The sequence below is a fragment of the Paeniglutamicibacter sp. NPDC012692 genome (genome assembly GCF_042901625.1).
GTDB lineage: Bacteria > Actinomycetota > Actinomycetes > Actinomycetales > Micrococcaceae > Paeniglutamicibacter.
In genome coordinates, this window is sequence record NZ_JBIBDE010000007.1 from 108,520 (window position 1) to 166,190 (window position 57,671).

The window sequence follows — 57,671 nt, forward strand, 5'->3', positions numbered from 1 at the left end:
CGTGAACACCGCTGTGAACACCGCGGACAACGCTGCCGACAACGCTGCCGTGAACACCGCGGACAACGCTGCGGAGAACACGGACGTGAACACCGCCGTGAACACCGCGGACAACGCTGCGGAGAACACGGACGTGAACACGGACGTGAACACCGCCGTGAACACCGCGGACAACGCTGCGGAGAACACGGACGTGAACACCGCCGTGAACACCGCGGACAACGCTGCCGACAACGCTGCCGTGAACACCGCGGACAACGCTGCGGAGAACACAGCTGACAACGCTGCGGAGAACACAGCTGACAACACTGAACACCCGACTCTCACCGTCATCCCTGGTGAAGTTGAGAAGGGTGACTCCGTCAAGGTCATCGGTGACAAGTTCACTGCTGGTGGCACTGTCAAGATCGAGGTAGGAAACGTTGATGGATCAGGCGAGAAGGTAGTTCTGACTGACGACGAAGAAATCGGTGACAACGGCAAGTTCGTCTTCGACTTCGATTCGAAGGACCTCGCACCGGGGGTCTACGAAGTTATCGCTACGGACAATGAAGGTAAGACTTCTTCTTCGTTCCTGGTAGTCCGAGATAAGAAGGCCACCACTAACGTCAGCATTGATGTCACGCCGAAGCGTGTCGTCAAGGGTGAAACTACCTTGTTGACCGGATGGGACTTTACTGCGGACGGAACGGCAGAAGTTTCGCTATTGGCACTTACTGCCAGTGCTGCACGCGCAGTACCAGGTGCCGAGATTCTTGAATCCGAGCTAGCGGTCGATGCTGAAGGAAAGATTTCCCGCCGCGTCGAAACTGCTAATCTCGAATTGGGCGATTACCTCTTGACTGCAGTCGATAACTCCTCCAAAGACAAGGACTACGTCACGTTCACGGTTGTTGCTGACGATGATTCAACCGCAGAAAACAATGCCGAGAACACGTCTGATAACTCGGGTGACAACAACGACGAGAACACGTCTGATAACTCGGGTGACAACAACGACGAGAACACGTCTGATAACTCGGATGACAACGCCGATGAAAATACCGATGTGAACTCTGGAACTAACAACGCAGATAACTCATCTGTAAATTCGGGTGCTAACAGGGGCGACAACGCCGGGACATCTGGCCCGGTTAAGCCGCTTGCCAATACGGGTTCCGAAGGAACCCTTATTGTCGGAGGAATCGCCGTGCTGTTGCTGCTGGCTGGCGGCGTAACCTTGATGGTTTCCCGTAAGCGCCGCGCACTCTAGCCGGTAAGTTTGTGAGGGACCGGGACTTTTTCAAAATGAAAGTTCCGGTCCCTTTCAATCATTCTCACGACCACAAAAAATGGTCTCCACGTCTCACACGAAGAAGATCAATGGAAAAGATTCGACGCATTGGGATTCCCGCAAGAATTATGTTGGTGCTTGGCGGTCTTATCGTCATCGCTCATATCGCAGCGACGCTCGCATTTACCGGTCCGCAAACGCCTTTGAAGGCGTCATTGCAGCCGGCATTGAACAAGTACTTTCTTGGTCCCCTAGACCAGGGGTGGAGCCTGTTTGCTCCAGGCCCATATTCCCAAGACGAATATTTTCTGATGCGAGCATGTCTTAGCCCAATTGAGGTATGCGCCGGCGGCGTGGCGGCAGGTGCCAAGTTCTCGGAATGGCGCAATGTCACAGAGGAAGAACAAGCAGCATCGGCCGGAAATATTCTTGCTAACCGAAGCACGAAACAATCCAAGACTATTCACGGACGATACTGGACCGCGGCTCATGATTTGAGCGACAAGCAGCGTCAGGAAATCGCAGCAAACCACATCCAGGGACAAACTGTATTCGGCGTTGAGCTAGACTCCGCAGAAGCTAAAAAGAAGTTCACTGCCTCTCAGATCGATGACCTTCGAGCTTATGAACGAATGGAAAAGGTCGCAGTGGGATTTGCCACCCTTTACGCCAAGAATCGGTGGGGCGATAGCGTTTCAATTGTTGAAGTTCAGATGCGTCGTGACCCCGTAACGCCTTTCGCCGAACGGCACGATCCAGCAGGGAAGCAGTCACCGATATTTACCAAGATTGGCTGGCGTGATGCTCTGGCCTTCGATGAGGAGGTGCTATCAGCATGGAAGTAAAGACTTCTTCAGCTCCCAGTATTCTGAATTGGGTTTCTAACCATAGGGATGTACCGGCCAATCTCATCGTAAAGATAGTCGATTGGTTCGTCCTTAATCGAAATGCTGATTACGGGTTGGCCGTGATGCGTATGGCCTCGGGCACGCTCATACTCGGGTGGCTCCTGCAAAACATACCCGTGGCCAACCGTGTTTGGGGTCCGGGGTCGGCATACTGGGATCCGTACCGTGCGGTTCTGGGATATCAGTGGCCGCTAGACATTCTGAGAGAGGCCGGGACCGGATTTTTCTGGGGCTGGTACGCCGTAGCGATCTTGTTGACCATCGCGTTCATTGTTGGGTGGCGAACGCGTGTAATCACTCCACTCTTCTTTGTTTTCTATACGGCGATCAATGCGCAGAATACTCCAATCGCTGACGGTGGAAATTACTTCATACGAATCATGCTGATTTACATGATCTTTGCCGATATTTCACGTCGTTGGTCGTTGGACGCTCGTCGCAGGTCTTTAAGAGGCAACAATTCAGAGAGCCAGATTGGAACAGTTCTGCACAACCTCGCGTTGTGCTTAATCGTTGCCCAGTTGTGCCTCGTCTATTTTGAGGCGGGAATGTACAAAGTTCAGGGTAGTTTGTGGCAAAGCGGAGAAGCCATGTACTACCCCATCAGCTCGAAGGCATACGGAACATTCCCGTGGCTTTCTGAACTGCTGACGGCGAATACCTGGATGGTTGTGCTGTTGACGTATTTTACTGTTATCGTGCAGATCGCGTTCCCATTCCTGCTTTTCAACCGCATCACGCGACGTATCGCACTGATTTCCATCCTTGGTATGCATGTGGGAATCGCAGTTGTCATGGGGCTGCCGTTCTTCTCCGGAATTATGGCTTCGGCAGACGCTGTGCTGGTTTCGTCGGCAACCTGGATCACTATTGCAACGTGGCTGGGGATCCAGTTCCGTAGAATTGGCCGGAGAATACCAATTGCCAAGAATTGGATTCGGTCCGAGCCCGTATCGATGGAAGGACCACTTCTGAATTCGGAGATGCCGGAGGACCACGAATCCTCAACAAAGGAATCGTCCATGGTCTAAATTGCGCATTCAGCACCGGGAAACAAGTGGAGCTCCCTCATTCATGGAATGAGGGAGCTCCACTTGTTTCCACCACCAGATCTTCTTGCTGCATCGAAGGGCAACAAGGAATTAATCCACGAGGAGATAACTGTGGGCCGTGGTTAGGCTTTGGTTCGGATCAGCAGAGCCATAAGAAGGCTGTACTAGCCGATTTTCCATCCGTCGCATCGAGACATCTTTTGTCGCTCGGAAGCAACCTGTAGCTGTCATCCTCAAAACACCCCTGGCTGGCGAACCTCGGCAGGTGTGGCAAGTACCGTGGGCCGGGGTGGGTTCGCCCACGTTCACCTACAACGCTATTTGCTCTTGTGCTGGCGGCCAAAGAGCAGATAAGCAGCGGGGCCGATAAAATTCAAGAAGGTGGCTGCCGCCCATGCGCCCTTTGAACCATTGACCTGCTCGGCCGGACGTTTGATTAAATCGCGAAGCGCGACAAACTGAAGTGCAAGTTGAGCCAAGCCCAGAATGACAATGCGCCAACGGGAGACGACTTTGAGTTCGTTCCACTGTTTTTTCCTAGGCATTTTTCTCCTTCACTCCGAACAGAAATCTCGTGTATTCATGGATAGTTGTAATCGTAGTCGCAGGGCTACTGGAAGTGGTCGCGTAGGCGTTCCATTTCTCGACGGTCCTTCTTTGTTGGACGGCCTGCTCCACGGTCACGAATGGGAACTTGAGGAATCGCTTCCTTGGGTCGCACCGGAGTGTGGTCTATATAGCAACGCGCCGCAATGTCTGCACCGACTCGTTTTGCAAGTACCGCAGTCACCTCGACGATTTTGTCGAATCCTGACTGCCTGACTCGGATCGTGTCGCCGGGAACGACTATTTGTGCCGCTTTGACAGGTCGATCGTTGAGACGAACATGGCCCGCGCGGCATGCAGCCGTGGCGGCAGATCGTGTTTTGTACAGCCTAATTGCCCACAGCCATGCATCGATGCGTACGGCGTTAGAAGATCCTTGAATCACATTGAAAGTCTAGCGATGAATCGCGTTGAAAGTACGTCCACCGTTTTCAGGTAGAAATGGTGAGCCCTGGGTGCGACCTAGTTGCTACTTGGTGACCCGAGCGATAACTTACTTATTCCTTGCCGCTCAGGATTGCTCTCTCATATATAAACGCACATCTATATATGTGTAGATTTTTTGTCAAAGTGAACTGAAGGAAAATGACATCATTCTAACGGATCCTGCTTGTCGCCATGCCAAAGGTAGGGGACCTCGGCTTGGAAAGCCAGCGATACGACGCAGAGCGGACTCCGTCGGCCAAGTCCCGACCGGCGAAATGCCTTGAGTTGCGATAGAGATTCCACGTGTGTCCCGTCACCCGAAATCAATCGATAACCGACGAAGCGTGACGACTTAGCTTGCATTTGGTGCCAACATTCAGGTCGTTGATCGGTAACGGTATGCATCCGCATAGTCTGCCAAAGCATGAATGCTCAATTTTGTGAGCTCTGTAAATGTCATTGGGGAAACGCAGAAGACTCGGCTGTCCGGGACCTATGAGGAGTAATTGCACGAATGAAAAGAACAAAGCTGGGGAGCTTCGGGCGCATATTCGTCGCAACAGCCCTCATTGTGACTGGTGCGGGGGTCTTGCCAGCTTCGGCGCAGGGAACCTCTGACCCGGTGGAGTCATCGGTGGCGTCTACGCCTTCATTAACTCCCTCGAAGGACGTCAAAGAAACGTCGAACAATGAAGACTCGTCTGTTTCTGATTCAGTCTCTTCGCCAAAGGTAGATACCGGCGATACTCCTTCTGCCGACGATTCTGGACTTTCAGGCCAGAAAACGCCGGATCAGACCACCCCCATGCAGAGCGATGCAAACGCGCACCCCGAAGCGCCGTCGTCTGAACCACCTGCGACGAAGGCCGAGAAGCGAGCGGTTGAGCCGCGGGCCGATAAGCTGCCGGACTCCAAGCTCGTAGTCAAGAAAGACAACAGCCTCGAAGGCAACCCTGTTCGTCCCGGGGAATCGTTCACCTATTCATTGCGTGCAAGCTGTGAATCGTTGACGACCGACTGCGTAGCGACCACGCTCACCGACATCCTGCCTGCTGCATTCGACATCACGTCACTTCCGAAATCGACCAATGACTACGATGTTTTGTTCGACGACAAGACCCGTGAGCTCAAGATCGTCTTTAAGCAGAAGTTGCAGAACCCCGCAGGCCAGACCGGACTGAAAGCCGGTTCGACCTATGCCGTTGAAATCGGCATGCGTCTTTCGCCCGACACGGACGCCAAAGACGGAATCACGGTACCCAACGAACTGACGGGTACTTCGGAGAACACCCCAGAGTCCAAGGATGACTCCGACGTGGTCATTACTATCCCCGCGATCGTTAAGCCCGAAGGCACTAAATCCTGGCCGGGCAGCGCGGTGGCAGGTCTTGACGAGAAAAGCACGATCTCGTTGGGAATCTCCAACTCGTCCTCGAGCACGGCCGAAGTCAGCGCCCTGGAACTGACCGAAGACGATGTGGATGTGTTCAACTACTTCAACTTCACGGGTGCAACTGTGACCGCCTTCCCCGAGGGCACAGACAGTGTTGAGTTCCGCGTGAAGCTGGTCGACGGCTCATGGGTCGTCGCCAACACGCTCACCGGCACCCAGCCCGGGGAACTGGTTCTTCCGGAGGGTGTTGATCCGGAAGGCGTGGTTGGTGTCATGGCAATCTTTGCCGATGTCAATGGTGCCGTACTCCCGCCGTCCAAGGTCGCTGGAAACGTGGACATCAATGTCCAGGCTCGCGACTTCGAACGAGGGAACAACGAAGAGATCCTTCCGGCAAAAACCATCAACGTCCGAAACTGTGCACAGGTTGTCGCCAACGACAAGGAACAGGGACTCGTCAAGGGGAAGGACGCCTGCGACGACTTCCCGATCTTCCCCAGCGACCTGAAGCTGGAAGCCGCAAAGCGCTTCTACGCCGATTCCAACGGAAACTTCTCCAAGAACAACGGCGAGCACGCTGTCATCGGGCAAGACTCCGGAGTGTCGATGGGCCTGACAGTCAAGAACGCTTCCGACTTCCCGATCAAGGAGCTGGTCATCTACGAACCGGGCACGGCCCCAGGGAACGTGAGCGAGTTCGAGAAGTTCGACGCCAAGAAGTTCAAGGTCTCCTTCCCTAATGGTGCGAACAGCGGATGGGTCATCGTCACATACGAGGGCGGCACCACCGAACGCATCGAAGTGGAAAACGGCAAGCTCGTTGAGCTTCCGGCAGCACCGCGGGCGACCGGCCTCGAGCTCCACTTCACCGGCGTCGACGGTGACGGCCAACCCACCATTGCTCCCGGTTCCACGGCAGGTTTCAGCATCCACGGAAACCTCAATGACAAGGCCAACGAGGAAGACCTCAACGGGGGCACCAGCCCGCAGATCGACAACTGCGCCCACTTCACCGGCACCGCCGGTCGAACCAACGGAACAGGATCCGCCGTCGCGGACGCCTGCGCCAAGCTCGAACTGGAACAGGTCAAGGGCGGCGGTGAAGGCATCAAGGACGTAGGCCAGACCTCCGTGCCCGAAGGACAGCCGATTCCGTTCAACTTGACGTTCACCAACAACGGCAACGTGCCGCTGAGCGGCGTCACGATCACGGACCCGCGCTTCGACGCCGATGGAACTCCACAGGCCCCGAACCCGTTCGATTCGCTGCGCATCACGTCTGCCACCGTTTCAGGGGCAAAGAACGGTGCGGTCATTGAGTTGTACGTTCCCGGCAAGGACCCTGCATGGATACCCTTCGCGGGATCCAGCGTCCTGGACCAGGAAGCCGCGCGCGGTATCCGCGTAACCCAGCCTGGCCTGGTACCTCCCACTCAGCGACTGACGCTGCACGTGGTGACCCAGCGACGCCCGGGCATCGCAAACGGGGCCATCATCCAGAACTGCTTCGACGCCGTGGGCACCGATCCCAATGCGGCACAGGTCCCGGTGAACGGAGTCTGTTCGCCGGCCATCACGCTGGCCGACAAGAGCGCAGCCGCCAGCATCGTCAAGTCGATCAGCCCGCGGGAGATCCCGGAATTCATTCCCGGCATGCAGGCCCCCACGGCTTCGGTCAGGCTCGCCGTGAGCAATGACGGCAACCTCTCGAGCCGGTTCCTGAAGATCGAGGACGCCGACGCGACCTTCTTCAACGCCTTCGAGTTCAAGTCGTTCAAGGACCTGAAGTTCCCGGCCGGTGCGGATCGGGTGGCCATCGATGCACTCGTCAACGGCCAGTGGGTCACTGGCGTCGCGGCCGGCAGCGCTTCCTTGCCGGCGGGCGTGACAAACGACCAGGTGCGCGGAATCCGCGCGACGTTCTCGTCGTCCAACACCACGGACAACGGCGGCTTTGTGCTCACCCCGTGCTCCACGGCCGGGGGAACCGGCGGCTCCGGCTGCCAGGGCGAGCTCACCTTCGACGTGACGCTACTTGAATCGCTGCGCGATCCGAACCAGCAGGGAAACTCCTCGACGGTCGGCACGCACGAGAACATCGTGAACGGCGAGTACGAGACGATCATCCAGGAAGAGACCCCCGGCACGCCGGGAACGATTCCTGACGCCAAGGCCGACATCGAGGTGGTTCCGGGCGGCTCGTCGGTGAATGTCGAGAAGACCCCGAACACCACGATCGCGCCGGGCCAGAAGGCCCCGTTCCACCTCAAGGTGACCAACACGGGGGACTCGAACCTGAAGAACCTCGACGTCATCGACCACCTCGATGAGCACATGCAGCTCAACGAGGAGTTCGCCGGAGACGGCGTAGCCGGCCACCCCTACAAGCTCACCTTCGGCAACCTGCCGGCGGGCGCAGCGGAACCGACCGTGCAGTCATTCGTTCCCGTACGCGACGGCAACGGAAAGGTCACCGACGTGACCTGGGACTTCGGTGACCAGTGGGTCCTTCCACCCAACGCCTGGGTTTCCCTCGAGATCGAGGTCCTGCTGGCGCCGGGCGTGCAGGCGGGGGACAAAGTTCCCAACAAGATGGGTGCAAACGTCGGGAACGACGACTTCACCTGTACCGATCCCACCGGGTTGAACCCCGGGATTGACGAGGAGATCGACGGCAAGACCTACTGCACCGACACCGCGGAACTCACCACGGCGGCCGGCGCGGCCTTCGACTCGCGCAAGTGGGTTGCGGGCAATGTCGCGCTGGGTTGGTACCACACCTGGAGCGGCGAGACCGTTCCGGTGGGGGACTCCACCTGCCCGAGCACCAAGGACAACGACGGCGTCTCGTACACCGCGTACCCGTGCATCGCACTGGTGAACCCGGGGGACACCTACAACTACATGTTGCGTGTGGTGAACGCCGGCACCGAGCCAGCCAAGCAGATGCGCATCATCGACCAGTTCCCCGCCCCGGGGGACACCGGTGTCCACGTGAACGAGGACCGCGGAACCGAGTGGAACAACCGTCCGCTGCTCAACTCCGTACCCAAGCTCACCTACAAGTCCGAGGGTGGCAAGGCAACCGCCGAGCTCACCAACCTCTACACCAACCAGCCTGTCTACGATGCCGTCTGCACCAAGGACCTGGACCTGAACCCCGCGGCGCCACAGTGCGCAGGGGGCGACTGGAACGACGGATTCTCCGACAAGGTCACCGCGGCGCAATTCCGTGTTGCCTTTGACAAGGCGATGCAGCCGGGCGACACGGCACAGATCAACTTCGAGATGAAGACCCCGCTCGTGGTGGATCAGGTCAACATCCCGACCATTGCGTGGAATTCCTTCGCCCATGCGGAAACCACCACCCGGGCCAACGGCTCGGCGAACGTCATGCCGCCGACCGAACCCATCAAGGTCGGCGTGGGCCTTTCGTACGGCCGGCTGGAACTGGCGAAAAAGATTGGCGCGAACCCGGGCAACGTGCCGGTGGATCGACAACTCTTCCCCGTCCAGGTCACCTGCACCACCCAGCCGGTTGGCGCAGCTGCGCCACTGACGGTGTGGGACAAGGTGCACCTGGTGTCCTCCACCAACCCGGAGTACATCACCGGCATTCCTGCCGGTGCCAGCTGCGAGATCTACGAGATCGATGCGGCCGGCGGCACCAGCTCCGCGCCGAAGGACAAGCCGATTGTCGTGGACATCGAATCCGCACTGGGCCAGGACCCCGCCGACGTGCCGGTCTACCAGCTTGCGGAAATCACCAACGATTTCCCGCTTGCCAAATTGGCGATCGAAAAGAAGGTGGATGGAAATGCTGCGGCCCTTGCCCCCCAGAAGTTCGAGGTCTCGCTGACCTGTACGTTCAACGGCAAGCCGTTGACGGACTTCACCAACAAAACGGTGGAGGTCAAGGCCGGTGAAAAGACCGTTCTTGACGACGTGCCGACGGGCTCCGAATGCGTGATGAGCGAAAGCGATTCGCACGGTGCCACGGCGGTCACCTGGGATCCGGCCTCCGCGACCGGAAGCACCTCGGCTCCGATCAAGATCGAGCAGGGAACCACGGCGCAGGCGACGCTGACCAACACGTTTGACGGCGGGACCCTGGCGATCCACAAGTCGACCACCGGATCCGGCGCCGACGAGGAATTCGCCAAGGGGCCGTTCAAGTTCTCGCTGGTCTGCACCTACGAAGGCAATCCGCTGGACTTGGGCAAGCAGTCCACGATCACGCTGAAGGGTGACGGTTCAGCCGCAGCCCTGGTCTCCGAACAAGTGGGGCCGCTGCCGTCCGGAACCGAATGCATCGTCACTGAAACCGACAACGGCGGGGCAGACGAAACACCTGAACCGCTGACCGCGACCATTGTCCAGGGCGAGGACAAGACGGTGGCATTCACCGGGCAGGACGCCAACAAGTTCTCCTCGGGCACCATCGCCTTGACCAAGGACCTTGCCGGTGCAGCCGCCGGCGAGACCTGGGCCAAGGATGCCCAGTTCCGGATTCTGGTGACCTGCCAGCTTCCGGTCGAGGGGGAGGACGGACCGCTTCGGGCCGACGTCTACTCCAAGGTCGTCACGATCAAGGGCGGGGAAACCCTCACCTTGAACAATGCGAACGGCAAGCCAGCCGAATTGCCCGTCGGCGCCCATTGCTTCGGCGAGGAACTGGTCACCGGTGGCGCAACCTCCCACGCGATCGATTTCGACGATTTCGGGAACGCGGCGATCGTCACCGCACAGGAGGATCCGAACGCCGTCCAGGAACTGAAGATCACCGCCACGAACACGTTCGAGTACGGTGCATTGAACCTGGACAAGATCGTCGATGGCGACGCCGCGGGCTTTGTGGGGGACCGAGTGTTCACCGTTGAGCTGACCTGCTCGCTGCCGAACGGGACCGACGTTCCGACGCCGCTGGAAACCAGGAGCCTGACCATCACGGGCGGCCAGACCGTTCTTGTCGAAAAGCTTCCGGTTGGCGCCGAATGCTTCGCGACCGAAACGGACCAGGGAGGAGCCAGCGACGTTGAAATCAGCAACGCCAATGCATCCAACCCGGCCGTGGTCACCGCCGATGTCGGGGCACCCGTCAATGTCACCGTGACCAACACCTTCGACGCGGCCAAGCTGACAGTGGAGAAGACCGTGGTCCACGGCAAGCCGGGCCCCTACGAATTCTCGCTGACCTGTTCAACCGAGTTCGGCGGTGTGTCGCTTGCCGGCGATGACGCGTCCTTCAAGCTCAAGCACGGAGAGAAGAAAGCCGTGTGGGTTCCCGTTGGTGCTGAATGCCAGGTCCGGGAGGAATCTGACCATGGCGCAACGGTGACCTTCGTTGAAGAAGACGGTTCGGATGACGGCATTGCAACCGTCGTCGGCGATACCGTCATCGAGGTGGTCAACACCTTCGAGAAGCCTGTCGTCCCGGACACCGGGGATGAAAACGAAGGCAACAACGGCAACGGCAACAACAATGGCAACAACAATGGCAACGGCAACGGCAACGGCAGTGAAAACGCCGGAGACTTGCCGAACACCGGTTTCCAAGCCGTGGGACTGGCATTCGGCGGCTTGCTTGCTGTCGGGGCAGGAATCCTCTTGTTGCGTCGCCGCAAGGCATAACAGAGTAAAGGGTTAGAAGGGACTTCTCTTCGCCTCGAAGGTCCGGGGTTTCCATCGTCAAGATGGGAACCCCGGACCTTCTGTTTGGACCCGGGATCTACTTCTTCCGGGAATAATGCGTTCGTTTCCATAAATTTTTGGTGTCGTGCCAACGAATACCACACATCATGTGGGATTATGGCGGTTAATGACTACTCGCAATGGCGTTCAGAAGCGTGCACTTGAGGTTGCCGAAGACAATGAGCGCATCCGTCGCAACGCAGAGCGGTTTGCAGGGGGCCTGTCCATCCGGAGGCCCGACGAGCTCGCGTCTCTCTCGCAGGCCTGGACAATTCGCGCGCTAGACCCGAATGCCTACACCGGGCGGGTGGATGGCTGGCACCATGGCCGCCTGATGGTCACTCACAGTAGGGGCGATGCGGTGACGTTTCATCGTTCCCGCGCCCATTTGGGTGATGGTAATGATCGCCATATTCAAATATGCCTTATCAAGACGGGGAAGATTGTTACCCGCCAACGAGGGCAAGAATCCGCAGGCAGAACCGATTCCCTGCTGACGCTCCTGCTGGACCATGAGTTCCTTTCCACAAGCAGCAATGACATGGACGTGTTGTTGTTCCACGTGCCTCGCAGCTACTTTGAGGCACGTGGCATCAACACTGCGACCATGGCGGCTTCGGTATTGGACCGGGTTCCGGTGGCGGAAGCAATACGGTCACTGGTGGCAAGCGCCATATCGCTTCAGCGAGCCGGCGACGATTCGCTGCGGGATTACCTGGAACGGTCCATCCTCGAACTTCTGACAGGGCTTGGCACGCTGTTCGAGGAGGGGTTCGAATTGATGGACAAGCATTCCGTGGGACTTCGAGCCAATGTGTTGGGGATCCTTGAAGCCGAGTACGCCGACCCCGGAACCAGCGCCGAGACCCTGGCCAAGGCCGTAGGGGTCAGCAGGCGGCAGCTATACCGGCTCTTCGAGGGCCGCAATGTGTCGGTTGCCGGAATGCTCAGGGAACGTCGGCTTGATCATGCCGAATTGTTGTTGCGGCAGCCGGGCAATGCGCCGATATCCTCCATTGCCGAGGCCTCCGGGTTCAGCGGACCAGATCAGCTGTCGCGCGCGATGCGCGACCGGCATGGGCGTACGCCACGCGAATACCGGGCCGCGTTTCGAAGCACTTGAGCCGCGCGGCAAAGCTTCTAGGTGACAAGTCGCCGGGAATCGAATTCAGTTGGACAGTTCCTGCGGTCGAATGATGGCGCGGTGTTCTGCCAAGTGTAGGTGCGCTTTACCCTCCGCAACGTGTTCCCGGTAGAAGATGTCCTGGCCATCGTTTCGTTGGGTATCGAGCGCGCCGGACACAATGGCTAGAGGCAGCCGTTGGCCGGATCGAACAAGCCGACCTTGGCGCGTTCGGCCTTTTTCTGCGCAGCACGCATCGGTTCGTAGAACCTCACGTTGGGGTTGACCTTCATGGCGGTGGCGTAGCCGGAGGACACCAGCGTCTCGTTGATGAATTCGCCCTTGTAGGTGATCCCGGCGAGGGTGCGGCCGTAGCGGTCCAGCCGCTCCACGTCGAATTCGAGCTGGACCTTGCTGCCCTCGGGGAGCTTCTTTGCGAGGAACCGGGTGGCTTCCTCGCCGAAGCACTCACCCGGCTTGTCCGGGTGCGGGATTTCCGGGGCGTCGACATTGAGCAGTCGCACCTTGGTGCGCTTGCCGTCCAGCAGCACGTAGACGGTGTCGCCGTCGACCACGTGCTGGATTGTTGCCTGTTGGCTCTCCGGTTCGGCCCCGGGACGATCCTGCGCGGGGAGGAAAAGCCAAACGCAGACCAGCGCCGTGAGGCCCGCGGCGGCGGCCAGCGCGGCCACGCCGGAGCGTTTGGCTTTTCCCATGGATGCGGGTTCGGGCTAGCTGTTCAGCGCGTTGTCGCAGGCGGTGACCAGGCGGGCCTGGGCATCGGCGGGGACATTGTCCCCGGCCGCGGCGACGTCATCGAGGGCGCTCACGATTTCCTTGGGCAGGCCGCCGTTGCGCACCGCATCGACCATGGAGTTGAGGACCTTCAGGTCCCCGGCGTTGATGGTGCCGTCCTTGATGGGGGAGCAAACGGTCTTGATGAGTTCCTTCTTGGCGCCATCCGCCACCTGCGAGGCGGCGGAGGAAGCGGCCGAAGAAGCCGTATCGGCAATCCCCGCGCAACCGGTCAAGGAAACAAGCAGCACGGCGGCTGCGGCGAACACGGGCGTCTTGGCGTGCAAAATTCTCATGCGTTCCATCTTAGGTGTTGGCCTTGGACGGAAGCTGTGAGAGCGCCCGGAGGCATCCAGATGCCGCCGGGCGCGCGTGCCACGTGTGTTGTTCGATTCCTACCTGGCGGCGTGGTCTACGACGGCGCCGCACTGGACCACGGTGCGCGGACGTGACTCGTCGAAGAGCACCGAGGGATCCTCGAACGGGTTCCCGTCCAGGATGAGCGCGTCGGCGACCATGCCCGGGGCCAGACGGCCCAGCGTCGGTTCCTGCAGCAGCGCGGCGTTCACGCTGGTGGCCGAGCGCAGCGTCTCAAAGACGCCCACGGCCTGGATCTGCAGGGCCAGCCCGTTGAGCTGTTCGTCGGCCAGATCCCCCATCAGGTCCGAGCCGAAGCCCACCGGGATGCCGGCGGCCAGCGCAAGCTTGATGGCCTCGCCGCCCGCGGTGAGGACCTCCAGGTTCTTGGCCTTGGAAACCTCCGGCAGGCCGACCTCGTCCCCGCGCCGGTCCATGGCCGCGTAGGCGGCCAGCGTCGGCACCAGGAACGCGCCGTGCTCCGCCATGAGGGCTGCGGTGGGCTCGTCGAGCAGGTTGCCGTGCTCGATCGAACGCACGCCGTTGCGCACCGAATGGGCGATGGCCTCCGGGGAGTAGGCATGGGCTGCCACGTAGGAACCGCGGCGGGTTGCCTCGGCGACCACCACGGAGATCTCCTCGTCCGAGTATTGCGGGATGGCCAGCGGGTCGGTCAGCGAGACCACGCCGCCGCTGGCCATGATCTTGATGGCGTGGGCGCCGGTGCGCAGGCGTTCGCGCACCGCGACGCGCAGCGGCTCGATCCCGTCGACGACCTCGCACATGTGCCCGTGGCCGAAGCAGACATCGACGTCCGCCTCGCGCGGGTCGCCGTGTCCGCCGGTCTGGCTCAGCGCCGGGCCGGTGTAGAAGTAGCGCGGGGAGGGCAGCAGCCCGCCCTTGATGGCGGAGGAGAGGCCGATGTCGCCGCCGGCCACGTCGCGCACGGTGGTGAAGCCGCGGGACAGGGCCTCGCCCAGGCGCTTGGCCCCGGCGAGCGCCGCGAAGGACAGCGGGCCGCGTTCGTTGCGGAAGCCGTCCAGCGAGATGGCGTAGGCGTGGAAGTGGGCGTCGATGAGGCCCGGGATGACGACCTTGCCGCCGGCGTCGAGCAGATCGCCTTCCTCCTGCTCGCCGATGGCGGAGACCAGTCCGTCCCTGAACGTCACGTTGCCCTTGATGAGCTCCGGGTTCTCGCCGTCGAAGATGAGCGCGTTGGTGATGGTCAGGACGCGGTCTGCGGATGCTGTGCTCATGCGTTCTTTCCCGCCTGTGCCGCCATCCAAGCCTCGATGCCCGCGGCGTCGATGGGCAGCGGGTCGGAGAGATTCTCGTAGCCGTCGGCGGTGATCAGCAGGTCGTCCTCGAGGCGCACGCCCATGCCGCGCAGTTCCGGCGGGACCATGGTGTCGTGCTTGTGGAAGTAGAGGCCCGGTTCCACGGTGAGGACCATGTTTTCCTGCAGCGTGGCGCCCTGGTACTCCTCGTAGGAGGCGGAGGAGCAATCGTGCACGTCAAGGCCCAGATGGTGGCCGACACCGCAGACCAGCCAGCGGCGGTGGTGCTGGCCCGCGGGGGAGAGCGCCTCGTCGACGGAGACCGGGAGCATGCCCCAGTCGCTCAGCCCGTTGGCGATGACCTCCATGATGGAGGAGTGGAAGGCGGTGAAGTCCTTGCCGGGGGCCAGCTCGGCCAGGCCGGCGCGGTGCGCCTTCTCGACCAGGTCGTGGACCTCGCGCTGGGCGGTGGTGAAGCGGCCGTTGGCGGGGAAGGTGCGGGTGACGTCCGCGGTGTAGAAGCTGCTTTCCTCGACGCCCATGTCCAGCAGGAGCAGCTCGGACTCGAGGACCGGTCCGTCGCAGCGCACCCAGTGCAGGGTTGGGGCGTGGTGGCCGGAGCCGATGATGGTGGCGTAGCCGGGGCCGTGGCCGTGGGTGCGGGCCACCCTGTCGAAGGTGCCCTGCAGCCAGCGTTCGCCGCCGCCCGCGATGGCCCGGGGGATCTCGTTGATGACCTGCGAGAAGCCCTCGACGGTGTGGATGACCGAGTTGCGCAGCTCGTTGATTTCCCAGGCGTCCTTGAACAGGCGCAGTTCGCCCAGGGTGCGGCGCAGGGTGGCCGACGGGTTCAGCCCGTGCGTGGAAACCATGGAGGAATCCAGGTTGCCCGCGGCCTCGGCGCCGGAAAGCTTGGACAGCGCGGCATCGAGGGCGCTCAGCGGGGAGGTGGGCAGGCCCAGGGCCTGTTCCCAGTGGGTGGGGCCGTGTGCGGCGCCGACCCAGAGCTCGCCGTGCGCGGCGCTGGTGAAGAACGCCGGGTCGCCCGGGAGCGCCGGGGCCGGGACGAACAGGCGGTAGTCGTGGCCGCCGGGGCGCGGGGTGCCAACCAGCACGGCGCCCTCGGCGTTGCAGTTGGTCAGCCAGAGGAAGTCCGAGTGCGGTCGGAACTCGTAGAAGCAGTCGTTGCTGCGGACCGGCGCCCAGCCGGCGGCGACCACGATGGTCGACCCGGGAAGCGCCGCGGAGAGCTTGTTGCGGTGGGCAGCGGCTGCCGCCGCGGCATCCACGCCGGCCGCGGGGGTGCGCTCCGGATCCGCCCAGCCCTGCGCCATCCACTCGGTGAATGCGGGGACCTCGGCCAGCCGGGGCAGCTTCGGGTCGGCTTTCTTTGGCGCCGGCATGGATGCGGTCTTTTGTTCGGAGGTGTTCACTGCTCGCGGCTTCCTTCGCTGGGTACTGGGACGACCTGGCCCGGTAGCCGCCAGGCTCCCGACACAGTCGAAATCAAGCATCGCATGTTTGGGCATCCGGGCGCCGCCTTGCGCGCTGTCGTATTTACGACAGCGGCGTTTGCACCGAAGGCCGCCGCGGCGCGGAGGCGTGCGCGGTTCGCACCCGCATCCGCGCCGGTGCATGCGGCAAACTAGTACGGGTGAGCCAGAAGCGAATTTTTGACACCATTGCCGCCGAACTTTCGGCAGGCACCACCCCCGTTGCCACCTGGCAGGTGAAGGCCGCCGTCGAACTGCTCGATGCCGGTTCCACGGTGCCGTTCATTGCCAGGTACCGCAAGGAAGCCACCGGCACCCTGGACGATGCCCAGTTGCGCATGCTCGAGGAGCGGCTGCGCTACCTGCGCGAGCTCGAGGACCGCCGCGCCGCGATCCTGAAGTCCATCGACGACGCGGGCAAGCTGACCCCCGAGCTGGCGGCCGCGATCAACGCCGCCGCCACCAAGTCGGAGCTCGAGGACCTGTACCTGCCGTACAAGTCCAAGCGCCGCACCCGCGCGCAGATCGCCCGCGAGGCGGGCCTGGAACCGCTGGCCGATTCGCTGGTTGCCGACCCCACCCAGGACCCGGAGGCGCTGGCCGCCGGCTTCCTGAACACCGAGCACGAGATCAATGCGGCCGCCGACGCCCTCTCCGGCGCCCGTGCGATCCTGACCGAACGCGCCTCCCAGGACGCCGTGCTGGTGAGCGAACTGCGCGAGCGGCTGTGGACCCGGGGCAAGATCGCCTCCAAGACCGCGCCCGGCGTCGCCGCCGCGGACGCCGCGAAGTTCTCCGACTACGAGGACTTCGTCCAGCCGGTCGCCACCCAGCCCTCCCACCGGGTGCTGGCCCTGCTGCGCGGCGAGCGGGACGGCGCGCTGAACCTGGAGCTGGCCGAGGCAGACCCGCGCGACGAGGACGCGCTCGCCGAGGCCCGCGCCGGCTACGAGGCCGCCGTCGCCAGGTCGCTGGGCATCAAGGCGAATGCCGACGCCCCGGCCGGCAAGTGGCTCGGCCAGACCGTGCGCCTGGCCTGGCGCGGGCGCCTGCTCGCCCGGCTCGAGTCGGACCTGCGCACCAGCCTCTTCGAAGCCGCGGAGGAGGCCAGCGTGAAGGTGTTCGCCGCGAACCTGCGCGACGTGCTGCTCGCGGCCCCCGCCGGCAACCGCGCCGTGCTGGGCCTGGACCCGGGTCTGCGCACCGGCGTGAAGGTCGCCGTCGTCGACGCGACGGGCAAGGTCGTGGACACCGCGACCATCTACCCGCACGCCCCGGCCAACAAGTGGGACCAGTCCGTCGCAACGCTTGTCGCACTGGCGCAGAAGCACGGCACCGAACTCATCGCGGTGGGCAACGGCACCGCCAGCCGGGAAACCGACAAGCTGGCCGGCGAGGTCATCGCCAAGCTGACCAACAAGCCCGCCAAGGTGATCGTCTCCGAGGCCGGCGCCTCCGTCTACTCCGCCTCCGCGCTGGCCAGCGCAGAGCTGCCCGACCTCGACGTCTCGATCCGCGGTGCCGTGTCGATCGCCCGCCGACTGCAGGATCCCCTGGCCGAGCTGGTGAAGATCGAGCCCAAGTCGATCGGCGTGGGCCAGTACCAGCACGACCTGACCCCGGCGAAGCTGGACCGCTCGCTGGACGCCGTGGTGGAGGACTGCGTGAACGCCGTGGGCGTCGACGTGAACACCGCCTCCCCGGCGCTGCTGGCCCGCGTCGCCGGCGTCGGCCCGCTGCTGAGCCGCAACATCGTCGACTACCGCAACGCCAACGGACCCTTCGCCACCCGCAAGGCGCTGCTGAAGGTGCCGCGCCTGGGCGCCAAGGCGTTCGAGCAGTGCGCCGGCTTCCTGCGCGTCACCGGCGGCAAGCAGCCGCTGGACGCCTCGGCCGTGCACCCGGAGGCCTACGGGCTGGCCGAGGCGTTGCTGGGTGCAGCGACGGCCGGGAACCAGTCGGTGTCCACCCTGAATGCCGCCGACTTCGTCACCGACCAGTTCGGCCTGCCCACCGTGCAGGACGTCATCGCCGAGCTGGTGCGCCCGGCCCGCGACCCGCGCCCGGACTTCAAGACCGCCAACCTCAAGGAGGGCGTGGAGAAGATCGGCGACCTGCGGGTCGGCATGATCCTGGAGGGCACCGTCTCCAACGTCGCGGCCTTCGGCGCGTTCGTCGACGTGGGGGTGCACCAGGACGGCCTGGTCCACGTCTCGGCGATGAGCAACAAGTTCATTTCCGATCCGCGCGACGTCGTCACCTCCGGGCAGGTCGTCAAGGTCAAGGTGCTGGAGGTCGATCCCGTGCGCAAGCGCATCTCGCTGACCCTGCGCCTTGACGACGAGCCCGCCGCGGCCAAGCCCGAGCGCGACGGCCAGCGCCCCGAACAGCGCGGCCCGCGTCAGCCGCGCGGCGGGGATGCTCGGGGCGAACGCGGGCCGGGCAACGGCTCCCGGCCGGCACGTCCGAAGCAGGGCAACGCAGCCGCCGGAGGCGCCGGTTCCAACGCCAACACCGCCATGGCGGAGGCGTTGCGCCGGGCCGGCCTGGGCGGCTGAACCCAGCGGCCAAGCGTTGCAGCTTGGCAGGGGCAGTGTCCGCTTCACGGGCCCTGCCCCAGCTGTTTGTGGGCGCGGTGGGAAGTCAGGCAAAAACACGCATAGTAAGATTGCGTGATTTGCTGCGCCTCCTGGGTTTCAGGGCGGGCGGCCGGATTCAGGGAGACGCAACGCATGGAAACCGAGTCGCTCATCGAGCTGGCCATGACACTTCTGGTGCTGCTGGTTTTTGGCTTCGTGGGTTTGTCCTTGCGGTCGCTGTCCACCGGAAGGCTCGGGCGCAATTCGTTGATCGGGATCCGGACCAAGGCCGTGACCCACTGCGACAGGTGCTGGCTTTTGGGGCACCACGCCGCTGCGGCCAAGACCAACATCGGGCTCGTTGCCGGGGCGGCCGTGCTGGTCGTCCCCGCGGTCGCCGGCTTCTTCGTTGACATCCCGGATGCGGTTCACCGTGGCTCGCTGCTGGCCAGCCTGGCAATCCTGGTTGCGGGGCTGTTGCTTGGTGTCCGTGATGCCCAGTGGGTCACCTCCAAGATCCACAAGAAGGCGCCTGCCGCCGAAGCCTAGGCGGTAGGCGGGAGGGCCTTCCGGCCGGTTCAGGGATCCGGTCGCGACGTAGCCGTCCGTTAGGTGAGCTTCACCTTGCCCGGGGTTTACCGGACCCATTTGTGTGCCATATTTGTGGCCCGGTAAGTACGGCCGTACTTCGGTGACAAGGCACGAGAGAACCCGTAGCGTGTTCGGTATGGAACTTACAGGAAAGCTTGCAGACGCATTCAACGACCAGATCACCCTCGAACTCCAGGCTGCCACCGTGTACCGCCAGCTCGCCATCGAAATGGATGTGCTGAGCCTGCCCGGCATCGCCGGTTGGTTCCGCGCCCAGGCAGCCGAGGAACTGGAACACGCCGAAAAGTTCACCACACACATGGTTGACCGGGCGGCCCATCCCCGCATCGGCACCTTGAGCGCGCCGGACGTTTTCGTCGAAACCGTTCAGGACGCATTCGTTGCATCGCTGGCGCACGAAAAGAAGGTCTCCGAATCCATCCGCGATTTGTACCGCTTGGCCCAGAACGAGGGAGACATCGACTCGGTGCCACTGCTGAACTGGTTCATCGAAGAACAGGTTGAAGAGGAAGCCACAGTCGGCGGCATCCTTGACCGCGTGAAAATGATCGGCAATGAAGGCAACGGCTTGCTGCGACTGGACGCAGAATTGGCGACCCGCCAGGCATAACACGCCACCAACATGGCCGCATGCGGGATGGTGCGGTTCGCGTCTCGGTCCGGACGGCCCAAATGGATCCGGCCTCCAAGCACCACGATCCAACGGGACTGATGTGTGAAGCACCTGCCCCGTTGGATCGAGCAATCGAGGATTGCCTGGGGACGGGACTCGAAGAACTCGATCAGGCAAGCGTGAAATTCGTACTCGCGGACTTCCGCGTCGACGGATTGGGCTGTCGCTACCGGATCGTGGGTTCTTGGGGGATGCATGAGCCGGTTGCGTCGGCGTGAATTGGGAGTTCTCACTCATGAACATGCCCCAAGACGCCGGTACCTGGATGAGCGTAGCTTCGTAGTCCGGCACACCCGACGGGATCGTTGTGATTTCCGGCCCGCAGAGTGCCCCATTGCGAACGCCGGTGCGGCGTTCGGACGCGCCGCTGAAAACCACAAATGTCCAGGTAAAAGTGCGGCTTGGTTACATGCCCCCAAGTGGGTGTGACAAAGGCCCCCGGTCGCTGACTGGGGGCCTTTGCCGTGTGTGCAATAACATGTAGGTACGTACACGCAGCTTTTGGGTATTTTCGCGTGTTCCCGCCAGCACCACGGATCCAGGCGCCACCCACATCTTTCCAATTCACTCAGTGAGGTCATCAGAACGTGTTTCACGTATGTGCAATCCTCACCATAAAAGAATGCCTCCCTGGCGCTGCCCGAAGTGCGGGTAAGCCATGAAAAAAGCCGATTTTGCGCGCACCAACCCGATCCCCATTGCGGTTGTCGTTGCGGGACCCACGCACCGAACGACGTCGGAGCTCAAGCTGCGCAAGGGGGCTGGGCGGCACTACGCCACGCAATGCATTTTGGCCGAAGGCTCGGAAGTCTACTTGCTGCGTATCAGCGGTCTGTGGGCCAGCGTGCAACACCAGCAGAACTTCGGCTGGTTGCCGGCGCAGTGCCTCGAACGTCTTTCCGTCGTCCAAGCAGTGACACCGCCGATTGTCCGCGCGCCAAAACCAGCTCCCGTGATTGCCCGGGGCTTCACCCCGCGAAGTGCGGCCAGTCCTGCCGAGCCTGCCGATGACGACTTCATCCCCACGCATCGCAGTACCGCGGACCTGAACCTGCGCAAGGGCTCGGGAACCAACTACCCGGTGTTGCGGGTACTGGCGGCCGACGTTCTCGTTCGCAAACTTGACGAGACCGGAACCTGGACCAAGGTAGCCACGGGGCAGGACACCGGATGGGTTCCCAGCGCATACCTTGAACAAGTCAACATCCAGCGCCCCGCCACCGGAATCCAATCCCTGGCCCCCGTCGAATTCACGACAACGGTCCGACTCAACGTGCGGACGGGAGTGGGGGACCAGTATCCCGTCATGCGGATCCTTCAGGCTGGAACCATGGTCCGGGTTAACGGATCCCTGGGGGCTTGGCGCCGGATCGTCATTGACCAGGAGCAAGGCTGGGTTCCGGCCAGCCAGCTGCAACCTCGGTATCTCTCCTCAACCACCCCCGTGACCGCAGTGCAAACGACCTTGTACCAGGGTGCCTCGGCCAACTACCGTGCGCTGACACAGATCAATGCCGGGGAAGAACTACTCGCAATTGCCAATCGTGGGCAATGGACCAAAGTTCAGTATGGGCGTTTCAACGGTTGGGTAAACACCTCCCACCTGCGTTAGAAACGCCGTCAAAAAAGGTTTTTCCCTGCGCGGTAATCACTTCTTGCATAAGGTAAGGAGCGATGCGATGAATCGCATCAAAGATGCCTGCAGCATTTTGGGCCCATCCGTGGGCCCAAAACTCTTGAGGGGGAGACCATTGGTGAAGACCGCACCACGATACTTACGGGCGCTATTATCCGGGGCAATTGCCGCCGCATTGACGTTCAGCACGCTACCGGCAGCGGCGATGGCGCCAATGGACACCGAGAGCGCCGCCACGACCCGAACGCCGGCCTTCGTGTTGCCGCTCAAGGCCAAACAGTATGAGATGACCTCCCCCATGGGACCGCGTTGCATCCCGGTGATCGGTGGGTCAACGTTCCACCTGGGCCAGGACATGGGTGCGGACGACAACGAACCGATCTATGCCATCGCCACCGGCAAGGTTCGCTCGATCGTGAAGGGTACCAGCACGAAGTCGGGCATCATCGTTGTCGAACACCAGATCGATGGCGCCAGGTATGAATTCGCGTACATGCATATGTGGCCCAACGACGTCATGGTCGAGGTCGGCGACGTGGTCAAGGCGGGAGAACAGATCGCGAGGGTGGGTGACTCGGGACCCGCAACCGGCCCACACTTGCACCTGGAGATCTGGAAGGACAGGTTCTACTCTTCCGATGCCAATGTGCTTAATCCTGTCACGTTCCTCAAGAACCGCGGCGTGGACCTGAAAGCCAACGCCGCCGCGAACTACGCAGGCTACAACAAGAGCTGCACCTATTACGCGAGGGGCAAGACCGAGGTGTTTGCGTCCGCCTCGACCTCCTCCAAGGTCTTGGGCCGTCCTGGGCGAAACACCGAGGTCACGAGCAAACCCGGTGCGATCAACGGGTTGCTCAATGGCGACTTCGTCAAGGTACAGTACGGCTCGCTTGCCGGGTGGATGAACCGCTTTGCAGTCTCTCCCGGAAAGCTTGCTGAAGCCCCTGCCGGGTCGCTGACGACCGCCGGAACCGTGACCAACGGCGTAAAAATCCCCTTTGCGACCTATAGGAACCCCGACGTGCTGAACATGCGTTCGGGCGCGGCCAGCTGGTACTCGAGGATTACGACGCTGCCGGCAGGTTCAACCCTCAAGGCATATGAAAGCGCCAGCGGCTGGACGCGCGTGAAATACGGGAGCAACGAAGGCTGGGTTTCGTCCGCGCTCATCAGCAAGATCGCAGACATTGACCCCTCGACGGTTGCCACGACCCATCAAGTGACCCGCGACCTCAAACTCCGAAGTGGCGCCGGATACAGCTACGCGGAGACCCAGTCGCTCAAACGCGGAACACAGGTGAGCATCCGCCGTACCGTCGGCACCTGGTCCCAGATCCAGGCAGGAAAGGTCTCCGGGTGGCTCCGAACTGCAGACCTGATGAAAGCCGGATCCACCGCACAGCCTCCGACCCAAAAGCCACCAGCCGTGACGTCGCTGAAGAAGAAGTCCTACACGACGAAGGCGAAGGTCACGATACGGAAGTCTCCGGATTCCAAGTCGGCATCGGTTCGAAGCGTCGCAGCGAAAAAGAAGGTGACCGTAAACGCGAAGAGCGGTTCTTGGTTGCGGGTGAGCTATGCGGGCAAGACGGGGTGGGTTCCCGCGAAACAACTGGCCGTTTACAAGGCGCCCGTCAAGACCAAGACCACCAAGACCGGCCTGAATCTGCGCAAGTCGGCTTCGACGTCCAGCAAATCGATTCTCGTCATTCCCAAGGGCAAAAAGGTGACTTTCAAGGCCGCTAAGGGTTCATGGTCACAGGTCCGCTATGCGGGCAAGACGGGGTGGGTCAAGAAGAAGTACCTGAAGTAGGCCGACTCATCGCCCAAAGCGTGCAGACCTGAAAACGCCAATGGGCGGTGGATCCAAACAGATTGTTTGGATCCACCGCCCATTGCGATTCCGTCGTCTCAGCGGCGGCTATACGGACGTTTCCGGCGGAGTGTTCCCGGGCACGGGCAATCTTGTGTGAGGCTGCCCGGACTCGTTCGAGGTTGCCCCCGCGGCGTCGGAGCTGGCCTCGTCTTCGCGGGGCGATGAGGTCGCCGCTGGAGCCACGACGTGTGCGGCGGGCGATTCCCCGTCCGCCGGTTCATCGGTGTCGTCGAGCGCCTTTGCCTGCAGGTCACGGCCCGCCCAGATCTTGGTGATCGACCAAGCCACGGCGGTCAACGGCACGGCCAGCACGGCACCAACAAGTCCACCCAGCACGGTTCCGGCAGCCAATGCCAGCAAGATCACCAGGGCATGCAGGTTCAGGGCATGGGCCATGACCACTGGCTGCAGGAAATTGCCTTCGAGCTGCTGGATCACGATCACGGCGCCGACCACGATGAGAGCCACGACCGGGCCGTTGGTCACCAATGCGACCAATGTGGCGAGGGCACCGGCAAAGGTGGCGCCGACCATCGGGATGAATGAGGCCATGAACGTGACCACGCCGAGCGGGATCGCCAACGGCACCCTGAGAAGCAGCAAAGCCACGGTAATGCAGATGGCATCGACGGCGGCAATGGTTGCCGTTCCACGCATGTAACCGCCGAGGGTTTCAACGGTTCGCGCACCCGAGGCCTGCCACCTGTGCATTTGGTGCCGGGGCATCCACGAAATGAAGAACGCCCAGATCTTGTCCCCATCCTTGAGGAAGAAGAACAGGATCACCAGCAGCAATACGAGCCCGGTGAAGAAGTTCCCGGCGGCGGAGATTCCGTTGAGTGCTCCGGCGCCAAACTGTGAGCTTGTGAGGAAGCCCGTGACTTGTTTGATTGCCTGATTGATTTGTTCCTGCGAAATCGTCCATGGCAATTGGTTCAGCATGCCCTGTATCTTGTTGAAGCCTTCAACACCCTTGGCGACCAAGGTAGGCCATTCGGCCAACACCGAGTACACCAGCGCGGTACCGATTCCCCCAAGCACCAGAAGCGAGCCCAAGAAGACCGTCCAGGCAGCCAGCAACGACGACATGACCTTGCGCAGCGCTCGTACCAGTGGCCACAGCGCGCTGGAAACAATCAGGGCCAGCAGCACGGGCAGCGCGATGAGGCTCAGGCGCAGCAAGACGAAGATGGCAGCTGCGGCCAGGCACGCAACGACAAGGATTTGGACGGCGCGGATGGCCGAACGTCCCAAACCGTCGGTCCACAGGCCGGAGACCGTGTAATGCGGCGGATTTGCAACCGCGCTTGATACGGACGGCGTCTCGGACGGGTTCGGGCCTCGGCCCGCCCTCCGGTTTCGCTTCACTGACATAACCTGACTCCTTGCAATGGGCAATACCACCACTCTATTCAGTAATTCGGGTCCACGCGTATTTCGCAATGCGTGCAGGGCAGTGACGTTGAGCCAATTAAAGACTTGTGTGAATCGAGTTTCCGCGCTGAAGAACTGATTAGTGAATTGTCCCGCGAGGTTTTGGAGAACGTGTGCCCAACGCAAAAACTAGGCATTTCGAATATGTATGGCGCAGATCGTCGGAAAGTCCGTCACGAATCGCATAAGCGCGGCTCAACTACTGCGAATGGCGTTGGGCGCGTCGTAAGCTGAGCACATGAAGAAGATCGGTCTGGCCGCCGCCTTGGGTGCCGCTTTGCTCTTGTCCGCCTGTGCTGCCGGAACCGCCGAAGAGCCGAACCCGGTGGGTACCTGGGGCGTGACGGAAGAAGGGAAACCGCAGCTTGTCTTGGAAGAAGGCGGAACCTTGCACGGAACCGACGGATGCAACCGTTTGGTCGGAACCTGGAAAGAATCCGACGGCAAGGTCATCTTTGGCCCGCTGGCCTCAACCCGGATGTTCTGTGAGGGCGTGGATACCTGGCTCTCGGATGCGACATCCGCAAAAATCGTTTCGGGTTCGCTGGAAATCTTCAACGCCAAGGACGCTGCCATCGGCACGCTCAAACATTCCGAATAGGCACGGACCGGAACCCCGCCGCGCAGATCGGTTCCGTGGCCTTGAAGGCGCAAGAGTGCCCGCTTGCCGTATCCCCGAGCGTTCCACCCTGGTGAGCCGGGCGACGGGCGCTTCGCAGGGGTCTTTAAGAAGCTTTGGCCGTGTAGGCCCCGTTATGGGGGCCTACACGGCCAAAGTGCATGCAGCTACGAAATTAGTCGGCTACGTAGAACAGACGCTTGTTGACGAACTCTTCCATGCCCAGCGGGCCGAGTTCACGGCCGAAGCCCGAGCGCTTCACGCCACCGAAAGGCATGTCTGCGCCTTCGGCTGCCGGGGTGTTGACGTTGGCCATGCCGGTCACCAGACGTGATGCGACCTTGGCTGCACGCGCCGGGTCTGTGGAGAATACAGCGCCGCCCAGGCCGTACTGGGAGTCGTTGGCCAGCTCGAGTGCTTCCTCGTCCGAGGACACCTTGTAGACAACGGCAACCGGGCCGAAGAGCTCTTCGTAGTAGGCTCGCATGCCCTTGGTGATGCCCGAAAGGACGGTCGGGGCCAGGTAGGCGCCCGGGCCTTCGTGCAGTACTCCGCCGGCGTGCAGGGTTGCGCCCTTGTCGACGGCGTCCTGGACCTGCGCGGCCAGGGCTTCTGCGGCACCGCGGGTGGAGAGCGGACCGAAGGTGCCCTCTGCCTCGACAGCCGGGTCGCCCGGGACGAGGCCGGTGGCAAGCTTGGTCAGTTCGCCCACGAAGTCATCGAAGATGTCTTCCATGACGATCATGCGCTTGTTGGAGTTGCAGGCCTGACCGGTGTTCTCCATGCGGGTGCCCCAGGCCGTCGCTGCGTCCTGTGCGATGTCGGCAGAATCAAGGATCACGTAAGGGTCCGAGCCGCCGAGTTCCAGAACGGCCTTCTTCAGGTTGCGCCCGGCCTGTTCGCCGATGATCGCGCCGGCACGCTCGGAGCCGGTCAGTGAGACGCCCTGGATACGGTCATCGGCGATGATCGTGGAGATCTGCTCGTGGCTGGCGAAGACGTTGTTGTACACGCCGGCCGGCACGCCTGCATCGTCCATGATCTTCTGGATGGCCAGGGCCGAGCGAGGGCAGGTTTCGGCGTGCTTGAGCACGATGGTGTTGCCGAGCACCAGGTTCGGTGCCGCGAAGCGGGCAACCTGGTAGTACGGGTAGTTCCACGGCATGATGCCCAGCAGCGGGCCGACCGGGAGACGCTCGATGATGGCCTTGCCGCCGCCGATCGCCTTGATTTCCTGGTTGGCGGCAAGGGACGGGCCCTCGGTGGCGAAGTACTCGAAGATGTCTTTGCAGAATTCTGCTTCACCCTTGGACTGCGAGAGCGGCTTGCCCATTTCCTCGGTGATGATGGCAGCAAGTTCGTCGGCTCGTTCGGCGAAGAGTTCACCCACGCGGGCAACGATCTTTGCGCGCTCGTTGATGTCGACGTTCTTCCAGGACTGGTAGCCGGATTCGGCTGCGGACAGCGCGTCCTGGATCTCGGCGTCGGTTGCGGTGGCGAATTCTTCAACCACGGCACCGGTGGCGGGGTTGATAACTCGGTAGCCTGGGGCTGTCGTCGTCTGGGCGTTGGCGGTCACTGCCATGCTCCTTCTATAGTCACTGGGCGGCGGAAATCTGGGTTGCTCGCCACGTACGGTTCTATCATGTCTTGAAAACCGCGATTTGTGAACCCCATCACGGGTCGCCTACGAGCATATCCGCAGCCTTAGAATTCAGCTACTTCGGTATTCGTCGTTAACGACTTGAAACCCTGCGAAATACGTATTTCGCAGGGTTTCAAGTCGTTTGGCGCGGGCCGCTTAGCTTGTGGCGGCCGTGCGCCAGTGGTCGATGCCGGCCTCGCCCAGGGCGATCCTGTCGATCAGGTCCAGCTCTTCGGCGGTGAAGGCGGTGTTCTCCAGTGCTCCCAGGTTCTCGTCGAGCTGCGCCGTCGAGGAGGCGCCCATCAGGACGGAGGTCACGCCGCCGTCCCGCAGCAACCAGGCGATGGCCATCTGCGCCAGGGACTGTCCGCGTTCGGATGCGACGCGTGCCAGGTTCCGGATCTTTTCAAGGTTTTCCGGGGTCAGGTGTCCCTCGAGGGAGTTGCGGCCGCCCGCCGGAATCGCGGATTCATCCGTGAGGTACTTGTTCGTCAACAGGCCCTGGGCCAGCGGGGTGAAGGCGATCGACCCCATGCCGTGTTCCTTGAGCGTGTCGAGCAGTCCGTCCTCGACCCAGCGGTTGAGCATGGAGTAGGAGGGCTGGTGGATGACCAGCGGGGTGCCCATTTCCTTGGCGACCCGTGCGGCCTCGGCGGTGCGCTCCGGGGAGTAGGAGGAAATGCCGACGTAGAGGGCCTTGCCCTGGCGAACCAACGTATCGAGGGCGCCGATGGTTTCCTCGATCGGGGTCCCCGGGTCCGGGCGGTGCGAGTAGAAGATGTCCACGTAGTCCAGGCCCATGCGTGCGAGGGATTCGTCGGCCGAGGCCATGATGTACTTGCGCGATCCCAGGTTGCCGTACGGGCCTGGCCACATGTCCCAGCCGGCCTTCGAGGAGATGATGAGTTCGTTGCGGTAGGCCTTGAAGTCGCCGCGCATCATGCGGCCGAAGTTTTCTTCCGCCGATCCGTAGGGCGGGCCGTAGTTGTTGGCCAGGTCGAAGTGGGTGATGCCGTGGTCGAAGGCATGGCGCAACACCTCGCGCTGGGTGTCGAACGGACGGTTGTCACCGAAGTTCCACCACAGGCCGAGGCTGATCGGAGGCAGGACCAATCCGGAGTTTCCCACCCGGCGGTAGCCGGTGGATGCGTAGCGGTCGGCCGCGGCAACGTACGGCTGGTGTGTTTCGGGAACGGGGGAATAGCGGAGCTCTTCGGCCATGGTGAGGGTGTTCTCCTGCGGGGTAGCGATCATGAGGGGCGTTTTGCCCTCGTCCATTCTTGTCGCCAGTGCCCCCGACGTCCATATGAAACCGGTTTTCTGTGCTAAATCGTGTGTTAATTTGTGCGATTGTGACAGTTTTGGCGAAATGTCGCGGTGTTGCCGGCCAGGACCGCTGCAAGAAGCGGCCTGAAGTTAAAAGTGAAGAACCGGTCGTGACGGCTAAGGAGGTGAAACTCCGCCGCGACCGGTTCTTCTGATCACTCGCACCTTGAGAAGGTAGCTTCAGCCTATTTTGCGAAGCTGTGTGGTAGCTGAGTATTCCTTGGCAGTATGCAATGAGCTAATAATTCGACGGTGGATCCGACGCCGGGAAGGATTCGTCTTCCCACTCCTCGACCAAGGCCTCGTCGTGCTCGCTGGCATGGTGCTCCGGCTTTTCTTCGGCTTCGACGACTTCTTCGGTTGGTTCTTCACTCATCACACGCGCTCCTAAATCCGTAGTGCGAGGTGCCCTTCGAATCGGAGGGTTCCACTATCTCCAGTCTGGTCTCAAGTGGAAGCAATGTCGAGGGGGTAGGCCATCCCTCGCCGTGGTGAAACAATGCTGCTTAAAAGGTTGAGCACCGGTCGGAAAGGTTTGGGGGAATAAACCTGAAATCCAACCGGTGCTCTCATCACTCGCACCTTCATGAGGTAGTAATTACTCTAGGAAACCAAGCTATGCGTTCGCTGTATAAGCCCCGACAGCCACGTGTGAAATCATGCGCGCAGGATCAATGCGTCGCCCTGCCCGCCGCCGCCGCAAAGTGCCACCACGCCGACGCCTTCACCGCGACGGGCCAGTTCCATGGCCTGGTGCAGCACCAGCCGGGCGCCGGATGCACCGACCGGGTGGCCCAGGGCGATGGCCCCACCCTCCCTGTTGATCGTGCCGGGGTCGAGCCCCAAGTCCTTGGCGGACTGCAGCACCACCGAGGCAAACGCCTCATTGATCTCGATCAGGTCCAGGTCCGATGCTTTCAGTCCCTCCTTGGCCAGGGCGGCAAGGATCGAGTCGCTCGGCTGTGAATGCAGGGAACCATCGGGTCCGGCCGTCTGCCCGTGGGCGCCGATTTCACACAGCCAGCCCAAACCGGCCCTGCGTGCCGCCCCCTTGGAAGCAACGACGAGTGCCGCCGCACCGTCCGAGAGTGGCGAGGAGGACCCCGCGGTGATCGTCGCGGCGGGATCCGTGGAGAACGCCGGGCGCAGGGCTGCCAGTTGCTCGGCCGTAGTGTTGGGCCGGATTCCCTCGTCCCGGGAGACCACCAGATCCTCGCCGCGGCGCTGCGGAATGCTGATCGGAGCGATTTCGGCGTCCAACGCTTCCCGGGCGGCAGCCGCCCGCTGGTGCGAGGCCGCGGCGAAGGCGTCCTGCTCGGCGCGCGGAATGCCGCGTTCGATGTTGCCGCGGTCGGTTGCGGAACCCATGAGCTCGCCGGAGAACGGATCGTCAAGCCCGTCGTGGTTCAGCGAGTCCTCCATGCCGCGGTCACCGATGGCGAGCCCCGACCGCATCCCGCGCACCAGGTGCGGGGCGTTGGACATGGACTCCTGGCCGGCGGCGATAATGAAATCGGCCTCGCCACAGCGGATCATGCGGGCGGCATCGATCACGGCGGTCAGGCCCGACAGGCAGAGCTTGTTCACGGTCACCGTCGGGACGTTCCACCCGATGCCGGCCTTGATCGCGGCCTGGCGCGCCGGCCCCTGGCCGGCACCGGCCAGGATGACCTGGCCGACGATCACGTGGCCGATCTTTTCGGCCGGCACCCCGCTGCGTTCCAGTGCGGCGGCGATGGCGTGGGCGCCCAGGTCGTTGACCTGCACCGAGGACAGCGCACCGCGGAACTTCCCGAAGGGCGTGCGGGCCCCGGCAACAATCACGGGGGTCAGGTCGTCATTCATCACAACTGTCCTTTTCTCGGGTCGGGGCGCCGTTGCCATAAGCTCGAGGGCATGCCCCATGCAGTAAATCCGGTTGATGCCCACACTATCCACTTCGACGCGAGCGCCACGGAAGCCCCGCCGGTGTTGCTCCTGCACGGCTCGGCGCTTTCGCGATCGATCTGGCGCGGATTGGGCTACGTCAGGGCGCTGGAACCCGGATTCTCCACCATCCGCATGGACCTGCGCGGGCACGGACGCTCGGGCAAGCCGCACGAGGCGTCCGCCTATTCCATGGAATCGATGCTCGGCGACGTCCATGCCGTCCTGGACGCCACGGGCCACGAGTCGGTGCACATCGTCGGGTACTCCTTCGGCGCACGCGTCGGCCTGGCGCTGGCCGCCCGCTCCCCGCAGAAGGTGCGGTCCCTGGCAATGCTCGGGGGAACCCACGCCATCGAGGAGGGCCAGCTTGCCGCGCTCTTCTTCGACGGGTACCTGGAGGTGCTCAAGGCCGGGGACATGGAGGGGTTCATCGCGGGCATGGAGGCCGGCGGCGGGAAACTGGACCCGGCCACCCGGCTGGCTTTTGCCTCCAACGACCCGCTGGCGCTCGCGGCGTACTTCGAGGCCACCGAGTCCGGCCCGGGAATCAGCGAGATGCTGCTGCAACAGATCCATACCCCGACGCTGCTGATGACCGGAACCCGGGACTCGCCGCGCATCGAGCACTCCCGCATCATGGCCGACCTGATGCCCGACGCGCGGCTGGTCGAGCTTCCCGGGCGCACCCACGGCGGAACGCTGTTCCCGCCCGAACCGATCCTGGACGAGCTGCTGCCGTTCCTGCGCCAACACGAGGGCGGCTGACACCGCCGTGTTCCGGGCCGGCAACCGGCACTTGACCGGCGGTGCCCCAGGGTCAAGACTCAAGAAATGGAAGCACAAGAGGCTGCTGTCTCGATCTCCGGGTTGAGCGTGACGCGCGGGAAGAACCCCGTGCTGCACGGCCTGGACCTCAGGATCCCGCGCGGGGAAGTGGTGGGATTGCTGGGCCCCAGCGGCTGCGGCAAGTCGACGCTGCTGCGCTCGATCGTCGGAACCCAAGTCATTGCAGGCGGCCTCGTGGAGGTGCTGGGGGACGAAGCCGGATCCGCGGCGCTGCGGCACCGGGTCGGCTACATGACCCAAGACGCGGCCGTCTACGACGACCTGCCGGTGGCCGCGAACCTGCGCTACTTCGCCAGGGTCATCGGTGCCGACGACGCCCAGGTGCAACGGGTCATCGAACGCACCGACCTGGGCTCGGTGGCCCGCTCGATGGCCGGGGACCTGTCCGGCGGGCAGCGCAGCCGGCTGTCGCTGGCCATCGCGCTGCTGGGCGCACCCGAGTTGCTGGTGCTCGACGAGCCGACGGTCGGCCTGGATCCGGTGCTGCGCGTCGAGCTCTGGAGGCTCTTTGCCGAGCTGGCGGCCGACGGCGCGACGCTGCTTGTCTCGAGCCACGTGATGGACGAGGCCACCCGCTGCGACTCGCTGGTGCTGATGCGCGAGGGCAGGATCATCGCGCAGGATACGCCCGCGGGCCTGCTGGCGCGCACCGGGACCGCGACCGCGGAGGATGCGTTCCTGGCCCTGATCCGGGCCGGCGAAAAAACCGGGTCGGATACCGGGACGGAATCAGGCGGGAGCGCCGCCCCGTCGGCCCTGGGCAGCGGCCCGGGCAAGCACCGCGCGACGGGGGAGACACCATGAAGCCGACCTGGGTCCTGGCCACCGCCGAGCGGGTGCTCACCCAGATCCGCCATGACCACCGCACCCTGGCGCTCTTGCTGCTGGTGCCCGCCCTGCTGATCGGGCTGGTGTCCTGGATCTTCACGGACACCCCGGTGTTCGCAAGCATCGGCCCGGCGATGATCGCGCTCTTCCCGTTCATCGTCATGTTCCTGGTGACAAGCATCGCCACGCTGCGCGAGCGGCGCAGCGGCACCCTGGAGCGCCTGCTCTCGCTCCCGCTGGGCAAGGCCGAGTTCATCCTGGGCTACGCGCTGGCCTTCGGGCTGCTGGCTGTCGTGCAGACGGGCATCGCCGTGGGCTTCGCCGTGTGGGTGTGCGGGCTGGAGGTCTCCGGCAACCTGGGCCTGCTCTTTGCGGTGGCTGTCGCCGACGCCCTGCTGGGCACCTCGCTGGGCCTGCTGGCCAGCGCCTTTGCGCGCACCGAGTTCCAGGTGGTGCAGTTCATGCCGGCGCTGATCTTCCCGCAGATCCTGCTGGGCGGGATCTTCCTGCCGCGCGACCAGCTGCCGGCCGCGCTGGAGGCGATCGGCGACTGGCTCCCGCTGAGCCACGCGATCGACGCGCTGACCGCCGTGGCCCGCGGCGACCAGGACGCGGCGTACATCTGGCTGCGGCTGGGGTTCATCGCCATCTGGATCGTGGTGGCGATCGCCCTGGGGTCGGTGACGCTGCGCCGGCGCACCAACTAGCGCGGGTCGCCCGGGGATAATGGACCGGGTGAGTGAGCAGCTTTTGCGGGCAACCCCCGGCACCGTGGACCCAGGCACCTTCGACCTCGAGAACATCGGTCGGGGCCTGGTCTTCGCGCAATCCCTGCCGGAGCTTGCGCGGGTCCTGTCTGCGGGCGGGGAAGCGGGGACGGCCGTCATCCAGGCGCCGCCGGGCACCGGCAAGACGACGCTGGTGCCGCCGCTCGTGGCGAACCTGGTGCTGAAACGCGCCGGGGGAGCCGGGCGCATCCTGGTCACCCAGCCCCGCAGGGTCGCCGCGCGCTCCGCCGCACGGCGCCTGGCCTCGCTGGACGGCAGCCCGCTGGGCACCCGCGTCGGGTTCAGCGTGCGCGGGGAACACCAGGCGGGCCCGGAAACGCTCGTGGAATTCGTGACGCCCGGCATCCTGCTGCGCCGGCTGTTGGCCGATCCCGGGCTGGACGGGATCGAGGCGGTCATCATCGACGAGGTCCACGAACGCGGCCTCGAGACGGACCTGCTGGTCGGCATGCTGCGCGAGGTCCACGAGCTGCGCGGGGACCTGATGCTGCTGGCCATGTCCGCGACCCTCGACGCCCCGCGTTTCGCCGCGCTGATCGGCGACGCCGGCGGCGAGGGCCCCGCCGCCGTGGTGGACTGCCCCTCCGCGCTGCACCCGCTCACCGTGGACTGGGTGCCGGGCGTCGGTTCCCGGCTGACCGACCGCGGAGTGTCCCGCACCTTCCTCGCCCACGTCGCGGCCACCGCGGCGCGTGCCCACGCCCGGGCGCTGGCCGATAACCCGGAGATCGACGCGCTGGTCTTCCTGCCCGGCGCCTGGGAGGTGGCGGAGGTCGCCGCGCAGCTGCGCAACCTGGCCCCGGGCACCGAGGTGCTGGAACTGCACGGACAGGTCCAACCCGCGCTGCAGGACCGCGCCGTCTCCGGGCGCGAGGCCCAGGGGGCCCCGCGCATCATCGTCTCCACCTCGCTGGCCGAATCCTCGCTGACGGTGCCCGGCGTCAGGCTGGTCGTCGACTCCGGCCTGGCCCGCGAACCGCGCCGGGACGCCGTCCGCGGCATGAGCGGGCTGGTCACCGTCTCCGCGTCGCGGGCCTCCTGCGTGCAGCGTGCCGGACGCGCCGCCCGTCAGGGCCCCGGCACCGTGGTGCGCTGCTTCGAGGAGAAGAGCTTCGCGGCGGCCCCGGCGCACCCGCGGGCAGAGATCACCGTCGCCGACCTGGCCTCCGCGGCCCTGCTGCTGGCCTGCTGGGGAGCGCCGGGCGGGGAGGGCCTGCACCTGCCGGAGGCACCGCCGGCCAACAGCCTTGCCGACGCGCTCACGGTCCTGGGCCAGCTGGGCGCCATCGACGAGACCGGGCACGCCACGGGCCTGGGCCGCAGGCTGGCCTCCATCCCCGCCGACCCGCGGCTGGGCCGGGCGTTGCTGGACGGGGCCCCGATGGTGGGTGCCCCGCACGTCGCCGCCCTGGTCGCGATGCTCGCCGGCGACTACCGGGCGCAGGCCGCGGACCTGGGGGAGTTGCTCAAGTCCCTGCGGCGGGGCACCCACCCGCAGGCCAGGGCCTGGAAGCAGGAATCGGCCAGGCTGCAGCGCTTGGTGGAACGCGCCGGGGCCGGTTCCGCCACGGCCCCCGCCAGCCCCGCGGCCACCGGGGAGGACGCGGCCGGCCTCGTCGTGGCGCTGGCCTACCCCGCCCAGGTGGCACGACGCGTGCCGGGTGCCTCCGGAACCACCTACCTGCTGGCCTCGGGAACCCGCGCCGGGCTGCCGGCCGGAAGCGCGCTGGCGCACCACGAATGGCTGGCCGTCGCGGAGGTCGCCCGGGCCGCTGGCCGCGACGCCGCGGGAACCGGGGCGCTGATCCGTGCCGCGGCGCCGCTGGACGCGGACACCGCCGCCCGGGCCGCCGCCCACCTGATCGGGGAGGAAACCCGCACGCGCTTCGCCGGAGGAAAGCTCAGCGCCCGCCGGGTGCGCACCCTCGGTGCCATCGAACTCGAGAACACCCCCGTGATGCCCACGCGCGCCCAGGGCCGGGACGCCGTGCTGGCGGCGCTGCGGGAGAACGGGCTCGGCATGCTCACCTTCTCCGCCTCCGCCGACGCCCTGCGCCGCAGGCTCGCCCTGGTCCACCGCGAACTGGGCGACCCGTGGCCGGCCATGGACGACGATTCCCTCATTGCCGCGGCGGGCGACTGGCTGGCTCCCGAGCTGGAGGCGCTCGCCGTCGGCAAGCCGGCCTCCGCCCTGGACCTCACCGATGCGTTGCGCCGCCTGCTGCCCTGGCCCGAGGCCTCGAAGCTCGGCGAGCTGGCACCCGAACACCTCGCGGTGCCCAGCGGGTCGAACATCCGCATCGACTACCCGCCGGTCGACGAGCCCGGGTCCAGGCCGGTGGTGTCGGTGAAGCTGCAGGAATGCTTCGGACTCGCCGAATCCCCGCGACTGGTGCGGGGCCGGGTGCCGATCCTTTTCCACCTGCTGTCCCCGGCCCGGCGTCCGTTGGCCGTCACCGACGACCTGGCGTCGTTCTGGTCCGGCCCCTACTCCCAGGTGCGTGCCGAAAACCGCGGCCGCTACCCCAAGCACCCGTGGCCGGAGGACCCCTGGACCGCGCCGGCCACCCGGCACGTCAAGCGCCGCATGGGCGAGGCATAGGGGGCGCATAGCCGTTGCCGGGGCGCGGCACAGCCGCGCCATAGGCACGGGTCATAGCGTGGGGATCCGACGACAGCTTGCTCCGCCGGAGCCAAGAAGAAACGAGGACCCCCACCATGGAACCGATCCAAGGCCACGACCCCTCGGGTGCCGCGCACCCGCGTTTCCAGGGCAGGGTCCTGCCCCGCCCCGAGGACGACCTGGAGGACCAGGGGCTCGGGTTCGATGTGCAGACCTTGTTGGGGCGCCGCACCGCGCTCAAGGCCTTCGGAGTCGGCGCGCTGGCACTGGGGCTGGCCGCCTGCTCCGCGACCGCCAAGACCGCTGGCGCGTCGGGCACCTCCGCCGGGGAGATCCCCGACGAGACCGCCGGACCCTATCCTGGCGACGGGTCCAACGGACCCGACGTGCTGGAACAGAGCGGGATCGTGCGCAGCGACATCCGCTCCAGCTTCGGCGACTCGACCACCACGGCCGCAGGCATCCCGATGACCCTCGAGCTGAACATCAAGGACCTGGCCAACGGAGGGGCGGCCTTTGCCGGGGTGGCCGTGTATGTGTGGCATTGCGACCGCGAGGGCAACTACTCGATGTATTCCGCCGCCGTGGAGAAGGAGAACTACCTGCGCGGCGTGCAGATCGCCGACGCCGCGGGAACCGTGCGCTACACCAGCATCTTCCCGGCCTGCTACACGGGCCGCTGGCCGCACATCCACTTCGAGGTGTACCCGGACGCGGCCTCGATCGCCGACGTCTCCAAGGCGATCGCCACCTCGCAGGTGGCCCTGCCGCAGGACGTTTCCGATGCGGTCTTCGCCACCGACGGCTATTCGGCATCGGTCAAGAACCTGTCACAGTTGTCCCTGGCGACGGACAACGTCTTCGGCGACGACTCGGGCGCCAGCCAGCTGGCCACCGTCACCGGGGATCTTTCCAAGGGGTACAAGGTGGTGCTCGACGTCGGGGTGGACACCCGGACCGCGCCGACCGGTGGTTCCATGCCCGGAGGCGGGAACGGTGCGCCCCCGTCCGGCGGACCCGGAGGTCCCGGCGGCACCCCGCCATCGGGCCAGCCGTCGGCTGCTCCCGGAGCGACAACGAACGGAAACGGCTAGGGATTCCGCAGGGCGGTTGCAGCACCTGCCGCGCCCCGCCCCACCCGGTGGCAAGCGGGTGTCAATGGCTTGTAGGGAGGCGCGCCAGTGTCCCGGATGCGTGTAGGCACCCGGGACAGCTGAAGCTACTCCTTCAGCGGAACGCCGCGCGCGTCGGCGCGGAACGAGGAAGACCCGACAAGGATCATGATGCCCTCAATGAGGCCCCAGAGCCCGCCGATGCCGCCGGTCAGTACCGTGACCACGATCTGCAGGATGCCGATGGCGGTGTAGCCGAGGTAGAAGCGGTGGATGCCCAACCCGCCGAGCAGGATCCCGAGCAGCCCGGCGGCCAATCGCGACTTCTGCTCGGTACCCGGGTAACCGTAGGGCTGCTGCCCGTAGTGCTGAGGGTAGCCGGGCTGTCCATGCGGCTGCTGCTGATACGGTTGTTGGCCCGGGTACGGCTGTTGCTGCATGTTGGGCTGTTGACCCGGGTAGGGCTGTTGCTGCATGTATGGCTGTTGGCCCTGCGGCCAGCCCTGTTGGCCGGGCTGCTGCTGGTAGGGGTTCGCGGGCTGCTGTTGCTGGTAGGGACTACCGGGTTGCTGCAAGTAGGGGTTGCCGGGCTGCTGCGGATTCTGCGGTGAAGGCATGGGCGGCTGCAGGCCGGGATCACCTGGTGCTGCCCCCTCTGGGTGGTTGGTGTTCGTGGGCGGCTGCGGATCGGACTCCGGCCGTTCGGGGACGGGTTCACTCATGACGGCTCCTAAGTTGTGCGGTGTCTCAGCCATTGTATGTAACGGCTCCGCCGTCTTGGTGTTGGGGGTCCACGGTAATCAGGTGCCATAAACAATCGTCGTCTGGGCTCTCCTGTGGCGGGGGAGCCCAGACGTCACCGATCGTGGAAGACCATCATGCGGTTTAGGCGAAGGCGGAAATCCCGGTGATCGAGCGGCCGATGATCAGCGCCTGCACGGTCTCGGTGCCCTCGTAGGTGTGGATCGCCTCGATGTCGGCAATGTGCCGCGCTACGCGGTTGCGCAGCAGGATGCCGTTGCCGCCGAGCAGGTCGCGGGCGTTGGCGGCGATGGTGCGGGCTATGCGCGTGCAGGTGAACTTCGCCAGCGACGCCTGCACCGGGCTCAGCGTCCCGGCCTCCTCGCGGCGGGTGGCCTGCATGACCATCAGCTGCATGGTGGCCAGCTCCGAGTGCATGCGGGTCAGACGTTCCTGGACGATCTGGCTGGCGGCCAGCGGTCGGCCGAACTGGATGCGCTGCGCGGCGTACTGCACCGCCGTCTCGTAGCAGGCGGTGGCGTGGCCGACCGCGGACCAGGCGACGCCCAGCCGCGTCGCGAAGAGCACCCCTGCGGTGTCCTTGAAGCTGTTGGCGCCGGGCAGCACGTGGGAATCCGGGACGAACACGTTCTCCATGCGGATGTGCGCCTGCCAGATGGCGCGCAGCGAGAGCTTGCCCTCGATGGTGGTGCCCGCGTAGCCCTCCCATTCCTGCTGGACGATGAAGCCGCGGACGCTGCCCTCCTCGTCGCGGGCCCATACGATGGTCACGCCGCCGACCGAGCCGTTGCCGATCCACTTCTTCTCGCCGCTGATGCGGTAGCCGCCCTCCACGCGCACCGCGCGGGTTTCCAGCGAGACGGAGTCCGATCCGTGCGTCGGCTCGGTCAGCGCGAACGCGCCGAGCACCTCCGCGCTGGCCAGCTTCGGGGCCCAATGGGCGATCTGCTCGGGCGAGCCGCAGTCCACGATCGAGCGCAGCGCCAGGCCGGCCTGCACGGCGGCGATGGTGCCCACCGAACCGTCGGCGCGGGAGAGTTCCATGTTGACCAGCCCGGCGGCGAGCACGCTCATCTCCGGGTAGCCATCGAGGGCCAGGCCGTCGCGCAGCAGGTCGAGCTCGCCCAGGCGCTTGGCCAGGTCCAGCGGGTACTCGGCCTTGTCCCAGTGGCCGTCGATGACCGGGCGGACCTCTTCGAGGCCGAACTTCCGGGCGCGGTCCCAGTAGGCGCGGTCGGCCTCCGGGATGTCCTCCAAGACGCCCGCGGGGTCGACGTCGACCTCGCCCCACAGCTCGTATTCCGGTTCGACGACTCCGGCGGGGAACTCGGTGGCGAGGTTGGTTTCGATGCTCATGAGCCGATTCCGGCCTTTCTGGTGCGGGGAGGATGTCACTTCGCACCAGCATACTGGAACTGAGTGTCAGATCAAGGCACTGCATTTCAGGGTGTCGAGGTTCAGGACGGTTGCCGATCCCGCCATTCCTCGGCGAGCATCGCGTAGGCGAAGCCGTCCAGCCAGCCGGCATCGCGGTGCAGCGCGGCCGCGACCAGGTGGGATTCCCGGCGCATGCCCAGGCGTTCCATGAGCCGCCACGACGGCCGGTTGTCGGCGAAGCACCGGGCATGGACCCGGCGCAGTCCGAGGTCGGTGAAGCACAGTCGCAGCACCCGCTCCACGGCCTCGGTCGCCAGGCCGCGCCCGGCGAATGCGGGATCCAGCGACCAGCCGAGTTCGGCCTCGGTCCCGGCGCCGGCCCGCGAGGCCTCGCGCTGGGTCCACGCATCGTTCGGCCGCACGACGACCTCGCCGATGACCCTGCCGTCGGATTCAACCACCAGCCGACTGCCCAGGTGTGCGGGGTCCCGGAACGAACGGGCGTAGCTTTCGTAGTCCTTCCACGCCGCGGTCACCCAGCGGGAGGACTCGGGCAACCTGCGGTAGGCCCACGTTGCCTCGGCGTCCGCCGGGGTCGCGGGGCGGATGCCCAGCCGCTCGGTCAGCAGGGGCCACGCGGACCCGGTGTGCAGGTTCGTGGGTGCGGAGGTGTCCATCCACCGATGCTAGTGCAGCCGGTGCCGCCCCGGCGCTCAGCCGTTGGCGCGGTTCAGCGCCTCGCGCACCTGCTCCACGACGGCCTCGGTGTCGGGGGCGCCGCCTGACACCGTGATCACCACGGTCGTCGACTGGCTGTGTTCCGGTTCGCCGGTCGCCTCGAGCGCCGGGGTGAAGAGCGCCGCCAGCGCCAGCAGCTCGCGCTCCAGGTCGGGGCGGCGGGTGTCCTCGGGGTGCTTGAGCCAGCGCCGCAGGTGGTCGTTGTGCACGGAAACCACGCCGGAGGCGAAGGCGATGCACAGTGCGCGGCCGTGCGGCAGGTCGTAGAGGCCGCGGTCGCGCAGGTGGTTGCGGAAGGCGCGTTCGTAGCGGTGCGTGGAGACCAGTTCGCGGTCGCGCAGCGACGGCACGTCCTGCAGCAGCCTGTGGCGCAGGCTTGCGGCCTCCGGCCGGGCGGTGTGCTGGTCGAAGACCACCAGGCCGGCGTTCACCAGGGTCTGCACCGGCCCCAGCGAGGACGTCGCCAGCATGGTTTCCAGGTGGTGGATGATCATTTCCTGGTCGGCGAAGACCATCTCTTCCTTGGACCCGAACCGCCTGAAGAAGGTGGAGCGCGAGATGCCCGCGGCCTGGGCCAGCGCGTCGACGCTCGTCGCATCGAAGCCGTTTTCAACAAGGAGGCGCAGTGCCGCGTCGGGCACGGCGGAAGAGGTGATCATGCACGCGAATTTAGCACGACACGTCCGCCACGGGGATGTTCTGCCGGTACAAGTCACGGGATGTGGGCAAGCCAATAGCCCGGCCGCGAACCGCCGATCGGGCGGCAAACCTAGCCGTGCCTCGCCGGTAAACCATAGGGTGGGAAGGGAACCGACCGACACACACCCAACGAGCAGGAGAATTACCCATGGGCTTCAACATTGCAAACGCGGCACTGCGACTGACCTCGGGTGCCTACATCCTCAATAGCGGCGTCGGGAAGCTGCGGCTTCCCGCGGAAGCCGCGCAGGGCCTGCAGTCGATGACGGCCAACGCGATCCCGCAGGTGGCAAAGGTCGATCCGGCAGTCTTCGGCAAGGCCGTGGCCATGGGGGAAATCACCCTGGGCGCGATGCTGCTGACCCCTTTCATCCCCTCGAAGTTGGCCGGCTTGGGGCTTGGCGCCTTCGCCGGGTCGCTGCTCGCGATCTACCTGAAGACGCCGGGCATGACCGAGTCCGACGGCATCCGCCCTTCGCCCAACGGCGGGGCCATGGCCAAGGACTTCTGGCTGGCAGGCATGGCCGTGGCGCTGGTGTGCGGCCGCGGCAAGGGCAAGACGAAGATCAAGGAAGTCGCCAAGCCCGCCAAGAAGTAGGCACGGCCTGCCGGGCGCACCCCGGGCATGACAAAAGCGCCGGAGGGCCGCAGCGAATTGGCAGCGGCCCTCCGGCGCTTTTGCGCGTCTGGCGGGTCGGGGTCAGTCGGCCCGGGGCTTGGAGCCCTTGCGGAACATCAGCGCCACCACGGATGCGGCGATCGCCACCAGGCCCGGCAGCAACAGCGCCTGGCCCAGGGCCAGCGAGAACGCCTGGTGCAGGAACTCCGGGACGACGCCGCCCATCCCCGGCTCCCCGCCGGTGCCCAGCACGATCGACGAGGCGCCATCGGAGCCCGTCTTGGCGATGGCGGCCACCGCCTTCTGCGATTCGGCGGAGATGCGCGATTCCATCATGAGGGCGATCAGCGCGGAGCCGAGGACCGCCCCGACCTGGCGGGTGGTGTTGTAGATGCCCGATCCGGCGCCGGCGTCGGCCTGCCCCAGGTCGCGGGTGGCGGTCAGCGAGACCGACGGCCAGATCATGGCCGAACCCAGTCCCATGAACACCGGCGGAATCAGCAGCACCCAGAACGGGGTGTCCTCGCGCAGGATCATGCCGTACGCGGTGATCGACGCGCCAAAGAGGAAGAACCCGGGGACTGCGAAGTACTTGGCCTCCACGTGGCTCACGCGCTTGCCGATGATCGGCGCCAACACGCCCGCCACCACGGCCATGGGCGCGAGCATCAGCGCCGAGAGCGTCGGGGTCAGCCCGCGCACGGACTGCAGGTAGAGGATCATCGGGAAGCTCATGGCGGTGATAGCCAGCCCCATGAACGCGATCGCGACGTTGGCCAGCGAGAAGTTGCGGTCCTTGAACAGGCCCAGCGGCACCAGCGGCTCGGCCTTCGTCTTGGCCTGCCAGAGGACAAAGAACCCCAGCAGGACGACGCCGGCGATGATCAGGTGCCAGGAGCCGATCGGGCCCAGGAACGGGCCCCAGTTATGCCCGTTGCCCTCCTGGATGCCGAAGACCAGCAGGAACATGGCGGCCGCGCTCAGCCCGACGCCCAGCCAGTCGAAGGAGTGGGAGTGGCGCTCCAGCTCCGGCACCTTCAGCAGCACGCGCCAGATGGCGAACACGCCCACCGGCACGTTGACGAAGAAGATCCATTCCCAGCCCAGGGTGTCCACGAACACGCCGCCGAGGATCGGGCCCACCAGCGTGGCGATGCCGGCGACCGCACCCCACAGGCCCATGGCCGCGCCGCGGCGGGCGTAGGGGAACATGCGGGTAATGAACGTCATGGTCTGCGGGCTCATCATGGACGCGCCCAGGCCCTGCACCACGCGCGCGGTGATCAACGTTTCGACGTTCGGCGAGAGTCCGCACCACAGCGAGGACAGCGTGAAGATGGCCAGGCCGATGAGGAAGATGGTGCGCGGGCCGAACCTGTCGCCCAGCCGGCCGGTGATCAGCAGCGGCACCGCAAACGCCAGAAGGTAGGCGCTGTTGACCCAGATCACCCCGTTGATGTCGGTGTCCAGGCCGTGCATGATCGCGGGCATGGCGGTGGAGACAATGGTGGAGTCCACCAGGATCATGAAGAACCCGATGACCAGGGCCCACAGGGCACCCCACGCCACCTTGTCCTGGGCGGCTTGCGCCGTTTCTGCTTCGGTCTTGTTCTCGTTCACCGAACGAGCCTACGCCCCGAGGCCGCGCCGCGACAGGGGCATGAGCCGCAGCTCACACCGCGGGGCGCCGCGCCCGACCGGCCGTCGGGATGGCCATGCGACTAGGGAAGATGGACGATGCCCTCGATGCAGGTCACCGCGTTCCCGGAAATCCAGACGCCCTCGGCGGTGCGGTCCACATGCAGGATCGCCGAGCGGCCCAGCCGGGTGCCCTGGCGCACCGTGTAGTTCTCCGGGGCCAGCCCGGATCCCGTCAGCCAGATGCCGAACCCGGCGTTCAGCGAGCCGGTGGCCGGGTCCTCCGGCAGGCCCTCGCCGGGGATGAAGGCGCGGACCTCGTAGTCGGCGGGGGCGCCGGTCACGGCATTGGTGAACCGCTGGTCGGAGCGGCGCTCGTCGGCCTCGGAGAGCGGGCGCAATTCCTCGCGGGCACCGGCCGGGCGATCGGCCCGGGACTGCGGGTCATATGAAGCGGTGGGGATGCCGGCGGTCGTGTACGGGCCGATGACACCCACCTCCAGGCCGTTCAGCGTCTGGTAGTCGGGCTCGAGCCCCAGCACCAGGTCGGCGTCGCGCAGCAGCAGCCCGGCGAAGTTCGGGCCGTTGACCAGCCACTGGTGGGCCAGCACGTCGCTGCGTTGCAGGCCCAGCCCGGTCAGCGCCCATTCGAGCACGTCCTCCTCGAGCTCGCCGGAGCGCACCAGCGGCGGCGCCTTGAACGCGAGCCGCTCGGGGTCCGTCGGCTCCTCGCCCGGCACCCGGCGGACCTCGATGAGCCCGGCCCCGCACTGCTGGACGACGGCCGCGGGATCCTTGGGAACCCCGCCGGACTCGAGCCACGCGTGGGCGGCGCCCAGGGTGGGGTGGCCGGCAAAGGGCAGCTCCGTGGTGGTGGTGAAGATCCGCACCCGGTAGTCGGCGGTCGGCTCGGTGGCGGGGAGCAGGAACGCCGTTTCTGCCAGGTTGGTCCAGTTCGCGAAGTTCAGCATCTGCTCGTCGGTGAGGTCTTCACCGTTCAAGACAATTGCCAGTCCGTTGCCCATGTAGGGCGCGGAGGAGAATACGTCGACTTGTTTGTACGGGCGGGCGATACTCATAAGAGAATCGTGGCACATCGGGCGCTGCACCGTGCAGGATGACGCCGCTTTGTCATGCAATGCGCAGGTCGCGGCAGAGCGGGCGTCGTCGGCGAACCCGGCGGCGACCACCACCGGAACGGCGATGCCCCGCCGCGCGGCTTTCGCCGGCGGTGAAGCATCGCACAGCGGGGCGGTGGCCGCTACCAGTGGTGGGCCACGTCGATGACCAGCATGCTGGTGTTGCCCGAACCGGTGAGCACGAAGGTCCGGAACGGCAGCCGTGCCCGGACCCCGAGCCCGAAGGACGTCTGGCCCTCGAAGCTGCCCAGGAAGGCCACCTGCCTGAACGTCGTGTAGCCGGAGACGTTCTTGGCGCGCGTCCAGTTGGACGGGTTGTAGGTCGGGGTTCCCGAAGGGGTGTACGCCGGCGCCCTCACCACGATCTGCAGGTCGGCGGCCCCGGCGAGCGGAACCCGCCTTCCCTGTCCCTCGGTGTAGACGGCGGCGACGTAACGGACGTCGTAGCCCCTGGCCTTGCCCTTGAGGTCGATCACCAGGCGGTCGAAGCACGCGTGCCTGCCGGTGCGTACGTTGGTGATGTGGCCGCTCGAGTAGTGTGCCGCGGAATCCGCAGCAGAACCCCAAGTGATTCCGCAATACGGGGCGGCCGAAGCGGTGGCGATTGGTGCCGCGGGCGAGATGCCGAGGCCTGCGGCCACGAGGACGGCGGCGACGGCGGCAGCGAATTTCCTGTTCATTTTTTCACGCTTTGGAACGGTAGATCTGGATAGTGCACGCATAGGATGCTCCAGCCGCGGAACCGGCGCAAGGGGATATGCCGAAATCGCATGGCACTGCAACCTGCACGAGACATTCGCTACGCGGGCACCGGATTTTCAGGTTTCGCCCAAGACCGTGTGACAACCTAGTGCATATGCTGCCTTTTGCCACAGGAACCCTGGACAACACCCTCGACAGCACCGTCGACGGCGTCCTCGAAAACACCAACGCCCTGCCCGAACCGCTACGGCCGTGGATCGTCATCGGCATAGGCCTGCTGGCCGCCGCGGTCATCGCCACGGTGGTTTCCCTAGTGGTGGCCAGGACGCTGCGCAGCAAGCCCGAGCTGGCCAAGGACGCAGCCCGCGGCCGCATGCCCCTGTGGTGGGCGCTGAACTTCGCCTTCACCAAGATCTCGCTGGCGATCACCGTCGCGGACAGCCAGTGGATCAGGCTTTGGCAGTTCATGCTGCTGCTGGGCCTGGTGCTCTCACTCGCGTGGCTGGTGACGGTGCTGCTGGGGCTGCTCGAGGACATGGTGCTGGCCAAGTACCGGACCGACCTGGAGAACCCGCGCCGGCTGGCCAAGATGCAGACCCAGGTCGGGCTGCTGCGTCGGGTCGCCACGGTGCTGGTCATGGTGCTGGCCGTCGCCGGCACGCTGCTGACCATCCCCGAGGTGCGGGCGCTCGGCGCCGGCCTGCTGGCCTCCGCCGGCCTGATCTCGGTGGTCGCGGCGCTCGCCGTGCAGTCCTCGCTGGCCAACGTGTTCGCCGGGCTGCAGATCGCCTTCACCGACGCGATCCGCGTCAACGACACCGTCGTGGTGGAAACCCAGCGCGGCAACATCGAGGAAATCACGCTCACCTATGTGGTGGTGGTGTTGCTGGACGGGCGCCGCATGATCATCCCGTCGACCTACTTCACGACGACGCCGTTCGAGAACTGGTCGCGCCGCACCACCGAGATCAACGGGTCGGTGCTGCTGGACCTCGGCTGGAATGCGCCGATCGAACACCTGCGGACCCGGACCGAGCAGCTGCTGGCCTCGACCGACCTGTGGGATGGCCGCGTCGGCTCGCTGAACGTCACCGACGCGATCGGCGGCATCCTCAAGGTCACGATCGCCGTCAGCGCGCGCAACCCCGGGGACCTGTTCGACCTGAAGAACTACGTGCGCGAGCACCTGATCGCCGAGTTGCACCGGGACTACCCGGACGTGCTGCCGCAGCCGATGGTCCCCGGCACCCCCGCGGTCTAGTGCCGCACCCGCGCTGATGCGGATGCCACCGTCGAAACCCGTCGATGGCGACGGTACGCCGTCGGTCCGACGAAGCAGGAACCTGGGCCCACGAACATGTCCTGCCTGCGGTGGCTGCGGCTTCAGTTCGTGTCTGGCTCGTGATCTGAAAGACGCCGAACCGTGTCTTTGGCCTGACACGATTGAGGCAGTAGTCTTCCCAAGGAGTTGATATGGGTTCTCGCCCTTCCAAGATGTCCGGCCAATGGCGGGCGATCGCCGCTGGATCGCTCTTGACGGTTGCCGCGGTGTGTTTCGCAGGCTGGCAACTTTCGAGCATCGCCGTTGCGGATTCCGCGCCGCAAACGGCCCGACCCGTGAGTGATGCCGCGTACCTCCTGGATTGCAGCCTGAATGCGGTCAGCCAGCCCAGCACGTATTCCCTCTTGTGCGGAAACGGTACCTACGCACTGGATGACTTGCGGTGGGAATCCTGGGGCTCGGAGGAGGCCCGGGCCACCGGAACCTACTTCGAGAAGGAATGCGTCCCCAACTGTGCCCAGGGCATGTTGCAGGGTTACCCGGTGCGGGTTGAGGCCGATGAAGCCCGGCATGCCGGAACCGCGGTGATTTACGAGCGGCTGACGGTCCGTTTCGAGGGGGCCCGCCCGCAATGGCTGGAAAACGGCGACAGCATCAGTTACGACGTCAGCAGCGCCGAACGTCCAGAAGCCATGGATTCCCCAGCCAAGTGAGCAATGCATTCATCGATCGGACGTCCCCGGCGGTCCCCGGCTCCAGGACGCGTGTGCTGCTCATCGAGGACGACGCGGACGTGCGTGAAACCACCCAGATGCTGCTCGAAAGGCACGGCTTCTCGGTGCGCACGGCCGACGACGGCCGCACCGGTTTTGCGGCGCTGAAGGCGGAAACCCCCGATGTTGCCGTCATCGACATCGGCATGCCGGATGTGGACGGCCTCACCTTGACCCGCATGATCCGCAACTCGAATTCATCATTGCCGATAGTCCTCCTGATGGCCAGGGACCTGACCTCCGACATGGTCCGGGGCCTGTCAATGGGAGCGGATGACTACGTCACCAAGCCTTTCGACGGCGCAGCACTCGTCGCCCGCATCCTTGCCCTGCTCCGCCGGACCAGACCCGCGGTCCGCGACATCGAGCAGATTGGGCAAATTTGCGTCGACCGGGCCGCCATGGTGGTTCGCAAGGGCACCGAGGAGATCGCCCTGACCGCGACCGAATTCCGAATCCTGGAACTTCTTCTCGACCATCGGGGCCGGGTACTTAGCCGACGGCAGATTCTCGAGCATGTTTGGGGTGACCAGGGATGGACGGAGGAGCGGGTGGTCAACGTGCATATCCAGCGACTGCGCGCCAAGCTTTCCGAGGACGTGATCCTCACCGTGCGGGGCGCCGGATACCGGGCGATCGGCACATGAGGGGCCCCCAGTGGCGCACGCCCGTGCCGGTAAGCCGGGGGCCGGAGTCGGTGAAATGGTGGGCTTCCCTGCGGTTTCGCACCGGGATCCTGATGACCATGACGTCACTTCTGATCGTGCTGGTGTTCGGTTCGTTTTCGGTTCATTCCACCGGAGCCAGCGCCCTTGAGCGCTTGCGTTCGGAAGCCGTGGCAGTGCTTACCGCCTCGGTCGCCACCTATTCCTCCACCGGAACCGTCCCGACATCCATTTCGCTGGATAGCAAGTCCCTGCCGGCCGGCCTGGCCGACGCCGCACGGCCGGATACCGTCGTGACCTACTACGACGGACACAACGTCTGGGCCGTCCAGGGTTCCAACGGCCACCTGCTGTCACTGGCGATCTCCGACGAGGGCATGCGGCAGGAACTGGGCAGCCTCTTCAAGGTCCTGCTCTGGGGTGCCTTGGCGGTGATTGCCCTGGCCAGCATGACCGGGTGGGTGGCCGCCAGCGAGCTGACCCGCCGCATACGAACCGCGGCCCGCGCGGCCAGGCGCATCGGCCAAGGCGAACTGGCGACGCCGATCGGGATCGCCGGAAGCGACGAGGTGGCGACCATGAGCATTGCCATGGAGCAAATGGCATCCTCGCTGGCCACGATGATTGAGCGGGAACGGGCCCAGACGGCCGACGCGGCACATGAGCTGCGGACGCCGCTGACGGCTCTGGTCTGTTCCGCCGAACTGCTCGAGGAGAGCCGCGCGGCAACCCTGGTTCGCTCCCAGGTCAAGCGCCTGCGCACCCTCATCGAGGAATTGCTTGAACTGGCCCGTCTGACGTCCGCGGAGGAAGCAGCCACCCTGACCGCGGAGGACTTGGGATCCGTGGTCGCCCGGATCATCGCCGGCCTGCCGGCCGACAGGTCCTGTGAGCTGAGGATAGTGGACTCCGGCCGTGTACTGGTTGAGGAACGCCGGCTGGAACGGGTCCTTTCCAACCTTGTCCTGAATTCCCACCGCCACGGAAGTGGACCCGTGAGCGTGATCGTGGAGGGTTCGGTTGTCAGCGTCTCCGATCAGGGGCCCGGGTACCCGGAAGGGCTCTTGCGCGACGGTCCGCGAAGATTCAGCAGCAGCGGAAAGTACGCAGGATCGGGGCTTGGCCTGGTGATCGCCAGCCACTATGCACAGTCCATGTCGGCAATCCTGACGTTGGCGAACCCGGCACCGCAGGGGGCGCTCTCCAGCGTGGCGCTGCAGCCTTCCCCGCCGCTCGGCACGGACCCGCAGGGGCCGGAACCCGATGCGTCCGACGGGCACCCGGCACCCCGGGTTGGATTACACGCGGGATGATGGGGCGCCGGGAAAGGGGCTCCGCCCAGGGTGCGCCCAGGACTGCAGGCTACAGGCGCAGCGCCGCCGGACCGTAGTCCTCGCGGCGGCGGGCGGCAGCGGTCCGCTGCTGCAGGATCGCCACCATCTGGTCGACCTTGCCGATCAGGTCGCCGATCTCCGCATCGTCGCGGTCGACCCAGCGGGTCAGCGGCTCGTCGTGCGTCGGCACGAATTCGATGTGCGGTTCCCAGACGAAGAGCGTCCGCTCGGCGCCCAGCACGTACTGCTGCCAAAACATCTGGCGCAGGTAGTGCCGCGGGATCGACTTGAACGGCTTGTTGGTGGTCTTGATTTCCGACAGCTCGACCGCGCCCGTCTCCCTGATGCCCAGCCCGTCGGGGGTGGCCAGGTGGATGCGGTTCTCCGCGGCGTGGAAGAGCTGGGTGGAGGGGGCGATGCCGAAGTTTTCCTGGACCCACGCGGCGATCACCGGCTCGCGGTTCCGCCCGTGCTCGGTGTACGGGTTCCCGCCGAAGCTCGAGCCGTTCAGCTTGTCCCAGGCGGCCGACTGGATGCTGCGCGGGGTCGAGAGCTTCGCCGCGTCGGTGGCGGTGATGCCCTGCGAACGCGCCCGCAGCCAGGCGATCCGGTCGGAGGAATCCGCAACGATCCGGCCCAGGCAGGGCGCGGCGGGGGCATCAATCGGCAGGGAAGTCACCCGCCCATTCTTCCCAACATTTGCCCGATCGACTAACCGGGGCACCGGCCCGGGGTGTTTCCCCACGTCGAAGCAGGACGGCCGGCCTCCGTCCGGCTCCGCGCAGACGCGCCCGGACCCGACAACCGGGCGGCCGTGCGTCCCCCGACCGGAGCCCCGGCCGGAAACCTAGCCGGAACCACCGCCCGGGCGTAGCCTGAAACCAGGGGAGGGATTGCGGCTGCGATCCGCACGGATGCGGCCGGCAACCCCGGAAGAACCTCGGCCGGATCCCGCGGCCGTCCCCGGCATCCGAACCACCGCAAGGGAGCCACCAGCCATGGAACGCATACTCGGCGTCAACACCTGGGTGTGGACCTCGCCGCTGACCGACGCATCGCTGAAGGACGTCGCCGCGCACGTCGCGAGCCTGGGGTTCGACGCCATCGAACTCCCGCTGGAACACCTCGGCGACTGGGACCCCGCCGTCGCCCGCGAGATCCTCGCCCACCACACGCTGACCCCCGTCGTCATCGGGACGATGCCGCCGGGCCGCAACCTGGTCGACGCCCCGCCGGGGGAAATCTCCGCCACGCAGGACTACCTGCGCGGGGTCATCGACGCGGCGGCGACCCTCGGCGCGGCAACGGTCGCCGGCCCGTTCCACGTTGCGACGGGCCGCACCCGGTCCATGGGGGAGCCCGAACGCGAGGCGGCCTACCTGCAGCTGCGTTCCAGCCTCGCCCCGCTGGTCGAGCACGCGGCCGGCCACGGCGTCACCCTGGCGATCGAACCGCTGAACCGCTACGAAACCTCCCTGGTCAACACCGTCGACCAGGCCTTCGACGCCCTCGAGCCGCTGCTCGGCCCCGGGCTCGGCCTGGCGCTTGACACCTTCCACCTGAACATCGAGGAGCGGGACATCGCGGCCTCGGTGGCCCGGGCCGTGGGGCACATCGCGCACGTGCAGGTCAGCGGCAACGACCGCGGCACCGTCGGCGCCGACCACTTCGACTGGCACGGGTTCCTGCACGCGCTGGACCTGGCCGACTACACCGGGCCGCTGTGCGTCAAGAGCTTCGCGGGCACCAACGACTCGCTCGCCACGGCCGCCTCCATCTGGCGCCCGCTGGCCAGCACCCAGGACGCGCTGGCCGCGGATTCGCTGGGCTTCCTCAGGAACCTGCAGGCCGGGGGACTGCGCTGAGCCCCGCCGCGAACGCCGTGGGGCGGGCCGCTAGTCCATCGCCAGGGCGGCCGCGGCCAGCACCTGCCGCACGCTGGGCACCCCGGAGGCCCTGAACACCTCGGTCCCGTTGCTCCGCACCACCAGCGTGGGCGTGGACTCGATGCGCTGCGCCTCGGATTCCCGCAGGTTGGAGAGCACATCGACCTCCCGGATCAGGGCGCGGGGCAGCAACGCGGCGGCGTCCCGGAGCACGGAGCGGGCACGCACGCACGGTGCGCAGAAGGCGGAGGTATAGAGCACGAGTTCCATCAACCGTGTGCAACCGCGGTCGGGCGGATTCGATTCCCGATCGCCGGTGCGGCCCCCACGACCAGGCCCTGCCGCCGCGCGTCTCCACCCTGGGTAGGAGGCCGCATTCGCGCAAGTCATCATCTGCTCCGATGCCCGGCGGCGCGGATCTTGAAATGCTGGTGGCATGATCGACGCAAACCTCGCACCAGACACCCCGCCGAACCCGGCAGCAACCCCGTCAGTAACACCGTCCCCGCATCCCGTGCTTGCCGCCCGGGCCCTGCGCCGCGCCTACGGATCGACCCTGGCGCTGGACGGCGTGGACCTGGACATCCGGGCCGGCGAATCGGTGGCCATCATGGGCCCGTCGGGCTCGGGCAAGTCCACGCTGCTGCACACCCTGGCCGGCATCGAGCGCCCCGACTCCGGCTCCGTGCTGCTCGCGGGAACCGGCACCGCCCCGCGCGACATCACCGCGCTGGGCGAGGGGGAACGATCCAGGCTGCGCCGCGAGTCCTTCGGCTTCGTCTTCCAGTCCGGGCTGCTGATCCCGGAGCTCACCGCGGCGGAAAACGTCGCGATGGCGCTGATGATCAACGGCGTGCCCCGGGCCGCGGCCCTGCCGCGCGCCGCGCAATGGCTGGCGGCGCTGGGCCTGGCCGGCCTGGAGGAAAGGCGCATCGGCCAGCTTTCCGGCGGGCAGGCGCAGCGGGTGGCGATCGCCCGCGCCCAGGTCACCGGCGCGCGGGTGACCTTCGCCGACGAGCCCACCGGCGCGCTGGACTCGGCCACCGGCGCCGAGGTGCTGGCGGTGCTGATGGATTCCACCACGGGGCGCGGCAACACGCTGGTCATGGTGACCCACGATGCCGACGTGGCCGCACGCTGCGACCGGATCATCCGCCTGCGCGACGGCCGCATCATCGCCGAGCACACCGCACATCCGGCGGCCGCCAACCCCGCCACCGCCAACCCGGGACGGGCGTACTGATGCGCGCGCTGTCCCTGGCCTGGCTGCTGGGCAGGCCGAGCCGCGAACGCCGCGCCCCGATGCTGCTCACCGCCGGCGCCTACGCCCTGGTCTCCGCGCTGGTGCTCACCGTCACCGCCGGCGCCCTGTCCTTCAACCGCGTCCAGAACGAGGCGACAGGCATGTACCAGATGCTCGCCGGGCTGGCCGTGGTGCTGCTGGTGGTGCCGCTGGCCGTGCTGGGCGCCGCGGCCGCGCGGCTCTCGGCCCGCAGCCAGGACCGCCGACTGTCCACGGTGCGACTGCTCGGCGGCACCCCGGGGCTGGTCGTGGGCATCACGGTGGTCGAATCCGCAGCCGTTGCGCTGTCCGGGGCGCTGGCCGGCACTGTGCTCTATGCGGGGCTGGCGCCGCTCGTCGGGCTGGTCCACTTCCAGGGCTCCGCCATCGGCGCGGCCATGTGGCTGGATCCCGGGGTGGTCGCGCTGGTGGTCGCCGGAGTGGTGGTGGTCGCGGCGGCCTCCGCGGGCTTCGGGCTGCGCCGGATCATTGTCTCCCCGCTGGGCGTGCGCAACCGTGTCCAGGCCCCTGCGCCGCGCTGGATCCGCGCGCTGGTCGTTGCCGTGCTGGTGCTGGGCGTCTACCAGGCGTTTTCGATGATGGCGGCGTTCCAGTCGATCGCGATCATGGTTGCCGTGCTGCTGGGCGGCTTCGCCGTCGGGCTCGGCGCGCTGAACCTGGTGGGCCCGTGGGCGGTGGGGCTGATCGGCAAGGCCAAGCTCAGGCGCGCCGAGCGGCCCGAGCAGCTGCTCGCGGCCCGCATGATCCTGGAGAACCCGGCGCAGGCCTGGCGGCAGGTCTCCGGCGTCGCGATGACCTGCTTCGTCGCGGTGGTCGGCGGCAGCGGGGCGGCGCTCATGCGGGCCGCCGCGGGGGAGTCGGCCGCCGGCAGCCCCGACGCGCTCATCGGCGCCGACGTGATGACCGGCGTGCTGATCACCATCGGCGTGTCCTTCCTGTCGGTCGCCTGCTCCACCGCGATCACGCAGGCCGCGGCCACCCTTGACCGGGCCGACCTCTACGCCGGCCTGCACATGCTCGGCGTCGAACGCGCCACCATGGAAAGGGCCCGCACGGGATCCGTCATGGCCCCGGTGATCGGCGTCGGGATCGGCGCGATCGTCGTCAGCGGCGTGCTGGTGCTGCCGCTGGCCGGCCTGGCGATGATCATGGCCCCGCTCTCCGTGGCCGTCATCCTGGGCACGCTCGTGGCGGGCACCCTGGCCGTGCGCGGCGCGGTGGCACTGACCTCCACCGCACACACGCTGAAGACCGGCCGCGTCGGCTAGCTAGTCCCAAGGAAACGGCACTGCCCCGGAAACGGCACTGCCCCGGGCACCGATCGATCGGTGCCCGGGGCAGTCGTTGTCTGCGCGTGGTCAAGCGCGCGGGAATCAGGAAAGCGGCGCGCCCCACGTGGCGGCAAGCTTCGACTTGCGGCGGCCGTAACCCAGGTAGATGACCGCGCCCACGGCCATCCAGATCGCGAAGACCACCCAGGTGGTCACGCCCAGGTTCAGCATCAGGTAGCCGCAGAAGGCGATCGCGAGGATCGGGGTCAGCGGGTAGAGCGGCACCTTGAAGGTGCGCGGCAGCTCCGGCTGCGTGCGGCGCAGGACGATAACCGCCAGGGACACCAGCGAGAACGCAAAGAGCGTGCCGATGCTGGTCGCGTCGGCCAGCTGGCCCAGCGGCACCAGGCCCGCCACCAGCGCCACCGAACCGCCGGTGATCCAGGTGCCGGCCACCGGGGCGCCGTTGCGCTTGGAAATCCGCCCGAACACCGCCGGCACCATGCCGTCGCGGCTCATCGCGACCAGGATGCGGGTCTGCCCGTAGAGCACCGTGATGACGATGGAGACGATGGACAGCACCGCGCCGGCGGCGAAGAGCAGCGCCACCCAGCCCTGGCCGGTGACCTCCTCGAGCAGCTGCGCCAGCGCGGCCTCCTTGCCGTCGAACCAGTTCCACTGGCGGGCGCCGATCGCGGAGACCGCCACCAGGATGTACAGCGCGGTGATGATGGCCATCGAGAGCACGATCGCCCGCGGCAGGTCGCGCTGCGGGTTCTTCGCTTCCTCGCCGGCCGTGGAGGCGGCGTCGAACCCGATGTAGGAGAAGAACAGGCGGGCCGCCGCGGCGGAGACGCCCGCGGTGCCCATGGGCAGCAGCGGGTCGAAGTTTCCGGAGGTGAACGCGCTGAAGGCGATCACGATGAAGAAGAGCAGCACGGCGATCTTGATGAACACCAGCACCGTGTTGACCACCGCCGACTCGCGGGTTCCGCGCACCAGCAGCACCGTGGCGAACAGGACGATCGCCAGCGCCGGGATGTTGAACACGCCGCCGTCGGTGCCCGGGGGATTGGTCAGCGCGGCGGGCAGGTCAAGGCCCAGCGTGCGGGCCATCTCGTTGAGGTACTCGCCGGCGCCCACGGCGATCGCGGCGACCGACACCGCGTACTCGAGCACCAGGCACCAGCCGCAGATCCAGGCCAGGCCCTCGCCCATGGTCGCGTACGTGTAGGTGTAGCTCGACCCGGACACCGGCACGGCGCCGGCCATCTCGGCGTAGGACAGCGCCGCGAACAGCGCCGCGAGGCCGGCGATCGCAAAGGAGATCCAGACCGCGGGCCCGGCCATCGGAACCGAGGAGGAGAGCACCACGAAGATGCCGGTGCCCAGGGTGGCGCCGACGCTGATCATGGTCAGGTGCAGCAGCCCGAGGGTGCGGCGCAGCTTGGGCCCGTCGCCGGTTCCGTTTCCGGCCTCGGCGATGAACGCCTCGATCGGTTTGCGCGCGCCGAGTTGTTGGCGCAGCGTGGGCCTGCCCGTGGCCGGTGCAATGTTTCGCGTGGTCATGCAGAGAATCTTCGCACCGTTCGACGACGGCGGATTCGGGCAGGTTTCGCCCCGGATCCACGAAAAACCCCGCAATATGCAGGTCAATGAATAGTTATGAGCATCCTCGCGGCGCCCGGGATGTGGGCAAACTTACCCCGAATTCCTAGTGGTTAACCGGTTTTTGCCGCTTTTCCCGCGCAGGAAGGGGCTCGGTGCCCATGCAAACTCATGCAAGGGCGCGCACCCCGATGCATGACCCCGGAGCAACCTGGCGCCACCGAACGCGGCCTCCGCGTCCACATCAAAACGGGAGCGCCCAGCGGCCCCAAGGCCAACAAACGCTCCCGTTTTCCGAAGGAATTCCCGCAATCCCGCGCATAAATCGGGCAAATCACCGACCTCGCCCAGGAATCTGGAAGGAGGCAGGGCAAACCCTACGCGAAGTACACGCCGATCCGGTTCCCGTCGATCTCCTCGATCCGGATGTCGATGTCGTACACGTCGCGCAGCACCTCGCCCCGCATGATCTCCGCCGGCGTCCCCTGGTGCACCAGCGAACCGTCGCGCATCGCCAATATGGTGTCCGAGTAGCAGGAAGCGAAGTTGATGTCGTGGATGACGATCACCACCGTCTTGCCCAGCTCGTCGGCCAGCCGGCGGATCATGCGCATCATCTCCACCGAGTGCTTCATGTCCAGGTTGTTCAGCGGCTCGTCCAGCAGCAGGTAGTCGGTGTCCTGGGCCAGCACCATGGCGATGTAGGCGCGCTGGCGCTGCCCGCCGGAGAGCTCGTCGAGGAACCTGTCGGCCAGGGCGGTGAGGTCCAGCTGCGCCATGGCGGAGTCGATGTGCACGCGGTCCGCGGCCGTCGGGTGCCCGCCGGAATGCGGGAAGCGCCCGAATCCCACCAGGTCGCGCACGCGCAGCCGCATGGTGATGTGGTTTTCCTGCCGCAGGATCGCCATCGAGCGGGCCAGGTCCTTGCTCGGCGTGCGGGCGATGTCCAGCCCGCCGATCGACACGCTCCCGGCATCCATGGGGGACAGGCGGGAGATCAGCGAGAGCAGCGTTGACTTGCCCGCGCCGTTGGGCCCGATGATGGAGGTGACGCCGCCGGCCGGGATCACGGTGCTGACGGAATCGACCACGCGCGTCCCGGAGTAGGACTTGACCAGGTTTTCGATGCGGATCACTTCAGGGAACCCTTCAGGAGCAGGTAGAGGAACAGCAGGCCGCCGGCGAACTCGATGATCACGCTCAGCGCCGTGGCGAAGCCGAAGACCCGCTCGAGCACCAGCTGGCCGCCGACCAGCATGATGACCCCGAGCAGGCAGACGACGGGGATGAGGGCCGCGTGCGAGAACCTGCGCACCATTTGGTAGGCCAGCGAGACCACCAGCAGCCCGAAGAACGTCACCGGCCCCACCAGCGCGGTGGACACCGCCACCAGGATGGAGCAAAGCACCAGCACCAGGGTGACGATGCGCCGGTGGTCGACGCCCAGGTTGATGGCGGTCTCGCGGCCCAGCGCCAGCACGTCGAAGCTCTTGCGCAGCCGCCACACCACCACCAGGATCGCCAGGACAATCAGCGCGGAGATCCCCAGCAGCACCGGGTCCACCTGGTTGAAGGACGCGAAGAACAGGTCCTGCAGCACGATGTACTCGCTGGGTTCCATCAGCCGCTGCAGTAGCGAGGAGAAGCCGCGGAAGAGCGTGCCGATCACGATGCCGACCAGCAGCATCAGGTGCAGCGACCCGTTGCCGCCGGTGAACAGCCAGCGGTAGAGCAGCGCGGAGAACACCACCATCAGCCCCACCTCCACCGCGAACTTCAGCGACGGGGACGCCGTGAGCAGCGTGGAGGAGCCCAGCGCGAAGACCAGCGCCGTCTGGATCAGGATGTACAGCGCGTCGAACCCCATGATCGACGGGGTCAGGATGCGGTTGGACGTCACGGTCTGGAACATCAGCGTCGACAGGCCGACGGCCACCGCGACCACCAGCATCGCGCCGACGCGGATGCCGCGCCGGGTCAGCGCATAGGAGAGATTCCCGCGCAGGTCGATCGTCATGAACAGCACGATGGCCAACACCGACAGCACGCCCAGCAGCGTGATCAGCACGGCGGGGGACATGCGCTTGGGGGAGAGCGACCGCCAGGAGAACGATCCCGGGGGGAAACGCCGCCCGGGCCGGGAGCCGCCGCCCGAATGTCCGGGGGTGAGGTCGGCGTCGCCGTCGGGGGATGGCGGGGTGGATCGGGCCAGGGTCTTAGGCATGGGACTTCCTGGTTCGCAGCAGCAGCGCCAGGAAGACGGTCGCGCCGAGCACGCTCATGACCATGCCCACCGGCACCTCGTAGGGGTAGCGGATGGTGCGGCCGATCACGTCGCAGACCAGCACGAAGCCCGCGCCGAAGAGCGCCGTCCACGGCACCGCGCGGCGCAGGTTGTCGCCGAAGAGCAGCGAGACGATGTTCGGCACGATCAGCCCCAGGAACGGCACCGACCCCACGGTCGTGACCACCACGGCGGAGATCAGCGAGACCAGCACCAGGCCCAGCCGCATGATCGCCCTGTGGTTCATGCCGAGGTTCGTGGTGAAGTCCGCTCCGAGCCCGGCCACCGTGAACCTGTCGGCCGCCACGTAGCCGATGAGCGTGAGCACCGCGACGATCCACAGCAGCTCGTAGCGCCCGCGCAGCACCCCGGAGAAATCGCCGATCATCCAGTTGCCCAGCGTCTGGAGCAGGTCGTACTTGTAGGCGAAGAAGGTCGTCACCGAGCCGATCACCCCGCCGAGCATGATGCCGACGATCGGCACCAGCAGCGTGTTGCGGGACGGCAGCCTGCTCAGCACCGCCAGGAAGAGCGCGGTGCCGCCGATCGCGAACACCGACGCCACGCCCATTTTCAGGATCAGCGGCGCGGCCGGAAGCGCGACGGTGACCACCAGGATGCCCAGCGTCGCCGATTCCACGGTGCCCACGGTCGACGGCTCGACGAAC

The 57,671-nt window shown here is 65.5% G+C and carries 48 protein-coding genes and 1 pseudogene (1 of these 49 running past the window's edge); 24 read left to right on the top strand and 25 right to left on the bottom strand.

Annotation, left to right across the window (positions count from 1 at the left end):
* The 3 genes and pseudogenes from ACFY5D_RS19705 to ACFY5D_RS19715 all read left to right on the top strand — a co-directional run.
* A pseudogene (locus tag ACFY5D_RS19705) lies at positions 1-1,252 on the top strand (hypothetical protein); the annotation flags it as partial.
* A 110-nt stretch (positions 1,253-1,362) separates the two neighbouring features.
* Positions 1,363-2,118, top strand: a complete 756-nt coding sequence (locus tag ACFY5D_RS19710) for a DUF5819 family protein (protein WP_387533852.1) — start codon at positions 1,363-1,365, stop codon at positions 2,116-2,118.
* A complete protein-coding gene (locus tag ACFY5D_RS19715) occupies positions 2,109-3,212 on the top strand; it encodes an HTTM domain-containing protein (RefSeq protein ID WP_387533854.1) in 1,104 nt (367 codons plus the stop codon). Before ACFY5D_RS19710 ends, ACFY5D_RS19715 begins: the two co-directional genes overlap by 10 nt.
* 338 nt (positions 3,213-3,550) lie before the next feature.
* Here the strand turns inward: ACFY5D_RS19715 and ACFY5D_RS19720 are convergent, their stop codons facing one another.
* Together ACFY5D_RS19720 and ACFY5D_RS19725 are read right to left on the bottom strand one after the other, a co-directional pair.
* Positions 3,551-3,778: a PLD nuclease N-terminal domain-containing protein gene (locus ACFY5D_RS19720; protein ID WP_387533856.1), complete on the bottom strand. Its 228-nt coding sequence runs from the start codon at positions 3,776-3,778 to the stop codon at positions 3,551-3,553.
* Between the two features lie 65 nt (positions 3,779-3,843).
* Positions 3,844-4,224, bottom strand: a complete 381-nt coding sequence (locus ACFY5D_RS19725; RefSeq protein WP_387533857.1) for an RNA-binding S4 domain-containing protein — start codon at positions 4,222-4,224, stop codon at positions 3,844-3,846.
* An 846-nt stretch (positions 4,225-5,070) separates the two neighbouring features.
* Between ACFY5D_RS19725 and ACFY5D_RS19730 the strand changes: the two genes are divergently transcribed.
* Positions 5,071-11,289: a DUF5979 domain-containing protein gene (locus tag ACFY5D_RS19730; RefSeq protein ID WP_387533859.1), complete on the top strand. Its 6,219-nt coding sequence runs from the start codon at positions 5,071-5,073 to the stop codon at positions 11,287-11,289.
* 187 nt (positions 11,290-11,476) lie between these two features.
* Positions 11,477-12,472: a helix-turn-helix domain-containing protein gene (locus tag ACFY5D_RS19735; RefSeq protein WP_387533861.1), complete on the top strand. Its 996-nt coding sequence runs from the start codon at positions 11,477-11,479 to the stop codon at positions 12,470-12,472.
* Positions 12,473-12,657: 185 nt separating this feature from the next.
* On the opposite strand, the gene ACFY5D_RS19740 is transcribed toward ACFY5D_RS19735, so the two are convergent.
* The 4 genes from ACFY5D_RS19740 to ACFY5D_RS19755 form a co-directional block, all read right to left on the bottom strand.
* Positions 12,658-13,188 (bottom strand): thermonuclease family protein, encoded by a 531-nt coding sequence (locus tag ACFY5D_RS19740; protein ID WP_387533863.1) that lies wholly within the window; start codon positions 13,186-13,188, stop codon positions 12,658-12,660.
* A gap of 15 nt (positions 13,189-13,203) precedes the next feature.
* A complete protein-coding gene (locus tag ACFY5D_RS19745) occupies positions 13,204-13,563 on the bottom strand; it encodes a hypothetical protein (protein WP_387533865.1) in 360 nt (119 codons plus the stop codon).
* A gap of 99 nt (positions 13,564-13,662) precedes the next feature.
* A complete protein-coding gene (locus tag ACFY5D_RS19750; RefSeq protein ID WP_387533867.1) occupies positions 13,663-14,880 on the bottom strand; it encodes an amidohydrolase family protein in 1,218 nt (405 codons plus the stop codon).
* Positions 14,877-16,334 (bottom strand): aminopeptidase P family protein, encoded by a 1,458-nt coding sequence (locus ACFY5D_RS19755; protein ID WP_387533869.1) that lies wholly within the window; start codon positions 16,332-16,334, stop codon positions 14,877-14,879. The genes ACFY5D_RS19750 and ACFY5D_RS19755 overlap by 4 nt, the downstream gene beginning before the upstream one ends.
* 221 nt (positions 16,335-16,555) lie before the next feature.
* Here ACFY5D_RS19755 and ACFY5D_RS19760 point away from each other — a divergent pair, with 221 nt between their 5' ends.
* The 4 genes from ACFY5D_RS19760 (at position 16,556) to ACFY5D_RS19775 (ending at position 21,870) form a co-directional block, all read left to right on the top strand.
* Positions 16,556-18,952, top strand: a complete 2,397-nt coding sequence (locus tag ACFY5D_RS19760) for a Tex family protein (RefSeq protein WP_387533871.1) — start codon at positions 16,556-16,558, stop codon at positions 18,950-18,952.
* A 174-nt stretch (positions 18,953-19,126) separates the two neighbouring features.
* Positions 19,127-19,522, top strand: coding sequence for a hypothetical protein (locus tag ACFY5D_RS19765; protein ID WP_387533872.1), 396 nt, complete (start codon positions 19,127-19,129; stop codon positions 19,520-19,522).
* A gap of 178 nt (positions 19,523-19,700) precedes the next feature.
* Positions 19,701-20,195, top strand: a complete 495-nt coding sequence (locus ACFY5D_RS19770; RefSeq protein WP_387533874.1) for a ferritin — start codon at positions 19,701-19,703, stop codon at positions 20,193-20,195.
* A 721-nt stretch (positions 20,196-20,916) separates the two neighbouring features.
* Positions 20,917-21,870, top strand: coding sequence for an SH3 domain-containing protein (locus ACFY5D_RS19775; protein WP_387533876.1), 954 nt, complete (start codon positions 20,917-20,919; stop codon positions 21,868-21,870).
* 36 nt (positions 21,871-21,906) lie between these two features.
* Here ACFY5D_RS19775 and ACFY5D_RS19780 read toward each other — a convergent pair whose 3' ends face one another.
* A complete protein-coding gene (locus ACFY5D_RS19780; protein ID WP_387533878.1) occupies positions 21,907-22,164 on the bottom strand; it encodes a hypothetical protein in 258 nt (85 codons plus the stop codon).
* Positions 22,165-22,180: 16 nt separating this feature from the next.
* On the opposite strand from ACFY5D_RS19780, the gene ACFY5D_RS19785 reads away from it, so the two are divergent.
* The gene (locus ACFY5D_RS19785) at positions 22,181-23,710 is read left to right on the top strand and encodes an SH3 domain-containing protein (protein WP_387533880.1); all 1,530 of its coding nucleotides are present in this window, start codon (positions 22,181-22,183) and stop codon (positions 23,708-23,710) included.
* Positions 23,711-23,818: 108 nt separating this feature from the next.
* On the opposite strand, the gene ACFY5D_RS19790 is transcribed toward ACFY5D_RS19785, so the two are convergent.
* A complete protein-coding gene (locus ACFY5D_RS19790) occupies positions 23,819-25,147 on the bottom strand; it encodes an AI-2E family transporter (protein ID WP_387533882.1) in 1,329 nt (442 codons plus the stop codon).
* A 298-nt stretch (positions 25,148-25,445) separates the two neighbouring features.
* On the opposite strand from ACFY5D_RS19790, the gene ACFY5D_RS19795 reads away from it, so the two are divergent.
* The gene (locus ACFY5D_RS19795; protein ID WP_387533884.1) at positions 25,446-25,808 is read left to right on the top strand and encodes an META domain-containing protein; all 363 of its coding nucleotides are present in this window, start codon (positions 25,446-25,448) and stop codon (positions 25,806-25,808) included.
* Positions 25,809-26,001: 193 nt separating this feature from the next.
* On the opposite strand, the gene ACFY5D_RS19800 is transcribed toward ACFY5D_RS19795, so the two are convergent.
* The 4 genes from ACFY5D_RS19800 to ACFY5D_RS19815 all read right to left on the bottom strand — a co-directional run bounded on the left by ACFY5D_RS19800 (position 26,002) and on the right by ACFY5D_RS19815 (position 30,642).
* Entirely contained in the window at positions 26,002-27,411 is a 1,410-nt protein-coding gene (locus ACFY5D_RS19800; RefSeq protein WP_387533886.1) for an NAD-dependent succinate-semialdehyde dehydrogenase, read from the bottom strand.
* 216 nt (positions 27,412-27,627) lie between these two features.
* Positions 27,628-28,692 carry an aldo/keto reductase gene (locus ACFY5D_RS19805; protein ID WP_387533999.1) on the bottom strand — a complete coding sequence of 355 codons (1,065 nt, stop codon included), beginning with the start codon at positions 28,690-28,692 and terminating at the stop codon, positions 27,628-27,630.
* Between the two features lie 343 nt (positions 28,693-29,035).
* On the bottom strand, positions 29,036-29,173 hold the full coding sequence (locus tag ACFY5D_RS19810; protein WP_387533888.1) for a hypothetical protein: 138 nt from the start codon (positions 29,171-29,173) through the stop codon (positions 29,036-29,038).
* A gap of 281 nt (positions 29,174-29,454) precedes the next feature.
* Positions 29,455-30,642, bottom strand: a complete 1,188-nt coding sequence (locus tag ACFY5D_RS19815) for an acetyl-CoA C-acyltransferase (protein ID WP_387533890.1) — start codon at positions 30,640-30,642, stop codon at positions 29,455-29,457.
* Positions 30,643-30,693: 51 nt separating this feature from the next.
* Between ACFY5D_RS19815 and ACFY5D_RS19820 the strand changes: the two genes are divergently transcribed.
* The 5 genes from ACFY5D_RS19820 (at position 30,694) to ACFY5D_RS19840 (ending at position 36,905) form a co-directional block, all read left to right on the top strand.
* On the top strand, positions 30,694-31,491 hold the full coding sequence (locus tag ACFY5D_RS19820) for an alpha/beta fold hydrolase (RefSeq protein ID WP_387533892.1): 798 nt from the start codon (positions 30,694-30,696) through the stop codon (positions 31,489-31,491).
* Positions 31,492-31,557: 66 nt separating this feature from the next.
* Complete coding sequence (locus ACFY5D_RS19825; protein ID WP_387533894.1) at positions 31,558-32,376, top strand: ABC transporter ATP-binding protein; 819 nt, start codon at positions 31,558-31,560, stop codon at positions 32,374-32,376.
* Positions 32,373-33,107, top strand: a complete 735-nt coding sequence (locus tag ACFY5D_RS19830; RefSeq protein ID WP_387533896.1) for an ABC transporter permease — start codon at positions 32,373-32,375, stop codon at positions 33,105-33,107. The genes ACFY5D_RS19825 and ACFY5D_RS19830 overlap by 4 nt, the downstream gene beginning before the upstream one ends.
* Before the next feature lie 19 nt (positions 33,108-33,126).
* Positions 33,127-35,790, top strand: a complete 2,664-nt coding sequence (hrpB, locus tag ACFY5D_RS19835) for an ATP-dependent helicase HrpB (RefSeq protein WP_387533898.1) — start codon at positions 33,127-33,129, stop codon at positions 35,788-35,790.
* 116 nt (positions 35,791-35,906) lie between these two features.
* Positions 35,907-36,905, top strand: a complete 999-nt coding sequence (locus ACFY5D_RS19840) for an intradiol ring-cleavage dioxygenase (RefSeq protein ID WP_387533900.1) — start codon at positions 35,907-35,909, stop codon at positions 36,903-36,905.
* 125 nt (positions 36,906-37,030) lie between these two features.
* Here ACFY5D_RS19840 and ACFY5D_RS19845 read toward each other — a convergent pair whose 3' ends face one another.
* The 4 genes from ACFY5D_RS19845 to ACFY5D_RS19860 all read right to left on the bottom strand — a co-directional run bounded on the left by ACFY5D_RS19845 (position 37,031) and on the right by ACFY5D_RS19860 (position 40,459).
* Complete coding sequence (locus ACFY5D_RS19845) at positions 37,031-37,645, bottom strand: NINE protein (protein WP_387533902.1); 615 nt, start codon at positions 37,643-37,645, stop codon at positions 37,031-37,033.
* A 163-nt stretch (positions 37,646-37,808) separates the two neighbouring features.
* Positions 37,809-39,041: an acyl-CoA dehydrogenase family protein gene (locus tag ACFY5D_RS19850; protein WP_387533904.1), complete on the bottom strand. Its 1,233-nt coding sequence runs from the start codon at positions 39,039-39,041 to the stop codon at positions 37,809-37,811.
* A gap of 101 nt (positions 39,042-39,142) precedes the next feature.
* Positions 39,143-39,739, bottom strand: a complete 597-nt coding sequence (locus ACFY5D_RS19855) for a GNAT family N-acetyltransferase (RefSeq protein WP_387533906.1) — start codon at positions 39,737-39,739, stop codon at positions 39,143-39,145.
* A gap of 36 nt (positions 39,740-39,775) precedes the next feature.
* Positions 39,776-40,459, bottom strand: a complete 684-nt coding sequence (locus ACFY5D_RS19860; protein ID WP_387533908.1) for a TetR/AcrR family transcriptional regulator — start codon at positions 40,457-40,459, stop codon at positions 39,776-39,778.
* Between the two features lie 188 nt (positions 40,460-40,647).
* Between ACFY5D_RS19860 and ACFY5D_RS19865 the strand changes: the two genes are divergently transcribed.
* Entirely contained in the window at positions 40,648-41,097 is a 450-nt protein-coding gene (locus ACFY5D_RS19865) for a hypothetical protein (RefSeq protein ID WP_387533910.1), read from the top strand.
* A 102-nt stretch (positions 41,098-41,199) separates the two neighbouring features.
* On the opposite strand, the gene ACFY5D_RS19870 is transcribed toward ACFY5D_RS19865, so the two are convergent.
* The 3 genes from ACFY5D_RS19870 to ACFY5D_RS19880 all read right to left on the bottom strand — a co-directional run bounded on the left by ACFY5D_RS19870 (position 41,200) and on the right by ACFY5D_RS19880 (position 44,575).
* Positions 41,200-42,738 (bottom strand): DHA2 family efflux MFS transporter permease subunit, encoded by a 1,539-nt coding sequence (locus tag ACFY5D_RS19870; protein ID WP_387533912.1) that lies wholly within the window; start codon positions 42,736-42,738, stop codon positions 41,200-41,202.
* 101 nt (positions 42,739-42,839) lie between these two features.
* On the bottom strand, positions 42,840-43,835 hold the full coding sequence (locus tag ACFY5D_RS19875) for a PhzF family phenazine biosynthesis protein (RefSeq protein ID WP_387533914.1): 996 nt from the start codon (positions 43,833-43,835) through the stop codon (positions 42,840-42,842).
* A 182-nt stretch (positions 43,836-44,017) separates the two neighbouring features.
* Complete coding sequence (locus tag ACFY5D_RS19880; RefSeq protein ID WP_387533916.1) at positions 44,018-44,575, bottom strand: hypothetical protein; 558 nt, start codon at positions 44,573-44,575, stop codon at positions 44,018-44,020.
* A gap of 176 nt (positions 44,576-44,751) precedes the next feature.
* Here ACFY5D_RS19880 and ACFY5D_RS19885 point away from each other — a divergent pair, with 176 nt between their 5' ends.
* The 4 genes from ACFY5D_RS19885 (at position 44,752) to ACFY5D_RS19900 (ending at position 48,630) form a co-directional block, all read left to right on the top strand.
* A complete protein-coding gene (locus tag ACFY5D_RS19885) occupies positions 44,752-45,858 on the top strand; it encodes a mechanosensitive ion channel family protein (RefSeq protein WP_387533918.1) in 1,107 nt (368 codons plus the stop codon).
* A 212-nt stretch (positions 45,859-46,070) separates the two neighbouring features.
* Positions 46,071-46,592: a hypothetical protein gene (locus ACFY5D_RS19890; protein WP_387533920.1), complete on the top strand. Its 522-nt coding sequence runs from the start codon at positions 46,071-46,073 to the stop codon at positions 46,590-46,592.
* Positions 46,589-47,299 (top strand): response regulator transcription factor, encoded by a 711-nt coding sequence (locus ACFY5D_RS19895; RefSeq protein WP_387533922.1) that lies wholly within the window; start codon positions 46,589-46,591, stop codon positions 47,297-47,299. Before ACFY5D_RS19890 ends, ACFY5D_RS19895 begins: the two co-directional genes overlap by 4 nt.
* Before the next feature lie 98 nt (positions 47,300-47,397).
* Positions 47,398-48,630, top strand: a complete 1,233-nt coding sequence (locus ACFY5D_RS19900; RefSeq protein ID WP_387533924.1) for an ATP-binding protein — start codon at positions 47,398-47,400, stop codon at positions 48,628-48,630.
* Between the two features lie 49 nt (positions 48,631-48,679).
* Here the strand turns inward: ACFY5D_RS19900 and ACFY5D_RS19905 are convergent, their stop codons facing one another.
* Complete coding sequence (locus tag ACFY5D_RS19905; RefSeq protein ID WP_387533926.1) at positions 48,680-49,330, bottom strand: YqaJ viral recombinase family protein; 651 nt, start codon at positions 49,328-49,330, stop codon at positions 48,680-48,682.
* A gap of 319 nt (positions 49,331-49,649) precedes the next feature.
* Here ACFY5D_RS19905 and ACFY5D_RS19910 point away from each other — a divergent pair, with 319 nt between their 5' ends.
* Positions 49,650-50,516, top strand: coding sequence for a sugar phosphate isomerase/epimerase family protein (locus tag ACFY5D_RS19910; protein ID WP_387533928.1), 867 nt, complete (start codon positions 49,650-49,652; stop codon positions 50,514-50,516).
* A gap of 30 nt (positions 50,517-50,546) precedes the next feature.
* On the opposite strand, the gene ACFY5D_RS19915 is transcribed toward ACFY5D_RS19910, so the two are convergent.
* Positions 50,547-50,807: a thioredoxin family protein gene (locus ACFY5D_RS19915; protein WP_387533930.1), complete on the bottom strand. Its 261-nt coding sequence runs from the start codon at positions 50,805-50,807 to the stop codon at positions 50,547-50,549.
* Between the two features lie 166 nt (positions 50,808-50,973).
* On the opposite strand from ACFY5D_RS19915, the gene ACFY5D_RS19920 reads away from it, so the two are divergent.
* The gene (locus ACFY5D_RS19920; protein ID WP_387533932.1) at positions 50,974-51,780 is read left to right on the top strand and encodes an ABC transporter ATP-binding protein; all 807 of its coding nucleotides are present in this window, start codon (positions 50,974-50,976) and stop codon (positions 51,778-51,780) included.
* Entirely contained in the window at positions 51,780-53,108 is a 1,329-nt protein-coding gene (locus tag ACFY5D_RS19925; RefSeq protein ID WP_387533933.1) for a permease, read from the top strand. Before ACFY5D_RS19920 ends, ACFY5D_RS19925 begins: the two co-directional genes overlap by 1 nt.
* Before the next feature lie 105 nt (positions 53,109-53,213).
* On the opposite strand, the gene ACFY5D_RS19930 is transcribed toward ACFY5D_RS19925, so the two are convergent.
* From ACFY5D_RS19930 to ACFY5D_RS19945, 4 genes are all read right to left on the bottom strand, one after another.
* On the bottom strand, positions 53,214-54,680 hold the full coding sequence (locus ACFY5D_RS19930) for an amino acid permease (protein WP_387533935.1): 1,467 nt from the start codon (positions 54,678-54,680) through the stop codon (positions 53,214-53,216).
* Positions 54,681-55,096: 416 nt separating this feature from the next.
* Positions 55,097-55,855 carry an ABC transporter ATP-binding protein gene (locus tag ACFY5D_RS19935; RefSeq protein WP_387533937.1) on the bottom strand — a complete coding sequence of 253 codons (759 nt, stop codon included), beginning with the start codon at positions 55,853-55,855 and terminating at the stop codon, positions 55,097-55,099.
* Entirely contained in the window at positions 55,852-56,943 is a 1,092-nt protein-coding gene (locus tag ACFY5D_RS19940; RefSeq protein ID WP_387533939.1) for an iron chelate uptake ABC transporter family permease subunit, read from the bottom strand. Before ACFY5D_RS19940 ends, ACFY5D_RS19935 begins: the two co-directional genes overlap by 4 nt.
* On the bottom strand, positions 56,936-57,671 hold the 3' portion of the coding sequence (locus tag ACFY5D_RS19945) for an ABC transporter permease (protein WP_387533941.1). 305 nt of this gene lie beyond the right edge of the window; the window shows 736 of its 1,041 coding nt (coding positions 306-1,041); its start codon lies off the right edge, out of view; its stop codon occupies positions 56,936-56,938. Before ACFY5D_RS19945 ends, ACFY5D_RS19940 begins: the two co-directional genes overlap by 8 nt.

Coding starts and splice junctions, on each gene's coding strand:
- ACFY5D_RS19770 (WP_387533874.1), top strand. CDS start 19,701: ATGGAACTTACAGGAAAGCTTGCAGACGCATTCAACGACCAGATCACC.
- ACFY5D_RS19715 (WP_387533854.1), top strand. CDS start 2,109: ATGGAAGTAAAGACTTCTTCAGCTCCCAGTATTCTGAATTGGGTTTCT.
- ACFY5D_RS19850 (WP_387533904.1), bottom strand. CDS start 39,041: ATGAGCATCGAAACCAACCTCGCCACCGAGTTCCCCGCCGGAGTCGTC.
- ACFY5D_RS19915 (WP_387533930.1), bottom strand. CDS start 50,807: ATGGAACTCGTGCTCTATACCTCCGCCTTCTGCGCACCGTGCGTGCGT.
- ACFY5D_RS19790 (WP_387533882.1), bottom strand. CDS start 25,147: ATGTCAGTGAAGCGAAACCGGAGGGCGGGCCGAGGCCCGAACCCGTCC.
- ACFY5D_RS19910 (WP_387533928.1), top strand. CDS start 49,650: ATGGAACGCATACTCGGCGTCAACACCTGGGTGTGGACCTCGCCGCTG.
- ACFY5D_RS19730 (WP_387533859.1), top strand. CDS start 5,071: ATGCAGAGCGATGCAAACGCGCACCCCGAAGCGCCGTCGTCTGAACCA.
- ACFY5D_RS19865 (WP_387533910.1), top strand. CDS start 40,648: ATGGGCTTCAACATTGCAAACGCGGCACTGCGACTGACCTCGGGTGCC.
- ACFY5D_RS19825 (WP_387533894.1), top strand. CDS start 31,558: ATGGAAGCACAAGAGGCTGCTGTCTCGATCTCCGGGTTGAGCGTGACG.
- ACFY5D_RS19930 (WP_387533935.1), bottom strand. CDS start 54,680: ATGACCACGCGAAACATTGCACCGGCCACGGGCAGGCCCACGCTGCGC.
- ACFY5D_RS19735 (WP_387533861.1), top strand. CDS start 11,477: ATGACTACTCGCAATGGCGTTCAGAAGCGTGCACTTGAGGTTGCCGAA.
- ACFY5D_RS19720 (WP_387533856.1), bottom strand. CDS start 3,778: ATGCCTAGGAAAAAACAGTGGAACGAACTCAAAGTCGTCTCCCGTTGG.
- ACFY5D_RS19890 (WP_387533920.1), top strand. CDS start 46,071: ATGGGTTCTCGCCCTTCCAAGATGTCCGGCCAATGGCGGGCGATCGCC.
- ACFY5D_RS19830 (WP_387533896.1), top strand. CDS start 32,373: ATGAAGCCGACCTGGGTCCTGGCCACCGCCGAGCGGGTGCTCACCCAG.
- ACFY5D_RS19815 (WP_387533890.1), bottom strand. CDS start 30,642: ATGAATGACGACCTGACCCCCGTGATTGTTGCCGGGGCCCGCACGCCC.
- ACFY5D_RS19765 (WP_387533872.1), top strand. CDS start 19,127: ATGGAAACCGAGTCGCTCATCGAGCTGGCCATGACACTTCTGGTGCTG.
- ACFY5D_RS19855 (WP_387533906.1), bottom strand. CDS start 39,739: ATGGACACCTCCGCACCCACGAACCTGCACACCGGGTCCGCGTGGCCC.
- ACFY5D_RS19900 (WP_387533924.1), top strand. CDS start 47,398: ATGACGTCACTTCTGATCGTGCTGGTGTTCGGTTCGTTTTCGGTTCAT.
- ACFY5D_RS19840 (WP_387533900.1), top strand. CDS start 35,907: ATGGAACCGATCCAAGGCCACGACCCCTCGGGTGCCGCGCACCCGCGT.
- ACFY5D_RS19920 (WP_387533932.1), top strand. CDS start 50,974: ATGATCGACGCAAACCTCGCACCAGACACCCCGCCGAACCCGGCAGCA.
- ACFY5D_RS19875 (WP_387533914.1), bottom strand. CDS start 43,835: ATGAGTATCGCCCGCCCGTACAAACAAGTCGACGTATTCTCCTCCGCG.
- ACFY5D_RS19745 (WP_387533865.1), bottom strand. CDS start 13,563: ATGAGAATTTTGCACGCCAAGACGCCCGTGTTCGCCGCAGCCGCCGTG.
- ACFY5D_RS19845 (WP_387533902.1), bottom strand. CDS start 37,645: ATGAGTGAACCCGTCCCCGAACGGCCGGAGTCCGATCCGCAGCCGCCC.
- ACFY5D_RS19785 (WP_387533880.1), top strand. CDS start 22,181: ATGACCTCCCCCATGGGACCGCGTTGCATCCCGGTGATCGGTGGGTCA.
- ACFY5D_RS19820 (WP_387533892.1), top strand. CDS start 30,694: ATGCCCCATGCAGTAAATCCGGTTGATGCCCACACTATCCACTTCGAC.
- ACFY5D_RS19805 (WP_387533999.1), bottom strand. CDS start 28,692: ATGGCCGAAGAGCTCCGCTATTCCCCCGTTCCCGAAACACACCAGCCG.
- ACFY5D_RS19885 (WP_387533918.1), top strand. CDS start 44,752: ATGCTGCCTTTTGCCACAGGAACCCTGGACAACACCCTCGACAGCACC.
- ACFY5D_RS19795 (WP_387533884.1), top strand. CDS start 25,446: ATGAAGAAGATCGGTCTGGCCGCCGCCTTGGGTGCCGCTTTGCTCTTG.
- hrpB (WP_387533898.1), top strand. CDS start 33,127: ATGGACCGGGTGAGTGAGCAGCTTTTGCGGGCAACCCCCGGCACCGTG.
- ACFY5D_RS19880 (WP_387533916.1), bottom strand. CDS start 44,575: ATGAACAGGAAATTCGCTGCCGCCGTCGCCGCCGTCCTCGTGGCCGCA.
- ACFY5D_RS19710 (WP_387533852.1), top strand. CDS start 1,363: ATGGAAAAGATTCGACGCATTGGGATTCCCGCAAGAATTATGTTGGTG.
- ACFY5D_RS19740 (WP_387533863.1), bottom strand. CDS start 13,188: ATGGGAAAAGCCAAACGCTCCGGCGTGGCCGCGCTGGCCGCCGCCGCG.
- ACFY5D_RS19810 (WP_387533888.1), bottom strand. CDS start 29,173: ATGAGTGAAGAACCAACCGAAGAAGTCGTCGAAGCCGAAGAAAAGCCG.
- ACFY5D_RS19800 (WP_387533886.1), bottom strand. CDS start 27,411: ATGGCAGTGACCGCCAACGCCCAGACGACGACAGCCCCAGGCTACCGA.
- ACFY5D_RS19750 (WP_387533867.1), bottom strand. CDS start 14,880: ATGAGCACAGCATCCGCAGACCGCGTCCTGACCATCACCAACGCGCTC.
- ACFY5D_RS19860 (WP_387533908.1), bottom strand. CDS start 40,459: ATGATCACCTCTTCCGCCGTGCCCGACGCGGCACTGCGCCTCCTTGTT.
- ACFY5D_RS19940 (WP_387533939.1), bottom strand. CDS start 56,943: ATGCCTAAGACCCTGGCCCGATCCACCCCGCCATCCCCCGACGGCGAC.
- ACFY5D_RS19925 (WP_387533933.1), top strand. CDS start 51,780: ATGCGCGCGCTGTCCCTGGCCTGGCTGCTGGGCAGGCCGAGCCGCGAA.
- ACFY5D_RS19775 (WP_387533876.1), top strand. CDS start 20,917: ATGAAAAAAGCCGATTTTGCGCGCACCAACCCGATCCCCATTGCGGTT.